Here is a 43,972-nt window from a genome sequence, read left to right as displayed (position 1 = left end):
CGCCCGGTTACATTTCGAACCCGGAAGCTAAGCCTTTCAGCGCCGATGGTACTGCAGAGGGGACTCTGTGGGAGAGTAGGACGCCGCCGAACAATCTTTCAAGGACCCCTGGTCCCAGCGTTCACGCTGGGACCAGGGGTCCTTTTTGTTTTGCCGAAGCGCGCCGAACTGGTCGGTGCGTGAGAATGAATGCAGTACCGAAGACAGGAGTCACGTCGATGTCCACCAACTCTTCCGACGATCGTTCGGAGCGCCGGCCTCAGCGGCGCGACGATGGCGACCGCGGTGGCTTCCGGCGTGACGACCGGGGCCCGCGACGTGACAACGACCGTGGCGGGCGCCCGGCCGGCGGTGGCTACGGGCGGCGTGATGACCGCTCTTCCGGCGGTGAGCGCGGCGGTGACCGTGGCGGATTCCGTGGGGGCGAGCGGCGGGATGACCGGCCGCGCGGACCGCGTCGGGATGACCGTCCGGCCGGTGGCGATCGCGGTGGGTTCCGTCGCGATGACCGGCGGGATGACCGTCCGTCTGGTGGTGACCGGGGCGGGTTCCGTCGCGATGACCGGCGGGATGAGCGTCGTGATGAGCGGTCGTCCGGTGGGGACCGTGGCGGATTCCGGCGGGATGATCGTGGTGGGGACCGTGGTGGGTTCCGGCGTGACGATCGTCCGTCCGGTGGGGACCGGGGTGGGTTCCGGAGGGATGACCGGCGTGATGAGCGGCCGTCGTTCCGTCGCGATGACCGGCCGTCCGGTGGTGACCGTGGGGGATTCCGCGGGGGCGATCGGCGGGATGACCGGCCGCGTGGACCGCGTCGCGATGAGGGCGACCGTGGGGGATTCCGGCGCGATGACCGGCGGGATGATCGTGGTGGGGACCGTGGTGGGTTCCGGCGTGACGATCGGCCGTCCGGTGGTGACCGGGGCGGATTCCGGCGGGATGACCGTCCGTCTGGTGGTGACCGGGGTGGGTTCCGTCGCGATGAGCGTCGTGATGAGCGGTCGTCCGGTGGGGACCGTGGCGGATTCCGGCGGGATGATCGTGGTGGGGACCGTGGTGGGTTCCGTCGCGATGATCGGCCGTCCGGCGGTGACCGGGGTGGGTTCCGGAGGGATGACCGGCGTGATGAGCGGCCGTCGTTCCGGCGCGATGACCGGCCGTCCGGCGGTGACCGTGGGGGATTCCGGCGCGATGACCGGCGGGACGAGCGCGGTGGTGACCGTGGGGGCTTCCGGCGGGATGACCGGTCGTCTGGTGGTGACCGGGGCGGGTTCCGTCGCGATGACCGGCGTGATGACCGGCGTGGTGGGTTTCGGCGGGATGATGAGCGTGGTGGGCGGCGGCCGTATGGTGCGGGGCGTGGCCGGGATGAGCGGCGGGACGATCGGCGCGAGGAGCGGCGGGACCGGGAGCCGATTCGGCGGCTGCCGATTCCGGAGGACGTCACCGGTGACGAGATCGACAAGGACGTGCGGCAGGAGCTGCTGAGCCTGCCCAAGACGCTCGCCGAGGACGTCGCCAAGAACCTGGTGATGGTCGCGAAGATGCTGGACGAGGACCCGGAGAAGGCGTACGGGTACTCGCGGGTGGCGCTGCGGCTGGCTTCCAGGGTTGCGGCGGTGCGTGAGGCGGCGGGGTTCGCTGCGTACGCGGTCGGCAAGTACAGCGAGGCGCTGGGCGAGTTCCGGGCGGCGCGGCGGATGACCGGCGGCGTGGAGCTGTGGCCCGTCATGGCGGACTGCGAGCGCGGTCTCGGCCGGCCGGAGAAGGCGATGGCCATGGCCGGTGAGCCCGAGGTGGCGAAGCTGGACAAGGCGGGACAGGTCGAGATGCGGCTGGTCGCGGCCGGTGCGCGGCGGGACATGGGGCAGGCGGACGCGGCTGTCGTGACGCTGCAGAGCCCCGAGCTGGCGTCGAACGCGATTCACCCGTGGACCGCGCGGCTGCGGTACGCGTACGCGGACGCGCTGCTGGAGGTCGGGCGCGAGGGCGAGGCGCGGGACTGGTTCGCCAAGGCGCTGGAGGCGGACCAGGGCGGTACGACCGACGCGTCGGACCGGCTGGCCGAGCTGGACGGTGTGGAGTTCACCGACGCGCTGGACGAAGAGGCCGACGCGGAGGACGGCGATGGGGCCGGTCGTGCCGGTGCGGTCGATGAGTCCGGTGCGAAGGATGCTGCGGACGAGGTCGATGTGGCCGATGAGGCTCCGGTGCACGACGACGAGCGGGATGAGCGGGGCGACCGGTTCGAGAAGGGCTCCGAGTAGGGCTGGAAACGTGCGAGCGCCGGTCACGGCAGCAGGTGTGTGGCCGGTGACCGCACGGTGAGCTGAGCACGGTATGACGAAGGGCGGGATCCCAGCCGGGATCCCGCCCTTTCGTGTGTGTGGGGTCAGGGCGCGTAGGGCGCGATGGGGTTGTGGAGGGTGCCGACGAGTTGGAGGGCGCCGGCCGGGTCCTGGAGGTCGACCATCTGCTGGTTGTTGCGCAGCTGGAGACGGTTGAGGCAGGAGAGGGCGAACTCGTCGGCGAACATGTCGTACTGGCGGAACTTGTCGGCGAGGTGGGGGACCGACTTCTGGTAGTCGGTGACGCACTCGGCGACCGTGCGCCAGAACGTGTCCTCGTCGAGGACGCCCAGGTCGGCGAGGGTGCCGTTGAGGAAGCGGAAGAAGCAGTCGAAGACGTCGGTGAAGAGGGAGAGGAGTTTCTTGTCCTCGGGGACGTCTGCGCGGATGCGTTCGACGGCGGGGGGCAGTACCGCGTGCGGGTCCATGACGGCGATCTCTTCGGCGATGTCCTTGAAGATCACGCGGGCCACCGCGCCGTCCTCGATGACGAGGATCGCGTTCTCGCCGTGCGGCATGAAGACCAGGTCGTAGGCGTAGAAGCTGTGCAGGACCGGGGTCAGGTACGCGTCGAGGTAGCGGCGCAGCCAGGTGGCCGGGTCCAGGCCGGATTCCTCGATGAGGGCCGCGGCGAAGGAGTTGCCTTCGTGGTCGACGTGGAGGAGTGAGGCCATGGTGGCCAGGCGCTGGCCGGGCTCCAGGGTGGGGACCGGGCTCTCGCGCCAGAGGGCGGCGAGCATCTTGAGGTACGGGGAGCCCTTGGCGGTGGCGGCCTCGTACTGGCGGTGGTGGTAGCCGATGGCGGCGCGTTCGCGGATGATCGAGAAGCGGGCGGCGCGGAAGACGTCGTCGCCGGAGATCAGGCGGGCCAGCCAGTCGTTGATGGCCGGGGTGGCCTCCATGTAGTTCGCGGACAGGCCGCGCATGAAGCCCATGTTGAGGACCGAGAGGGCCGTTTTGACGTAGTGCTTCTCGGGGGCGCTGGTGTTGAAGAAGGTGCGGATGGACTGCTGGGCGAGATAGTCGTCGTCGCCGGTGCCGAGGCAGACCAGGTGCTGCTGGGCGACCTCGGCGGCGAAGGTGACCGAGAGCTTGTTCCACCACTGCCACGGGTGGGCGGGAATCAGGTGGTAGTCGGCGGGGTCCAGGCCGAGGCCGGTGAGGGTGGCGGCGAAGCGGTCGAGGGTGGCCTGGCCGAGTTCGTCGCGGACGAAGGAGTCGTAGTCGAGGCCGGCGCCCGCGGTGAAGGTGGAGCGGTCGCGGCGGGCGGCGAGCCAGATCAGCTGGACGGGGGTGGCGGCTTCCGGGGCGTACGCGTGGTACTCGTGGATGCCGAAGCCGAGGCGGCCGTTGTTGGCGACGAAGCAGGGGTGGCCCTCGGTCATGCCGGTCTCGACGGCCTGGAAGCCGGACGTGGCGAGGTCGGCTGCGGTGACCTGCTCTGCGGCGAGTTTGTAGGCGGTGCCGGAGAGCGTGGAGCTGATCTCTTCCAGGTAGACGGGAAGGATCGTCTCTCCGAGGCCCAGTGCGTCGCGGAGTTCGATGAAGAACTCCAGGGCGTCCAGGGGGAGTTGGGCATCGCCGCAGTGGCGGGTGATGCTGTCGGCGTCGACCAGCCAGTGGTCGAGGGCGCGCCTGCGGGCGGTGAAGCGGTACTCGGTGGTGCCGTCGTCGCTGCGGACGGTGTAGTGGCCGTCCTGCGACAGGGGCTCGGGGGTGAGCAGCCGCTCGTGGGCGAACTCGGCGAGGCCCTTGCGGACGAGGAGCCGGTTCGCGCGAGACCACAGGGCGGGGGTGAGGTGGGCGACCGCGCCCTGGGCGGTGCCGGTGGAGGGGTTCGGCATCAGTTCTCTCCTCGGGCGGCCAGGTACTGGTCGCGGGTGCAGGTGCTGAGGTAGGCGTCCTTCGACGGCAGCGAGACGGTGCGGAGGATCTCGAAGCCGACGGCCTTGTTGAGGGCGTGCACGGCGGTGTTGCGGGCGTCCGGTTCGACGACGACGCGGCGGGTGGCCGGGTCGTCGAAGAGCATGTCCATCACGGTGGTGAGGACGGCGCGGGTGAAGCCGTGCACGGGGGTGGCGGTGGGGGCCGTCAGGAAGTGCATGCCGACGTCGCCGGGTTCGGCCGTGTGGATGCCGACCAGTTCGCGGTGGGCGGGGTCGTAGCGCTCCATGAGGAAGGCGGGGGCGCCGTTGTGCAGGCCGAGGAAGGCGTCGTGGTGCGGGTCGGCGGCTATCCGCGCGAACTCCTTCTCGACGTCCGGCAGATCGCAGTCCTGCATCAGCCAGAAGACGGCTTTGGGGTGGGTGACCCAGCCGTGCAGCAGCTCGACGTCGGCGATGGGGCCTCCCCTGCTCGAACGAAGTTGAGAGCTTGGGGAAGGGTCGACCGGGCGGAGCGAGAAGGTGCCGAGCGCGGCGTCGGTGCGGGTGAAGAGCGGGGCGTCGGTCATGCCGGGATCTCCTGGGGGTGGTGCGGGCCGGCCGGGGCGGCGAACTCCTGGAAGGCGATGGCCTTTTCGACCGGGTAGTACTCGCGGCCGAGCAGCTCGCGGATGATGCACGAGTTGCGGTAGGCGGCCATGCCGAGGTCGGGGGTGACGAAGCCGTGGGTGTGCAGTTCGGCGTTCTGCACGTAGATGCCGTGGCCGCTGGTGTCGATGCTGTAGTTGCGGCCGACGTCGTAGCGGCCCTGGTCGTCCCAGGCGATGCGGTCGCGTACCGGGGTGAGGAAGGCCGGGACGTGGTAGCGGTAGCCGGTGGCGAGGATCAGGCCCTGGGTGTCCAGGGTGAAGTCCTTGCCCTGTTCCTCCTGGCGGAGGCCGAGGGTGTAGGTGCTGGAGGCCGCGTCGTAACTCGCGTGTTCCAGCGAGGTGTTGGTGAGCAGCCGGGTGCGGACGGGTCCGCTGAGGTTCTTCTGGTAGAGCAGATCGAAGATGTCGTTGATCAGCTCGGAGTCGATGCCCTTGTAGAGGTTCTTGTGCGAGGCGTTGAGCCGGTCGCGGGTGGCCGGCGGGAGGGCGTGGAAGTAGTCCACGTACTCCGGCGAGGTCATCTCCAGCGTGAGCTTGGTGTATTCGAGGGGGAAGAAGCGGGGTGAGCGGGTGGCCCAGGTCAGCTGGTAGCCGTAGGTGTCGACGTCCTGGAGGAGGTCGTAGTAGACCTCGGCCGCGCTCTGGCCGCTGCCGACGATGGTGATGCTGTCCTTGGTCTGCAGGCGGGCCTTGGAGCCGAGGTAGTCCGCGTTGTGCAGCAGGTCGCCGCCGAGGCCGCGGCAGGCGTCGGGGAGGTGCGGCGGGGTGCCGGTGCCCAGGACGAGCTTGCGGGCGCGGTAGGTGTGGCGGTCGCCGGTGGGGGTGTGCTCGGCGTGCACGACGTACAGCTCTTCGCTCTCGTCGTACTCGACGGCGGTGACCTGGTGCGCGAAGCGGATGCCGACGAGCTTGCCGGCCGCCCAGCGGCAGTAGTCGTTGAACTCGGCCCGCAGCGGATAGAAGTTCTCGCGGATGTAGAAGGAGTACATCCGGCCCGATTCCTTCAGGTAGTTCAGGAAGGAGAAGGGCGAGGTGGGGTCGGCGAGGGTGACGAGGTCGGCCATGAACGGCACCTGGAGGTGGCTGCTGTCCAGCATCATGCCGGGGTGCCAGTCGAAGGACGCCTTGTTGTCGAGGAACAGGCCGTCGAGTCCGTCGATGGGGTCGGTCAGGCAGGCCAGGCCGAGGTTGAACGGGCCGAGGCCGATGGCGATGAAGTCGTAAGGGGCGGACACGAGGTCTCCGTGATGTGGTCGGCTGTGGGGAGGGTCAGCGTGCGCTGAGAGCCGGCTCGGGCTGCTCGGCCAGGTAGGTACCGGCGTGCCCGGCGATCAGGTCGAGGACGGTGGTGATGTCCTCCAGCGTGGTCTCCGGGTTGAGCAGGGTGAACTTGAGGTAGTGGCGGCCGTCGACGACGGTGCCCGCGACGATGGCGTCGCCGGAGGCGAACAGGGCCTCGCGGGCGTGCAGGTTGACGCGGTCGCTCAGCTGCGGGTCGAGGTCGCCGCCGGGGACGTAGCGGAAGACCAGGGTGCTCAGCTGGGGTTCGGTGACGACGTCGAAGCGGGGGTCGTCGTGGAGGAGCTTCCAGGCGTCCGCCGCGCGGTCGATGACCTCGTCGAAGAGGCCGCCGAGCGCGTCGGCGCCCATGGTGCGCAGCGTCAGCCAGAGCTTGAGCGCGTCGAAGCGGCGGGTCGTCTGGATCGATTTGTCGACCTGGTTGGGGATCCGCTTCTCGGCCATCCGGCGCGGGTTGAGGTAGTCCGCGTGGTAGGTGACGTGCCGCAGCGTGGTGTGGTCGCGGACCAGGACGGCGCTGGAACTGACCGGCTGGAAGAAGGACTTGTGGTAGTCGACGGTCACCGAGTCGGCGTGTTCGATGCCGGACAGCAGTGCGCGCCTGCGGGAGATCAGCAGGCCGCAGCCGTAGGCGGCGTCGACGTGCATCCAGGCGCCGTGCCGTGCGCACAGGGCGGCGATCTCGGGGAGCGGGTCGATGCTGCCGAAGTCGGTGGTGCCTGCGGTCGCGACGACCGCCATCGGTATGAGCCCGTCGCGGCGGCAGCGCTCCAGTTCGGCGGCCAGTTCGTCGGTGCGCATCCGCTTGGTTTCGTCGACGGGTACCGGGAGCACGGCGTCGGCGCCGAGGCCCAGGAGCGTGGCGGCCTTCTGGATGCTGAAGTGGCTGACTTCGGAGGCGAGGATGCGCAGCCGGGGGAGTACGTCGGAGTGGCGGGTGGAGTGGGGCATCCCCTGCTCGGCCGTAGGCGAGAGCTTGGGGAACGGGGTGTCGTCGCGGGTCAGTTCGCGGCGGCACGCCTCGTCGCGGGCGAGCAGCATGGCCTGGAGGTTGGACTGGGTGCCGCCGCTGGTGAAGATGCCGTCGGCCTGTTCGCCGAGGCCGATCCGGCGGGCGGTCCAGTCGATCAGGCGCCGCTCGATCAGGGTGCCGCCCGCGCTCTGGTCCCAGGTGTCCAGGGAGGAGTTGACGGCGGTGAGGACGGCCTCGCCGACGAGCGCCGGGATCACCACGGGGCAGTTGAGGTGCGCGAGGTAGCGCGGGTGGTGGAAGTAGACGGCGTCGCGGAGGTAGACGTCTTCGAGTTCGTCGAGCGCCGCGGTGGGGTCGTGCAGCGGTGCGTCGAGGTCGATGCCGGCCAGCGTGGGGGTGAGGCCGTCGACGGAGATGCCGGTGAACGGCCGCCGGGTGGTGGCGATTTTGGCGCCGACCCGGTCGACTCCTTCGGTGACCGCGTGGCGGTACTGCCGGGCGGTGCCGTTGCCCAGCAGGTAGCTGCGGCCGTCGGGGGGTTCGCAGGCCGAGGGGGTTTCGGTCTCCGGTGCGTTCGTGGCGTGCGGTGTCGCCCCGGGGGTGCGGTGGGGCGACGGGTCCTCGGCGGAGTGCGCGAGGAGGCTCATGAAGGGGTCCTCCCTGATACGGACATGACCACGCCCTGTGCGGTGGGGGCGGCGTGGTGACGTCGCGGCAGGAAGGACCCGCCGCGACGTAGTGAGGTAAGCCTAACCTAACCGTTTCGGCCATCGGGGAGGGGGTGCCGGGGCGCCGCCCGGAGCGGTGGGCCCGGGGCGCCCAAGGTACGGACGCGCAGGTCGGACCCGTTCGTGACGTGGCGTCCTGGCGGGCGGCGGAGCGGTGCGAAGGCGCCCTACGCGTCCAGGGTGCGCAGGATCAGGCCACTGGCCGGCTTGGGCCCGAAGGACGTCGACTTGCGGGGCATCATCACGCCTTCCAGGGCGAGTTGGCGGACCGTGTCCTCCGACGTCGCGCGCATCAGGACGGCCGTACCGCCGTGCCGGGCGGCCTGCGCGACGGCGGCCCGCGCGTCATGGAGATAGCTGATGTCCGACGGGCGGTCGGGGACGCGCCACACCGCGTCCAGGAGGACGGAGTGCAGCACCGTGGCGTCCAGCCCGCGCCAGCTCTCGGGGCGGTCCCTGCGCACCGTGCGGGCGAGCAGCTCCGGGTCGGGGCGGTCCAGCAGATGGAACGTGTCCGGGCCGCCGGCCAGGACGAAGGCGTTGCCTGTGGCGTCGTCCAACGCCGCGAGCGCCGCGGTGAGATCGGCCGGGAGCGGCCGGGCGCGGAAGGCCCCGCCGAGACCGGCGAGGGCCGCCTCGGGCGTCAGGTGCGGCAGCACGCGGTGGATGGCACGCACCTGGAGCGGGTAGCGGGCGGTGTCGACCAGCAGCACGAGCCCGCAGGCCCAGGGCGAGGCGGGGGTGGCGCCCGGCGTCTGCTCGTACAGCCGCTGGTACGTCGCCCAGCGGTGGTGGCCGTCGGCGATCAGGGCCTGCCGTCCTGCGAGGTCGGCGTCGACCGCGGCGAGGTCGGCGGGGGCGGTCACGGCCCACAGGCGGTGCGCGAAGCCGTCCTCGGTGGTGGTGGCGAGCAACGGCGGGCGCCGCACGGCGCGTTCGATGACGGCGGTGGCGCCCGTCGCGGTGCCCCGGCCGCGGTAGGAGAGCAGCAGTGGCTCGAAGTTGGCGCCTGCCGCGCGCATCAGCTGCGCCCGGTCATCGACGACCTCGGGGATGACGTCCTCGTGCGGCAGCACCGGGCCGTCCAGCCGCAGCGCGCCGATCAGACCGCGTTGCAGCACGTCGCCCGCGCGCTGCTCGTACACGTACAGCGCGGGCTGCGGATCCGGCGTCAGGATGCCATCGGCGCGCCAGCGTGCCAGGGTGTCGGCCGCCTGGCGGTGGCGCGCCGATGGGTCGGCGGCGTGCGGCAGGATCAGCCGGACGATGTTGTACGGATCGGCGGTCTCCAGGTACCGCACGCCGTCCGGCCTGACCACGACGTCGTACGGGGGAGAGGTGACCGCGGTGAGGCTGCTGACCCGGTCCGGGGCGTAGCGCAGTCCGCGGAACGGAAGGAGGCGAAGGCCGTCGGTGCTGGTCATTGGGAAATGCTATTCCGCTGGTGGGGTGAGGGATGATCGGGGGAGAGCCATGATGTGGCTGGATATATCGGTAGGCGCGGCGGGGCGGACGCGGTGCGGCGCGGCGGAGCCCCAGGGGTCCGTGTGCGGGGCGCCGCGGCATCCGTACGGCGTGTCGCGGCGGTCCGCGCGGTGCGTGGGCGGGTGAGGAGCAGGACGGCATGACGGAGCAGGTTCGCAGGCGGCCCGGCGGGTGCGAGCGCCCGCTGAACGAGGCGTACGACACGGCGCTGCTCGATCTGGACGGCGTCGTCTACGCGGGCGGCGCGGCCCTCGCGCACGCCGTGGACTCGCTGGTCACGGCGCGGGACGCCGGGATGCATCTGGCGTATGTGACCAACAACGCCGCCAGGACCCCGCAGACGGTCGCCGACCAGCTGACCGGGTTCGGCCTGCCGACCGGCGCGGCCGACGTGATCACGTCGGCGCAGGCGGTGGCGCGGCTGATCTCCGAGCAGGTGCCGCCGGGCGCCAGGGTGCTGGCCATCGGCGGCGAGGGGCTGCGGGTCGCGCTGCGCGAACGTGGCCTGGTGCCCGTCGAGTCCGCCGACGACGATCCGGCGGCCGTGGCGCAGGGCTACGACCCGGCGATGGACTGGGGGCGCCTCGCGGAAGCCGCGTACGCGGTGCAGCGCGGCGTGCCGTGGTTCGCCTCCAACACCGACCTCACGATTCCCAAGGAGCGCGGGATCGCGCCGGGCAACGGCGCGTTGGTCGAGGTGGTGCGGACCGCGGCGGGCGGGACGCCGCAGGTGGCGGGGAAGCCGCAGCCGCCGATGCACCGGGAGACGGTGCTGCGGACCGGAGCCGAGCGGCCCCTGGTGATCGGGGACCGGCTCGACACCGACATCGAGGGCGCCTGCAACGGCGGGGTGGACTCGCTGCTGGTCCTCACCGGCGTGACCACCGCCGCCGAACTGCTGACCGCCACGCCGCCGCACCGCCCGACGTACGTCGACGCCGACCTGCGCGGGCTGCTGACGGCGCAGCCCGCGGTGGAGCCGGCGGGTGAGGGCTTCGGGTGCGGCGGCTGGCACGCCGCGGCGGACGGCGGGACGCTCACGCTGGACGGCGCGGGCGAGCCCCTGGACGGGCTGCGGGCGCTGTGCGCGGCGGCCTGGACGGCGGCGGGGGGCGGCAGCTGCACGGCGGACGCGAGTGGCGCCCTGAAGCGGTTGGGGCTGTCGGGGCTGTCGGGGCGGTGAGGCGCGGGGCGGCCGGTCCTCGGGCCGGCCGCCCGTCAGTCCTGGTCCGATGCCGCTGCCGCAGCCGCCGTCAGCTCCGCGATCAGGTCCTCCTCGGTGGCGCCGCGCCGCCAGTAACCGGTGAACTTCACGGCCCTGCGGTCGAATCCGCGCTCCTGGACGAGGTGCCTGCGCTGCGCCTTGACGGATCCGGCCTCACCGGCGATCCAGGCGTACGGCGTGCCCGTGGGCAGGGTGGCCGTGCGCAGGGCGTCCACCACCGCATCGCCGCCGGGGGTGCCGGCGTGGTCGCGGACGATCCAGGTGATGTCGGCGTCGGCGAAGCTGGGCAGGTACCGCCGGTCGTCCTCGTGGTCGATTTCGAGGAAGACCTGGGCGTGGGTGCCGGGGGTCAGCCAGGCGAGGATGCCGGCCACGGCGGGCAGCGCCGTACCGTCGCCGGTCAGCAGGATCCAGTCGGTGCCTGACGGCGGCCGGAAGTCGACGCCGCCGTTGTCCTCGACGGTCGGTGCGAGCACGGACAGCCGGTCGCCGGGCCGAGCCGACGCCGCCCAGCTGCAGGCCGGGCCGCTCGCCGGGGCGTGGCCCGCCGCGTCGACGCCGTGCAGGACGAAGTCGACGTCGAACTCCTCGGGATCGTGGCGCTGTTCACGGATCGTGTAGGTGCGCATCACGGCGCGCTCGGCGGGGTCCTGGACCCGCCAGGCGGCATACCAGCCCTCGCCGGTGTCGTCGAAGGCCGGCCTGCTCTGGTGCGGCTGCGGGAGGAAGAGTTTGAACCGCTGGTCACGACCGCCGGATGCCATCTCGGCCAGCCGTTCGCCGCCGAAGGTGATCCGGACCACGGAGGGGCTGCGCCGTTCGGTACGGACGACGTGCACGTCGAAGAAGCGGAACGGTGCGGTGGCGGGGGCGGCGGTGGTGGTCATGCGGTGAACCTCCTGTGGCCGTGCGGTGGTTGTCCGGTTGTCCGGTCGGTGGGGGCGGCGCGGGGCCCCGGGTGGCGGTGCCCCGCGCCGGTGTGTCAGCTGACCTTCTTCGCGCCTTCGATGGCCTTGGTCAGTGCCTCGATGAGTGGTGCGGAGCCTGCGTAGGAGAAGCGCGGTTCGCTCGACCAGGGGGTGATCTGGCCTGCCTTGACCGCGGGCAGCTGGGCCCAGGAGGGCTTGGCGGCCAGGTCCTTGGGCTGGAGGGTGGCGGTGCGGCTGTCCAGCAGGAGCAGGTCGGCCCGGTACTTGTCGGCGTTCTCCCAGCTCAGGCTCTCGAAGTAGCCGCCCTTGTCGAGGTGGTCGGGGACGATCAGGTCGACGCCGAGCGACTTGTAGTACATGAGGTCGGCGTTGATGCCGGGGTTGGACGCGTAGAAGAGGTTGGCGCTGCCGGAGCAGGCCAGCACCTTCACGGGGTGGGACTTGGCGGCCTTGCGCAGCGCGGCGCTCGCCTTCTCGAAGCGGGCCTTGTCCGCGGCGACCTGCTTCGCCTTCAGGTCGGCGCCGAGCGAGGCGGCCAGCTCCGCGTACCGCTCGATGATCTTCACCAGGCTCACCCGCGAGGAGGTGATGGCGACGCTCTTGGCGAGCTGGTTGATCTTGTCCTTGCGGTCGTCGGGCACGAACCACAGGGCGCCGGGCTCGTACATGTTGGTGATGAGCAGGTCGGGGCGCAGGCTCGCGTACTTCTCGACGTTGAACTGGTTGTACTCGTTGCCGATGACGGCGACCTTGTCGACGTCGATGCCGCCCGCCTGCGGATCGGCCTTGCCGTTCTTCAGCTTGGTCGGGCCGAAGACGCCGACGACCTGGTCGTCGATGCCGAAGTCGTGCAGCGCGGCGGCGGTGCCGGTGAAGGCGACGATGCGCTGCGGGGTGTGGTCGAGGGAGACCTTCTTCTTGCGGTCGTCGGTGAAGGACCAGGGGCCGCCCCCGCCACCGCCGTTGGCGCTCCCCGAACCCTTGCCGCCCCCGCACGCGGCGAGCAGGGCGCCGACGCCGAGTGCACCGCCTGCGGCTAGGACGCCTCGGCGGGACGGGGTTAGGCTGCGGAAGTTGCTCATGGTGGTGCGCTTCTCTCTGGGGAGGCCATGTCGGGCTGTTCTGAGGGTAGGCTAACCTAACCGACGTGTTGGTCGACAGTCCCCCCGAAGCATCGAAGGCCCCGGCGACCGGGGCGCCGCAACGGCGGCACCTGACGCGCTCCGTGGGGCTGCTCGCCTCCGTGGCCGTCCTGGTGGTCGTCACCGTCCTCGGCATCGCCGTCGGCGCGAAACAGATACCGCTCGACCAGGTGTGGCACGGGGTGTTCCACTACTCCGGCACCGATACCGACGTCATCGTCCGCGACGTGCGCCTGCCCCGCACCCTCCTCGGGCTGCTGGTGGGCGCCGCGCTCGGGCTGGCCGGCACGGTGATGCAGGCACTGACCCGAAATCCCCTTGCGGAACCGGGAGTTCTCGGCATCAACGCGGGCGCATCGGCGGCCGTCGTCTCCGCGATCAGCTTCTTCGGCATCACCTCGCTGTCCGGATATGTGTGGTTCGCCTTCCTCGGCGCCGCGGTGGTCTCCGTCGCGGTCTACGTGCTCGGCGGCACCCGCGCCGCCACCCCCGTACGGCTCGCCCTCGCCGGCACCGCGCTCAGCGCCGTCCTCACCGGCTACCTCAACGCCGTCAACCTCATGGACACCGCGGCCCTGGACAAGATGCGCTTCTGGACGGTCGGTTCGCTGGCCGCGGCCACCATGCCGACCGTCACGCAGATCGCACCGTTCCTGATCGTGGGCGGCGTCCTCGCGCTGCTGCTCGCCCGGCCGCTGAACGCCGTCGCGCTCGGCGACGACCAGGCACGGGCCCTGGGCGCCGGGCTGACCCGCACCCGGGTGCTGGCGATGATCGCGGTGACCCTGCTGTGCGGCGGCGCGACCGCGGCCTGCGGCCCGATCGTCTACGTCGGCCTGATGGTCCCGCACGCCGTCCGCGCCCTCACCGGGCCCGACCTGCGCTGGATCCTGCCGTACTCGGCGGTGCTCTCCCCGGTCCTGCTGCTCGGCGCCGACATCATCGGCCGGATCGTGGCCAGGCCGGGTGAACTCCAGGTCGGCATCGTCACCGCGATCATCGGCGGCCCTGTCTTCATCTATCTCGTACGGCGTCGGAGGATGGCCCAGCTGTGAGTTCCCCAGTGCAGAGCGACAAGGGCCCCAAGGCGGGCCGGCGGGTGACCCCGGTGCGCACCGGCGGCGGGCTCTCGCTGCGGCTGGACGTACGGGCGGTGACCGCCGGCCTGGTGCTGCTGGTCCTGGCGCTGGCCGCGAGCGTGGCGCTGATCGGTTCCGGCGACTACCCGATGACGCCGTCCGAGGTGCTGCGCACGCTGACCGGCGGCGGCGACGCGGGCCAGCAGTTCATCGTGCAGGAGCTGCGGCTGCCGCGGGTGCTGGTCGGCCTGCTGGTCGGCGCCGCCTTCGGCATCGCGGGCGCCGTCTTCCAGACGGTCTCGCGCAACCCGCTGGGCAGCCCCGACGTGCTCGGATTCGGCCAGGGCGCATCCGTCGGCGCGCTGGTCGTCATCGTCTACTTCCACGGCGGCACCTTCGCGGTGGCCGCCGGGTCCGTGGTCGGCGGCGTGATCACCGGCCTCGCCATCTTCCTGCTCGCCTGGAAGCGCGGCATCCACGGCTACCGCTTCGTCCTCGTCGGCATCGGCGCAGCCGCCATGCTCTACGCGATGGTCCTCTACCTCCTGACCAAGGCGAACATCGTCGAGGCGACGCAGGCCACCACCTGGATGACCGGCTCCCTCAGCGGCCGTGACTGGAGCCAGGTCTGGCCGCTGGCCGCCGTCTGCGCCGTCCTCATCCCGCTGGCCCTGTGCTACGGACGCCCGCTGCGGATGCTGGAGATGGGCGACGACGCGGCGTACGCGCTGGGCGTGCGGGTCGACCGGGTGCGCGTCGTGGTGCTGCTGGCCGCCGTCGTCCTCGTCGCCTCCGCGACCGCGGCGGCCGGACCCATCGCCTTCGTGGCGCTCACCGCCCCGCAGCTCGCCAGGCGGCTGACCCGCTCGCCGGGACCGAACCTGCTGCCGTCCGCCGTCATGGGCGCCCTGCTGCTGGTCGCGGCCGACTGGTCGGCGCAGCGGCTGTTCGGCGCCGACCAGCTGCCGGTCGGCGTGCTGACCGGCGTACTCGGCGGCGGCTACTTGGTCTGGCTGCTGGTCACCGAGCGCAGGGCGGGCCGGATATGAGCCGGCCCGGCGGTCCCCGCCCGCCGCGCGGACAACAGCAGTGACAGGGCAGTGCTATGACGACAACCCCCAGGAGCCCCAAGTGAGCCGTCTCACGGCCGAGAACCTCACCCTCGCCTACGACCAGCGGGTCATCGCCGAGAACCTCTCGGTCGCCGTCCCCGACCAGTCGTTCACCGTCATCGTCGGACCGAACGCCTGCGGCAAGTCCACGCTGCTGCGCGCCCTGTCACGGATGCTCAAGCCGACGGAGGGACGGGTGCTGCTGGACGGCTCGGTCATCTCCTCCCTCCCGGCCAAGAAGGTCGCAAGGACGCTCGGCCTGCTGCCGCAGTCCTCGATAGCCCCCGACGGCATCACCGTCGCCGACCTGGTGGCCCGCGGTCGCTACCCGCACCAGGGCGTCCTGCGCCAGTGGTCGGGCGAGGACGAGCGGATCGTCAGGGAGGCGATGGAGTCCACCGGCGTCGGACAGCTCGCCGAGCGCTACGTCGACGAACTGTCGGGCGGCCAGCGCCAGCGCGTCTGGATCGCCATGGCACTGGCCCAGCAGACGCCGCTGCTGCTGCTCGACGAGCCGACGACCTACCTCGACATCCAGCACCAGATCGACGTCCTCGACCTCTGCGCCGAACTGCACGAGGAGCAGGGCCGCACCCTCGTCGCCGTGCTGCACGACCTCAACCACGCCGCCCGGTACGCGACCCACCTCATCGCGATGAAGGACGGCCTGATCGTCGCCGATGGCGCCCCGTCGGACATCGTCACCGCCGAACTGGTCGAGGACGTCTTCGGGCTCAGCTGTCAGATCATCGACGACCCGGAGACCGGCACCCCGCTGGTCATCCCGGCCGCGCGCAAGCCGCGCGCGACCGCGGGCGCGGGAGCGGAGCGGGCTACAGCAAGGCCCTGAGACGGAGCAGGTCGCGCACCCCGGCTTCGAGCCTGACCCGGCCGCCGCCCCAGGCCCGCGCGAAGGACAGCCTGCCGTCCACCAGCGCGATCAGATCGTCCCCCGCCATCGCCAGCCGGATGTCGGCCTTGTCGGGCGGCGGGCCGGGGCGGCTGCGCACGTCCGCGATGGTGCCGTGCGCGAGGCGTCCGGTGAACGTGACGTCCAGGTCGGTGATGCGGCAGCTGAGCGAACGGTCGAGCGCGGCGGCACTGCGTACGTCGCCGTCGGCCGCGGACAGGTTCTGCGCCAGCCGGTCGAGTGCGGCGCGGCACTGGTCGAGAGTTGCCATCGCGATCGACGATACGCCCTGCCGTGGACGGGGCCCGCGCCCTTCGCCGGGCGCCGCACGCGGACGCCGACCCGGGGCCCTGCGGGTGTTCGCGGTAGCGTCGGGGACATGGAAGAGCCGACGTCAGGCCCGCAGCCGCAGCCACCGGACCCGGCCCCGCCCGCGGGGGCCGCTCCCGAGCACGGCGAACCGGAAGGCAGCGGTCCGCAGGGCAGCGAGCCCGAGGGACCGCCGGAGCCGGCAAGGCCGCAGCCGCTGGGTGTGGGCATCACCCCGACCGGTCACGCCCCGGCCGACGCCGCCCTGGCGCGTCTCGCCGACGCCGACCACCTCGCTGCCGACGGTCACCTCCCGGTGTACGAAGATGTGCACCGTGGGCTGCGCGACGCGCTGGCCGCTCTCGACCAGCGCCCCGGGCCGCCCGCGCCCAGCGCGACGACGTACGACCTCAGGAGCTGAACCACAGGTGGCAGGAGTGGCACGACGCCGACTCGACGCGGAGCTGGTGCGCCGCAAGCTGGCCCGCTCGCGCGAGCACGCAAGCCAGCTGATCGCCGCGGGACGGGTGACCGTCGGCGGGACGACGGCGAGCAAAGCCGCCACCCAGGTCGAGACCAGCGCCGCCGTGGTCGTCCGCGAGGACGCCGGCGACCCTGACTACGTCTCGCGCGGCGGCCACAAGCTCGCCGGCGCCCTCGCCGCCTTCGTCCCGCTCGGCCTGGAGGTCGAAGGCCGCCGCGCCCTGGACGCGGGCGCATCGACCGGCGGCTTCACCGACGTCCTGCTGCGCGCCGGAGCCGGACACGTCGTCGCCGTCGACGTCGGCTACGGCCAGCTCGCCTGGTCCCTCCAGAGCGACGAGCGGGTCACCGTGAAGGACCGGACGAACGTCCGCGAGCTGACCTTGGACGACCTCGACGGGCAGCCCGTCGACCTCGTCGTCGGCGACCTGTCGTTCATCCCGCTGGGTCTGGTGCTGCCCGCGCTCGCGGCCTGCGCGGCACCCGACGCGGATCTGGTGATGATGGTCAAGCCGCAGTTCGAGGTCGGCAGGGAAAGGCTCGGCAGCGGCGGCGTGGTGCGCAGCGCGGAGCTGCGCGCCGAAACCGTCCGCACCGTCGCGGCGCGCGCGGCCGAACTGGGCCTCGGCGTGCGTGGCGTGACTGCGAGCCCGCTGCCTGGACCATCGGGAAATGTCGAGTACTTTCTGTGGCTGCGCGCCGGGGCGCCTGCACTCGACCCGGCGGATGTCGACCGTGCAGTGGCGGAGGGGCCCCGTTGACCACAACACAGGCAGTTGAAGACCGCGCACCACAGCCGGCGGGCGGTGCGGCGCGGACCGTCTTCCTGCTCGCACACACCGGCCGCCCGGCGGCCGTCCGCAGCGCCGAACGCGTCGTCCAGGGACTGTTGCGCCACCGGATCGGGGTGCGGGTGCTGGCAGAGGAGGCCGCCGACCTGCCGCTGCCCCCCGAGGTGGAACGCGTCGAGTCCGAGCAGCGCGCGGCCGAGGGCTGCGAACTGCTGGTGGTGCTCGGCGGGGACGGCACCCTGCTGCGCGGCGCCGACTTCGCCAGGACGTCGGGGGTGCCGATGCTCGGCGTCAACCTCGGCCGGGTGGGCTTCCTCGCGGAGGCCGAGCGGGACGATCTCGACAAGGTCGTCGACCGGGTCGTGACCCGCGCGTACGAGGTCGAGGAGCGGATGACCCTCGACGTGCTGGTCCGCAACAACGGCAGCATCGTGCACACCGACTGGGCGCTGAACGAGGCGTCCGTGGAGAAGGCCGCGCGGGAGCGGATGCTGGAGGTCGTCACGGAGGTCGACGGGCGGCCCGTCTCGCGCTTCGGCGGCGACGGCGTGGTCTGCGCCACCCCGACCGGCTCGACCGCCTACGCCTTCTCGGCCGGCGGACCGGTCGTCTGGCCCGAGGTCGAGGCGCTGCTGATGGTCCCGATCAGCGCCCACGCGCTGTTCGCCAAGCCGCTGGTCACCTCGCCGAAGTCGGTGCTCGCGGTGGAGGTCCAGCCCAAGACGCCGCACGGCGTGCTGTGGTGCGACGGCCGGCGCAGCGTCGAACTGCCCGCAGGGGCGCGGGTGGAGGTGCGGCGGGGCGCCGTACCGGTGCGCCTGGCCCGGCTGCACCACGCCTCCTTCACGGACCGCCTGGTCGCCAAGTTCGCGCTCCCGGTGGCCGGTTGGCGCGGCGCGCCGCACTGACCCGACGGGCGGGGAGCCGCGGTACGGCCTCCCCGCCCGCCGTACCTCACCCGGTGGCCGTCGCCCGGCCCGACAGCAGGGCGCGGGCGCGGGTGAGCGCGGGGTCGCGGCGTGCGTCGATGTCCTCGTCGGCGAAGACCGGGGTGCGGATCGCGGGGGGTATACCGGGCCCGTCGAAGGTGTGTCCGCCGGCGGTCAGGAACTCCTCGTTCGGCAGCCCGAACTGCCAGCCGTTGGGCAGCGCGCGCTCCAGGATGTCCGAGTAGACGCCCTGGGTGTTCTCACCGATGCGGACGGGCGCGGGGGAGCGGCCCATCAGGGACTGGGTGAACGTCTCGCCCGCGCTGATGGTGAGCCGCCCGGTCAGCACCGCCACAGGGCCGGTGAACACCGGACCGTGGTGCGGCCGGACGCGTACCGGCTCCGGCGTCGTGAACTTCCCCGGGTCATGGGCGTCGTTGCGAGCCCGCTTGGCGTACGCGAGATACGGGTGGCGGGTCAGCCGGGAAGCGATGCGCAGCCCGAGCGGGTCGTGTCCGCCGCCGTTGATCCGCAGGTCGACGACCAGCCCGCGCAGGGCCTTCGGCCCCCGCGTCCTGGACCGGGTGAACACCGCGTCCAGCGCCCGGTCCAGCTCGGCTGCGTCAGCCGCGTAGGAACCGTCGTCCGTGTACTGGGCGAACTGCGTGACGCGCAGGTATCCGACGCGGTCCGGCAGGTCGGCGTAGGCGATCCGGCCCCGGGCCCAGGTGTGCTGGGTGACCCCCGGGCCGAGGTTGGCGGCGATGGCCGCGTCCGTACGGGCCGTGAACGCGGGGGTGGGAAGGACGGTTCCCGGCCGTTTCCCGGCGAACCACTGGTCGGGCCCCGCGACCACCCGGGTGTGCGCGTCGTACAGCGGCTCGATCATCTCCCGCAGGACGGCGAAGAGTTCGTCGTCGCCTGTGGTGGCGGTGATGCGGGGACGGTAGCGGGCGCGGACCGCAGGCCAGTCGATCTTCTTCGCGCGGAAGAACGGGTAGTTCTCGGCGAAGGTCTGCCAGTAGACGTCGAACACCGCCCTGGGGTCGCGGGCGGCGGGGCGGCGGCAGCGGTCGGGCAGCGCGGCGACGCGGCGCAGGGTGCGATGGCCCACGGCGTCGGGCGACGACATCCGCGCGCGTCCTGCGCTCGCCGGTGCCACGGTCAGCGGGGCGCCGTCCGGCACGGTGAACACGCTGCGGCCGTGCGGACCCGGCGCCCCGGTACGGGTGCCGACGAGCGAGCCGGGCAGGCAGCTGACGGCGGTGGTCTCGTACGTCCGCAGCCGGCGGCCCTCGACGGCGACGAGGGTGCCGTAGCCGTCGGTCCGCCAGACGCCCTCCAGGGAGGCGGCGCGGTCCGTGGGCGCCGGTGCGGCGGGGGCGGGGGACGCCGTGGCGGTCAGCGTCGTCAGCGTGGCCAGGAGCAGGGCCGCCCGCGCGGTGCGGCGGGCACGTCCCGGTCGGTGGCCGGGCGCCCCGGAGCCGTGCGGGGGCGCCGCCCGGGGCGCACCGGGGTTCTTCGCCGGGCGGGAGAGAGGCATGGGGTCTCCTTGTCGGATGCGGGGGCGAGGCCGGCGGGGTGTGCGGGGAGGCGGCGGGTGGCCGCGGTCCGTGCCGCCGGAGGCCGTGGCCGGTGTCGCACGGGCCGGTCCATCGCAGGCATGTGCGCCTTTCCTCCCGTTTCGTCGTCCGGTCTCCCGTCCGGTCCGCTGCGATCTGCGAGCGGCTCGATGAGCAGCCTGCCGGTCGGGAGCACCCCGCACCATGAGGGGTTCCGCCCTCTTCGGGTGGGGTTTTCCGCAGTGCCGGGGGCGGCGGAGGCAGGGAGGCCGTCGCGGGGCGGCCGTGGAACCTCGTAAGGTCGTATCCGTGTTGGAGGAGATGCGGATCCGGTCCCTGGGCGTCATTGACGACGCCGTTGTCGAGCTGTCCCCGGGCTTCACGGCGGTGACGGGTGAGACAGGTGCGGGCAAGACCATGGTCGTCACCAGCCTCGGCCTGCTGCTCGGCGGGCGCGCCGACCCCGCCCTGGTGCGGATCGGCGCCAGATCGGCGGTCGTGGAGGGCCGCATCACCATGGCCGCCACCGCCCCCGCCGCGGTACGCGCCGAGGAGGCCGGCGCCGAACTGGACGAGGGGGCGCTGCTGATCAGCCGCACCGTCTCGGCCGAGGGCCGCTCGCGCGCCCACGTCGGCGGCCGGTCCGTCCCGGTCGGCCTGCTGGGGGAGTTGGCGGACGACCTGGTGGCCGTGCACGGCCAGACCGACCAGCAGGGGCTGCTGCGCCCTGCCCGCCAGCGCGCGGCCCTGGACCGCTACGCCGGTGACACCGTCGCCGTACCGCTGGTCAAGTACGCAGCCGCCCACCGCAGGCTGCGCGCCGTCGTCACGGAACTGGACGAGCTGACGACCCTGGCCAGGGAGCGGTCCCAGGAGGCCGACCTGCTGCGGTTCGGCCTGGAGGAGATCGCCGCGGTCGAACCGCAGCCGGACGAGGACACCGAACTCGCCGCTGAGGCCGAGCGGCTCGGCCACGCGGAGTCCCTGGCGTCGGCGGCGAGCGCGGCGCACACGGCGCTGGCGGGCAACCCCGAGGACCCGGAGAGTGTGGAGGCCGCGACCCTGGTCGCCGGCGCGCACCGTGCGCTGGAGGCCGTACGCAGCCACGACCGGGAGCTGTCCGCACTGGCCGACCGGCTCGGCGAGATCGGCATCCTGATGGCGGACGTCGCGGGCGAACTCGCCGGGTACGCGGACGGCTTGGACGCCGACCCGCTGCGGCTGGCCGCGGTCGAGGAGCGCCGCGCCGCCCTGACCCACCTGACGCGCAAGTACGGCCAGGACATCGCCGCCGTACTGGCCTGGTCGCAGGAGAGCGCCGCGCGCCTCGCCGAGCTGGAAGGCGACGACGACCGGATCGGCGGGCTGACCGTCGAACGTGACGCACTCCGCGCCGAACTGGGCGAACTGGCACAGGCGTTGACCGATGCCCGCACCGCATCGGCCGGCCGGTTCGCGGACGCGGTGACCGCGGAACTCGCCGAACTCGCCATGCCGCACGCCCGGGTGAGCGTCGCGATCCGCCAGACCGAGGTGGCGGATGAGACCGAAGGCATCGAGGTCGGCGGCCGTGCCGTCGCCTACGGGCCGTCCGGCGCCGACGAGGTGGAACTCCTGCTCGCCCCGCACCCGGGCGCACCGCCCCGGCCGATCGCCAAGGGGGCGTCCGGCGGTGAACTCTCCCGGGTGATGCTCGCGGTGGAGGTCGTCTTCGCCGGATCCGACCCGGTGCCGACGTACCTCTTCGACGAGGTCGACGCGGGTGTCGGCGGCAAGGCGGCCGTCGAGGTCGGCAGGCGGCTGGCCAGGCTCGCCAGGTCGGCGCAGGTCGTGGTGGTCACCCACCTCCCGCAGGTCGCGGCGTTCGCCGACCGGCAGCTGCTGGTGGAGAAGACCCACGACGGCTCGGTCACCAGGAGCGGCGTCACCGTCCTGGAGGGCGAGGAGCGGGTCCGCGAACTCTCCCGGATGCTGGCCGGCCAGGAAGACTCCGAAACGGCCCGCGCGCACGCCGAGGAACTGCTGGAAACGGCCCGTACGGGGCGCTGAACCGGCCGGGAGCGCACCGGGAGCCCCACGGGCCGGTGCCGCGAGAGAGGAGCGCCATGGTGGCGGGGGCGGGGAACGGCACGGCCAGGACGCGGACGCTGCTCGCTGCGGCCGGGGTGACCCGCGCCGCCTACGAGGTGCTGCGGCGACGGCCACCGGGCGGCCGTGCCCGGTGGGAGCGGACGAACCACGCGGGCCGGACCGTGGACCTGCACGCCGGTCTCGCGGTGGCCGCGGGCACCGCCGTCGCCGCGGCCACCGCGCCGGGGCTGCCCGCCCGTACCAGGACCGCCGCGGCCCTCGCCGTGCTCGCCGCGGGCGCCTGCGGGGCGTACGACGACGCGGCCGGTGCCACCGACCCACGGCGCGGCTTCCGGGCGCACCTCGCGGCGCTGCGCACCGGCGAGGTCACCAGCGGCTCCGTCAAGCTCTTCGGGATCGGCACCGCCGGGCTCGCCGCCGGCGCTCTGCTCACGAACCGGCCGGTCGACGCGCTGCTCGCCGGGGTGGTCATCGCGGGCTCCGCCCACCTGGTGAACCTCGTCGACGTCCGGCCCGGACGGGCCGCGGGCACCGTGCTGGCCATCGGCGTGCCGGGGCTGCTGCGCGGCGGCGCGGCGGGTCCGCTGTCCGCCGTGCCGGTCGGGGCCGCGACTGCCGTCATCGCCGACGACATCGGTGAACGCACCATGACCGGCGACACGGGTGCGCACGCGCTCGGCGCCGCCGTCGGCCTGGCGATCGTGGCGGGCAACGGCCGCACGGGCCTGGCCGCGCACGCCGCCGCCCTGATCGCCGCCGCGGCGGCGGGCGACCGCATCAGCCGGGCGGTCGGCGCGGTCTGAACCCGCTTCGGGAGCCGTGGCGGGCCGCCGCGCACCCCGGCTACGGGAACGGGTGTTTTGTCACCCATGTGAGTGGTCCGCCGGGGACGCGGGTGAGACATCCCACCTGAACGGCGGGCGAACGGTGCCGAATTGACGCCGACGGGCTGGCATCCTGGGGCGCGGTGCGCGCGCCCGGTGTGCCCCGCCTCCCGCGTACGGCCTGTGTGACGCGCTCGCGCCGGGGCAGCCGTACGGAGGCGCCGCGGCACCCGGAGGAACGGCGCCCCGGCCCGCACACCCCCCGCCCGGCACCACGGCACCACCACGAACCCACCGCACACCGCACCGCACAACTCGCCCTACACGCCGCACCACGGACCTCACCGCGCAACCCGCCACAACTCACCGCAGTACACAGCACCTTGTCGATAACGGACCGTCCAGCCGGTACGGTTCCACCGTCCGCCGACCCAGGAGCCCCCGCACGTGACCAGCACACCGCCCCCGTCGCACGGCCGCGCGCCGCTGCGCACGGTCCAGGTGCTGGGAAACGGCGCCGCCGGGAGCGCCACCCACGTCCGTTCCCTGACCGCGGGACTGGTGGCGCGCGGCGTCCTGGTGACGGTCTGCGCTCCCCACGAGGCCGAAGCGGCCTACGGATTCGCCGCGGCCGGCGCACGGTTCGCGCAGGTGGCGGCGCGTACGGACCCGGTGAGCCTGGGTGCGCTGCGCAGCGCCTGCTGGGACGCCGACCTGGTGCACGCGCACGGGCTGCGGGCCGGACTGCGCGCCGTACTGGCGGTGCGCGGACTGCGGGCGCCCCGGGGCGGGCGGGTGCCGCTCGTCGTCACCTGGCACACCAGGGCGCACCCCGAGGGCGCGCGGACCCGGCTCGTGCACCTGATGGAGCGCAGGGTGGCGCGGGCCGCGGCCGTCGTCCTGGGAGTCTGCTCCGACCTCGTCGACCGGGCGCGCGAACGGGGCGCGCGCGACGCCCGGCTGGCGCCCGTCACCGTCCCGCACCCCGGCGGAGCCGCGGGACCGCCCCCGGACACCGACCGGACGCGGCACAAGGAGCGGGCCGAACTGGGTGCCGTGGACCGTCCGTTGATCGTCTCCGTCGGCCGTCTCGAACCGCACCAGGGCCACGACCTGCTGCTGGACGCCGCGCACGCCTGGTGCGCGCTGGATCCGCAGCCGCTGCTGGTCATCGCGGGCGAGGGCGCGCGGCGTCCCGCGCTCCAGCGGCGGATCGACGCCGAGCGGCTGCCCGTCCTGCTGGCAGGGCGCCGCGACAACATCCCCGAACTCGTCGCCGCGGCCGACGTGGTGGTGCTCGCCAGTCGCTGGGAGGCCAGGTCACCGCTCGCCCAGGAAGCGCTGCGGGCCGGTGTCCCCCTGGTGGCCACCGACACCGGCGGTACCCGTGAACTCGTGGGCGGGGCCGCCGAACTGGTCGGCCACGGCGACACGGCGGCTCTCGCCCGTACGGTCACCGGCCTGCTCGCCGACCCGGAGCGGCGGGCCGCACTGGCCGCGGCAGGCCCCGTACAGGCGGCGGAGTGGCCGACGGAGGACGACACGGTCGCGCAGGTCCTCAGCGTCTACGACGAGCTGACCCAGCCCGGAGGCAGCCACTCCGATTGACGGCTGGGGCACCGGACACGCCCTAACCCCGCTCCGCGTGCCGCCGGGCGCGCAGGGCCAGCCGGAGGCCGAGCACCGTCTGCGCGTCCTCCAGGTCGGTGTCCAGGAGCTGGGCGATACGGGCCAGCCGGTCGTACAGGGTCTGCCGGTTGACGTTCAGATCGCGGGCCGTCTCGGCCTTGCGGCCCGCGCTGGCCAGATACGCCTCAAGGGTCGGCAGCAGCGGCTGGCGGGCGCTCCTGTCGTGGCGCAGGAGCGGTCCGATGGCGCGGTCAACGAAGTCCGCGAGCACCCCCTCCTCGCCGTGTTCGCGCATCCGCCACAGCAGCAGTTCGATGTCAAGACTGCGGGCGTCGAACCAGGGCTGCGGCGGCAGTCCCTGGGCCGCGGCGGCGGCCTCCGCCGCGTGCCGCAGCCCGGATCCGGCCGCCGCCCAGTCGCCCGCCGTGCCGATGACGACCACCGGGTGCTGCGCCGACGGACGGTCGAGACCGGCCCGCACCACCCCGGCGTGCAGCGCGGCGGCCACCCGGCCGGCGAGCGCCTCACGGTCCTGGCCCGCGCGCAGCGCGACCAGCAGCGGCACCCGGCCTTCCACGGGCCGTACGCCGAGCAGCACCGGCACCCCGGGCGCCGCGAGTTCCTCGCGCAGCGCCTGGGCGAGCACCGCCCAGCTGCCGGGGGAGGGGAGCTGGGCGGGCATCCGCATCACCACCGGGACGACCGGATCGGAGCCGGGGCGGAAGCCCAGCAGCCTGGCCTGCCCCGGTGCCTCGGCCGCCGAGACCCGGCCCTCGGCCAGGTCGGCGAGGAAGTCACCGCGACCGCGCGCCGCGAGCACCTCCTCCTGGCGGGACTGGAGCATGACGACGGCAAGGAGGTCGGCGGCGCGTTCGGCGGCGATCCGGTGCACCGGGGCCGGCGGGGTGTTGACGGGCAGCAGAACCAGGCGGGCGCGCACCGCGTCCGGGCCGTGTCCGCCCCCGGGTACGTCGATGCGGACGCCGGTGTCCCGCAGCCCTTCCCAGGCCACCAGCGGGTCGGCGTCCGCGGGCCCGCAGCCGTCACCGTCATCGGGGCCAGCCGCGTACAGCGGGCTGCCGTCGGGGGCCTCCAGGCAGAGCGGATTGCCGGTGAAGACGGCCAGCAGCCGCAGTATCTCGGGGGCGCCGCCACCGCCCAGCAGCACGTCCGTACAGCGCCGCAGCAGCTCGTCGGCGCGGCGCAGCAGCGTGTAGTGGCTGTTGACGATCTCGGTGTGGATCGCTTCGGTGACCGTGACGTACGGGACCTCGCGGTGCAATTGGATCAGCGGCAGTCCGCACTCCTGCGCGGCGTCGACCATCGCCGACGGCAGCGAGGCGAACCGGGAACCCAGCTCCACGACGAGGGCGGCGATCTCGCGGTCGGCGAGCTTGCGGATGAACGCGCGCTGATCGGTGGGCCGCGAGCCGAGACCGAGGCCGGTGGTCAGCAGCAGCTCGCCGCCCTTGAGCAGCGAGGCGATGTGCGGCACCTCCCCGGCGTGCACCCAGCGCACCGGCCGGTCCAGCCGGTCCTCGCCGGCCAGCACCTCCGGCAGCCCGCGTCGCAGGGCGGGCAGCTCAAGCGCCCTGCGTACGGTGATCTCCGCTTCGATCTTCGATTCCTGCCCCATGGCGTCGAACGGTACCCGCAGTCCGTCGTCGCACGTCACGGGCGGCGGCGGCCCGGCGTCCCACGCCTTCCGGGGCGCCGCCCGCCGCCTACCCCGACGATTCGCGGATCACCAGCTCCGCCCCGGTGATCACCGGCCGCGGCGCGGGCCCGCCGGACCCCTGCGCGCCCAGCCGCCGCAGCAGCAGCCCGGCCATCAGCCGGCCCATCTCCTCGACGTCCTGGCGGACGGTGGTCAGCGGCGGATCCGCCCAGGCCGCGGGCTCCAGATCGTCGTAGCCGACCACCGCCACGTCATCGGGCACCCGCCGCCCCCGGGCCCGCAGGGTCCGCAGCGCGCCGTGCGCCATCAGGTCCGACGAGGCGAAGACCGCGTCCAGATCCGGTACGGCGTCGAGGAGACGGGCCATCGCCCCCTCGCCGCCCTGCGCGGTGAAGGCCCCGTCGGCGATCAGCCGCGGGTCGAGGCCGGCCGGCGCCAGGACGTCGCGGTAGCCGTGCAGGCGGTCGATGGCCGAGGTCTGGTCGAGCGGCCCGGTGATCACCGCGATCCGGCGGCGACCGCGTTCGACGAGATGGCGGACGGCCTGCCGGGCGCCGTCGCGGTTGTCGGTGTCGACGTACAGCGGATGCGGTTCGCGCGCGGCGCCCGGCCATCCCGGGCGTCCGCCGTAGACCGTCGGAAGCCCGGCGTCCGCGGCCATCGCGGGCAGCGGGTCGTCACGGTGCAGGGAGAACATCAGCGCCCCGTCGACGTGCCCGGCCGCCAGATAGCGGCCGATGCGGTCGTAGTCGGCGCGGTGCGTCACGAAGAGGAGCAGCAGCTGAGTGTCGGCCGCAGACAACTCCCGGCTGATGCCGCGCAGTTGACGGCCGAAGAACGGGTCGGAGAAGACCCGGGTCTCCGGTTCGGCGATGACCACGGCGACCGCGCCGGTCCGCCGGGTGACCAGGGCGCGGGCCGCGTTGTTGGGGACGTAGCCCAGGTCGGCCACCGCCCGCCTGACCTTTTCCCGGACCGTGTCGCGCACTCCGGCACCGCCGTTGACCACGCGCGAGACCGTGGCGCGCGAGACGCCGGCGCGCGCCGCGACCGCCTCCAGCGTAGGGCGCTGTCCGTTCGCATCGGACGCCATACAACTCCTTTTTCCCCGCGGTGGGTTGACGCTGGTGCCGTCGAGTCGGCAGGGTGCCGGTACACGATATGAGAGCGCTCTCAGAACGTGTACCCCTATCGTGAACTCCTCCTTCCCCCCCACCGTGTCGAGGAGAGAATGTCATGAGCATGAGTTCGCGGACGAGGGCGGCGCTGCTCGCCGCCTGTGCCGCATTGGCCGTCACCGGCGCGTTCACCGTCGCCACCGCGTTCGCGGGTGAACCGGCCCCCACCGCCACCCGGGAGGCGTCCCCCACCGCCTTCCAGGAGGTCTGGCACACCGACTTCGACGGCGCCGCAGGATCGCGCCCGTCCGCCGACGACTGGATCACCGATACCGGAACCGGCTACCCCGGAGGAGCGCCCAACTGGGGCACGGGCGAACGCCAGACGTACACCGACGACCCGGCCAACCTCCAGGTCGACGGGGAAGGCCACCTCAAGATCACGGCGTGGAAGGACGGCGGCACCTGGACCTCGGGCCGCATCGAGACCCGCCGCACCGACTTCGCCGCCCCCGCGGGCGGCAAGCTCCGCATCGAGGCGAGCATCCGGATGCCGGATATCTCCGGCGACCGGGCGCTCGGCTACTGGCCGGCGTTCTGGACGCTGGGCGCCGACTTCCGCGGCAACTACCAGAACTGGCCTGGCATCGGCGAGTTCGACATCATGGAGAACGTCAACGGCGCCAACCAGGTGTGGGGCACCCTGCACTGCGGGGTCAGCCCCGGCGGGCCCTGCAACGAGACCCAGGGCAAGGGCAGTTCACGGGAGTGCCCTGACACCGCCTGCCAGGCCGGCTTCCACACCTACGCGCTCGAACTCGACCGCACCGACAGCGCGGCGGAATCGCTGAACTGGTACGTCGACGGACAGCGCTTCCACACCGTCACCTCCGCCGACATGGACGCGGACACCTGGGCCAAGGCCACCCACCACGGCCACTTCCTGCTCCTCAACCTCGCCATGGGCGGCGGGTTCCCGGACGGCGTCGCAGGCCACGCCACCCCCACCGACGCCACCGAGCCAGGCGGCTCCCTCCTCGTCGACCGCGTCGCCGTCTCCGTCGCGCAACCCGCCGCGTCCCGCACCGCCGCCCGAGCCCCGCGCACCGCACCGCAAGGAGCCATGTCGTGATCACTCGCCGCACCCTGCTCGGTTCACTCGCCGCAGGCGCCGCCACCGTCTCCGGGATCGCCGTCGCGGGACGCGCCATAGGTGCCCCCGCCCCCCTCGGCGAAGCGGCGGCCGGGATGCCGCTGCACATCGTCAACAACTCCGGCAACTACGCCAATTCCTCCGTCTGGCTCTACATCGTCGGCAACGACGGCACCCAGCAGGTACGGGTCACACCGGAGGGCGAACTCAAGCCCGTCGCGGTCTCCGACAACGGCGCGGACGGCTTCACCGACTACGCGATCCCGCTCGCCGCGAGCGGCACCACCACCCTTCAGCTGCCGCAGATGTCCGGCCGCATCTACACCGCGCTCGGCAGCAAGCTCAAGTTCAAGGCGGTCGAGGACGGCAACGGCAAGGCGGCGCTGGCCTATCCGGCCGGCTGGGTCTCGTCCGACCCCAACTACGACGTCCTGCACGACTGCGCCGAGTTCACCTACAACGCGGGCGGCATGTACTGCAACACGACCATGGTCGACATGTTCAGCGTGCCCCTCGCGATCAAGCTGACCGGCGCCAAGGACCAGACCACCGGCACCCTCAAGGACGGCGCCCGCGCCAAGGTCTTCGCCGACGTCAAGGCCGCCGAGGGATTCGACCGGCTGGTCATCGACGACAAACGCGTCATCGCCCCCGGACACGGCCTGGACAGCGGCCTGTTCGGCAAGGACTACTTCGCCCCCGCCATCGACGACGCCTGGTCCGCCTACGAGGGCAAGGACCTGAAGGTGACCACCAACGCCGGCACGTTCACCGGCCGGGTCAGCGGCGGCAAACTCTCCTTCACGGGCCCCGCATCGGTCGCCTTCGACAAGCCATCCACCCGCGACGTCCTCTTCTGCGACGGCACGCTGGCCGCCCCCAACGACGGCACCACAGGACCGGTGGCCGCCATCCTGGGCGCCGCCCTGAACCGCTCCACCCTCCTCTCCGCCGCGGCCCAGCCCGCCACCGACCCGGCCGCCTTCTACCAGGAACAGCTCACCAACCACTACGCCAAGGCCATGCACGCGGCCACCGCGGACGGCAAGGCGTACGGCTTCGCCTTCGACGACGTGGCCGGCTTCGCCTCGTACATCGAGGACGGCGCCCCGAAGGAGATCACCCTCACCCTCACCCCGTTCTGAGCCACCACCGGTCCGATCCCGGCAGCACGCCGCGCCCCGGACTCCTACGCTGTGCCGCATGTCAGGTACCGCGCAAGCATCCAACGGCCCTGCGGAAGAACGGGGTGCGGCTCCGGCGGCCACCGCCGTGGACCGTGCGACCGCCGCCCTCGTGCAGCGGCGCACGGTCAGGGTGCTGATGTCCGCCCAGATCGTGGCCGGCATCGGCATCGGCTCGACGCTGTCATCGGGGGCCCTGCTGGTCGGCAGGCTCAGCGGCTCGGAGGTGGCCGCCGGGTTCGCCACCACGTCGGCCACGCTCGGCGCCGCCCTGCTCGGCATCCCGCTCGCCGCGCTCTCCCGCTCCCGCGGTCGCCGGGTCGGCCTCGGCTGCGGCTGGCTGATCGCCACCGCGGGCACCCTGCTGGTACTGCTCGGCGCCGCCCTGGGCCGCGCGGAACCGGTCCTGGCAGGCACCCTCCTGCTCGGCGCGGGCACCGCGGCCAACCTCCAGTCCCGGTACGCCGCCGCCGACCTCGCCGACGACGGCAACCGGGCCCGCGCGCTGTCCCTCGTCGTCTGGTCCACCACCGTCGGCAGCGTGATAGGTCCCAACCTCAGCGGCCCGGGGGAATCCGTGGCCCACGCCCTGGGGCTGCCCGGCGAATCGGGGACGTTCCTCTTCTCCGCCGTGGCGTTCCTGGGCGGCTGGGCCCTGATCTGGTTCCGGCTCCGCCCCGACCCGCTGCATCTCGCCGCCGCCCTGGCACGGGCCGAATCCGGCCATACCGGGGACGGCGCCACGGCCGGAATGTCCACCCCGCCCGCCCCGGCCCGTTTCACCACCCGCACCGCCGACGCGCTGCGCCACGTCAGGGCCTCGCCCGCCGCCCTGCTCGGCCTGCTCTCGCTCGTACTCGGCCACGCCGTGATGGTGTCCGTGATGACCATGACACCCGTCCATCTCGCCCACCACGGCGCGGCGTTGAGCGTCGTCGGCTTCACCGTCAGCCTGCACATCGCCGGCATGTACGCGCTCTCGCCGCTCATCGGCAGGCTCGCCGACCGGATCGGCAGGGTACGGGTGATCCTCGCGGGCCAGGCCGTCTACCTCGGGGCCGCGGTGCTCGCCGGCACCGCGGGCGCCGCCCACTGGGCGACCGTCACCGGCCTGTTCCTGCTCGGCCTCGGCTGGTCCTGCGTGACCATCGCAGGATCCACCCTGCTGACCGAATCCCTCGCCACCGAACAGCGCTCCGAAGTGCAGGGCCTCGCCGACACCCTGATGAACCTGGCCGGCGCGCTCGGCGGCGCGCTCGCCGGCACCACCGTCGCCCTGATCGGCTACGGCGGCCTCAACGCGGCGGCAGCGGTACTCGTCCTGCCGGTCATCGTGCTGGCACTCGCACCGCGGGCCCGCACCGAAAGGTGAACGGGCCCGCAGTCAGGGAGAGTTGACGTCAGGTCAGCCCCCGCCGTACGCCCCGCTGGCGGTCAGCCGCAGCGCGGTGTCGATCAGCGGGACGTGGCTGAACGCCTGCGGGAAGTTGCCCACCTGGCGCTTGTTGTGCGGATCCCACTCCTCGGCCAGCAGCCCGAGGTCGTTGCGGAGCGAGAGCAGCCGCTCGAAGAGCTTGCGGGCCTCCTCGACCCTGCCGATCATCGCCAGATCGTCCGCCATCCAGAACGAGCAGGCCAGGAAGGCCCCTTCCTCACCTTCGAGCCCGTCCACCCCCGCCTCGTCGGCGGACGTCGGATAGCGCAGGATGAAGCCGTCCTCGGTGGCGAGCTCCCGCTGGATCGCCTCGATGGTGCCGATGACCCGCTTGTCGTCCGGCGGCAGGAAGCCCATCTGCGGGATGAGCAGCAGCGACGCGTCCAGCTCCCGCGAGCCGTAGGACTGCGTGAAGGTGTTGCGCTCCGCGTCGTACCCCTTCTCGCAGACGTCGCGGTGGATCGTGTCGCGCAGTTCCTTCCAGCGCTCCAGCGGGCCCTCCACGTCGCCGGACTCGATCAGCTTGATCGTGCGGTCGACGGCGACCCAGGTCATGACCTTGGAGTGGACGAAGTGCCGCCGCGGGCCGCGGACCTCCCAGATGCCCTCGTCCGGCTCGTCCCAGTGCTGCTCCACCCAGCGGATCAGCTTCACCTGGAGCAGCGAGGCGTAGTCGTTGCGGGCGAGCCCGGTCATGTGCGCGAGGTGCAGCGCCTCGGTGACCTCGCCGTACACGTCCAGCTGGAGCTGCCCCGCGGCGCCGTTGCCGACCCGGACCGGCTGCGAATTCTCGTACCCGGGAAGCCAGTTGAGCTCGTTCTCGCCCAACTCCCGTTCACCGGCGATGCCGTACATGATCTGGAGGTTCTCCGGATCGCCCGCCACCGCGCGCAGCAGCCACTCGCGCCAGGCCCGCGCCTCTTCCCGGTAGCCGGTGCGCAGCAGCGAGGAGAGGGTGATCGCGGCGTCCCGCAGCCAGGTGAAGCGGTAGTCCCAGTTGCGGCTGCCGCCGATGTCCTCGGGCAGCGAGGTCGTCGGCGCCGCCACGATCCCGCCGGTCGGCGCGTACGTCAGCGCCTTCAGCGTGATCAGCGAACGGACCACCGCGTCACGGTAGGGACCGTGGTACGTGCAGTGCTCGACCCAGTCGCGCCAGAAGTCCTCGGTGGCCTCCAGCGACGCCTCCGGCTCCGCCATGGCCGGCGGCTGGTGGTGCGAGGGCTGCCAGCTGATGGTGAAGGCGATCCGCTCGCCCGGCGACACCGTGAAGTCGGAGTACGTCGTCAGATCCTCGCCGTAGGTCTCCGCCGAGGTGTCGAGCCACACCGAGTCGGGACCTGCGACCGCGACCGTCCGCCCGTCCACCTTGTGGACCCAGGGCACGACCCAGCCGTACGAGAACCGCATCCGCAGCTCCGAACGGACCGGAACGCTGCCGCTGACGCCCTCCACGATGCGCACCAGCTGCGGCGCGCCGTCCCGCGGCGGCATGAAGTCGATGACCCGGACCGTGCCGGCCGGGGTGTCCCACTCGGATTCGAGTACGAGTGAGTCCCCGCGGTAGCGGCGGCGGTCGGCGGGCTGCGGTGCGGCGCCATCGGCGTGGGCGGGGCCCATCCGCCAGAACCCGTGTTCCTCTGTGCCCAGCAGTCCGGCGAAGACCGCCGGCGAGTCGAAGCGGGGTAGGCACAGCCAATCGACTCTGCCGTCCCTGCACACGAGAGCGGCGGTTTGCATATCGCCGATGAGTGCGTAGTCCTCGATGCGCCCGGCCACGTGCATCTCCCGTCGAACTGGAGTCACGCCCCCCATGGGACGTTGTGAGCTGTCCGTCCTGCCCATGAAACGTTGTCGAGCAACGGGACCGGAAATCGGGCGGGGGTGGTGCCTTACCGGACGGCTCGTAACGAGTGCCCGAGCAGGATACGACGCGCGCAAGTGATCTGCGCGACGCTCAGGAGAGTGCAGTCACCCGAATGGGTGACGAATGCCGCGCTCCCGGTCACGGACGTGGCCGGGAGCGACCACGCCCGGTCGCTGATAGCCTGGTACCCCGTGGACCGGTGGGCCCCACAAATGTCACGGCAGATGTCACGGCACCCCCGAGCCGCAGCGAAGGCACCCCTCGAATCTCCGGGGCCGGCGCCGCATCGCACCTCTCCACCTCGCGACCACGGGAGTTCCCTCTTGGCCATGCCGCCCAAATCCACGACGACCAAGCATCTCTTCGTCACCGGGGGCGTCGCCTCCTCGCTCGGCAAGGGGCTGACCGCCTCCAGCCTGGGCGCGCTCCTCAAGGCGCGTGGCCTGCGGGTCACGATGCAGAAGCTCGACCCGTACCTGAACGTCGACCCGGGAACGATGAACCCGTTCCAGCACGGCGAGGTCTTCGTCACCAACGACGGCGCCGAAACCGACCTGGACATCGGCCACTACGAGCGGTTCCTCGACGTCGACCTCGACGGCTCCGCGAACGTGACCACCGGCCAGGTCTACAACACCGTGATCGCCAAGGAGCGCCGCGGCGAGTACCTCGGTGACACCGTGCAGGTCATCCCGCACATCACCAACGAGATCAAGCACCGCATCCGGCGGATGGCGACCGACGACGTCGACGTCGTCATCACCGAGGTCGGCGGCACCGTCGGCGACATCGAGTCGCTGCCGTTCCTGGAGACCGTCCGCCAGGTGCGCCACGAGGTCGGCCGCGACAACGTCTTCGTCGTGCACATCTCGCTGCTCCCGTACATCGGCCCGTCCGGTGAGCTGAAGACCAAGCCGACCCAGCACTCGGTCGCCGCGCTGCGCAACATCGGCATCCAGCCCGACGCGATCGTGCTGCGCGCCGACCGCGAGGTGCCCACCGCCATCAAGCGGAAGATCTCGCTGATGTGCGACGTCGACGAGGCCGCGGTCATCGCGTGCCCGGACGCGCCGTCCATCTACGACATCCCCAAGGTCGTGCACGCCGAGGGTCTGGACGCCTACGTCGTCCGCAAGCTGGACCTGCCCTTCCGTGACGTCGACTGGACCCAGTGGGCCGACCTGCTGGAGCGCGTCCACAACCCCGACCACGAGGTCAAGGTCGCGCTGGTCGGCAAGTACATCGACCTGCCCGACGCCTACCTCTCGGTCACCGAGGCGCTGCGCGCCGGCGGTTTCGCGAACAAGACCCGCGTGAAGCTGAAGTGGGTCACGTCCGACGACTGCAAGACCCCGGCCGGGGCCGCCGAGCAGCTCGCGGACTGCGACGCCGTGTGCATCCCCGGTGGCTTCGGCGACCGCGGTGTGGACGGCAAGGTCGGCGCGATCACCTACGCGCGCGAGCACAAGCTGCCGCTGCTCGGCCTGTGCCTGGGCCTCCAGTGCGTGGTCATCGAGGCCGCCCGCAACCTCGCCGGCATCGAGGGCGCCAACTCCACCGAGTTCGACCCGGCGGCCACCGACCCGGTCATCTCCACGATGGCCGAGCAGAAGGACATCGTCGCGGGCGAGGGCGACATGGGCGGCACCATGCGCCTTGGCATGTACCCCGCCAAGCTCGCCGAGGGCTCGATCGTCCGCGAGACGTACGACAACCAGCCGTACGTCGAGGAGCGCCACCGCCACCGCTACGAGGTCAACAACGCCTACCGCAGCGAGCTGGAGAAGAAGGCCGGTCTGGTCTTCTCGGGCACCTCACCGGACAACACCCTCGTCGAGTACGTCGAGTACGCCCGCGAGGTGCACCCGTACCTGGTCGCCACCCAGGCGCACCCCGAACTCCGCTCCCGCCCCACCCGCCCCCACCCGCTCTTCGCCGGGCTGGTGAAGGCGGCTGTGCAGCGGCAGCAGAAGGCGCCCAAGAAGGGCGCCGTGAAGTAGCGCGCGGCACGACGGATACGGTTGCCGGGGCAGGGATCTTTCGGGATCCGTGCCCCGGTTTCTGCGTTGCTACAAGGCTCACACAGGAGGACGCATGGCGATCAAGGACACCCCCGAGGAGTGGACGGTCACCGCGACCACGACGCCCTTCACCGGGAACAAGACCAGCGTGCGCACCGACGAGGTCGTGATGCCGGACGGCTCCACCGCCAAGCGGGACTACCAGGTCCACCCCGGCTCCGTCGCGGTCCTCGCCCTCGACGACGAGGGCCGGGTGCTGGTGCTGCGCCAGTACCGCCACCCCGTACGCCAGAAGCTGTGGGAGATCCCCGCCGGCCTGCTGGACGTCCCCGGTGAGAACCCGCTGCACGCCGCGCAGCGCGAGCTGTACGAAGAGGCGCACGTCAAGGCGGGCGACTGGCGGGTGCTCGCCGACGTCTACACCACGCCGGGCGGCTGCGACGAGGCGGTGCGGATCTTCCTCGCGCGCGATCTGGCGGAGGCCGAGGGCGAGCGGTTCGAGGTGTCGGAGGAAGAGGCCGACATGGAGCTGGCGCGGGTGCCGCAGGACGAGCTGGTGCGCGGCGTGCTGGCCGGCGAGCTGCACAACAACTGCCTGGTGGTCGGAGTCCTGGCGCTCACCGCGGCGCGGGACGGCACGGGCCTTGCGGACCTGCGCCCGGCCGACGCGCCCTGGCCGGCCCGCCCCTTCACCGCCTGAGCCGCCCGAGGATCCGCCGCTCCGCCACCGCCACACCGGCCGCCGTTCCGTACCGGTCGGATGATCCGCCGATCCGATCGAGTGACCCAACCGCCCTGCTCCGCACGGGGCATGACGGGTCGTGAACTACGCTCGGCAGCGTTCCCGTCCGCGACCGCGGCGGGCTCGTATGCGCAGGTGGACGGGAGAGTGGCCCGTGACGGATCAGGCGGTGGGCGGAGGGCACCTCCCGCCGGGGGCGGCGGGGCGGCCCGCCACGGCGGCGGACACCCGGCAGGTGCCGGAGGGCCGCCGCAGAGACGGCACGGCGGCCGGCCGCCCCGGCCGTTCTGCCGCCGCTCAGCCCGCCACCGCCGTCCCCGCGGGGACCGTCCCGCCGCCGTTCACCGGCCGCACTCGCGAGCTGAAGGCGCTGCGCGCCGACATCGCCCGCGCCGGGCTCGACACCCTCTCGGGACGCAAGGGCGCCCGCAGCCGCGTCCTGCTGATCGCCGGCCGCCCCGGCTCCGGCCGCACCCGGCTCGCCGTCGAGCTGCTGCGCCACCTCGCCGACGAGTACCCCGACGGCGTGCTGCGGGCCGGGCTGACCGGTCCCGGCGGCGCCCCGGTGCCCACCGGCCGGGTCGCCCGCGGCCTGCTCGCCGCGCTCGGCGCCACCGCCCCGCCGGGAGCGGGTGACGACGAGCTGACCGAGGCGCTGCGCGGGGCGCTCGCCACCCGGCGTGCCGTGCTGTTCCTGGACGACGCCCCCGGCGCCGAGCAGGTCGAGCCGCTGCTCCCTGACGCGCCCCACTGCCTGGTCCTGGTGGTCTCCCAGGGGCCGCTCACCGGGATCTCCGACGTACGGCCGTGCACGCTCGGCGGTCTGGAGAGCGCGGCGTCCGTCGCGATCATCGGCGGGTTCACCGGGCCGACCCGGATCACCGTCGACCCGCGGACGGCCGAAGCGGTCGCCGAGGAGTGCGGTGGCCAGCCCGCGGCCCTGGTCCTGGCGGGCGGCTGGCTCGGCGCCCGCCCCAAGTCGTCCATCTCCGACCTGCGCAACGCGCTGCGGGCCGTGCCGGTCCCCGCCGACCTGCCATCCGGCGACCACCCGCTGCACCGCGCCTTCCACCTCGCCCACGGGGCGCTGGCGCCGACCGCGGCCCGGATGCTGCGGCTGCTCACCCTGGCCCCCGCCGGGCTGGTGGACGCGCACACCGCATCCGCGCTGGCCGGCTGCTCGGTCGCGGTCGCCGCCAGGACCTTGCAGGACGTCGCCGCGCTGGGCCTGCTGCACCCGGTGCCGGGCGAGCCCACGGGCGCGGCGGAGCGGGACGCGGCCGAGGGCGTGGCCGAGGCGGCGCTGCACCCGCAGTACCGGCTGCCCGGCTGCCTGGCACCCGCGGCCTTCGCGCTGCTCCAGGAACACGAGCGGCCTGCCGACATCCAGCTGGCCCGCGCGCGGATGCTGGAGCGGACCGTCCGGCTGCTCCAGTCCTGCCGGGCGATGGGGGAGCCCGCGGGTTCCCCGGCCAGGCAGCGGACGGCTGGGCTGCCGCGGTCGCTGCGTTTCCCCTCGCGGCAGGCCGCGGCCGACTGGCTGCACAGCCGTCGCGCGGCCCTGCTGGACGCGGCGCGGATCGCGGTGGCCGACGGTGAACTGGACACGCTCGACCGGCGGTTGATGGCCGCGCTGGTCCGCACACTGATGACGCACGAGGGCGCGCAGGCGGCGGCGCCGGCCCTCTACTCCCTGCACGGACTGGTCCTGGAGGTCGCCGAACGGCGGGGCCTGACACGGGAGAAGGCCGCGGCGCTGCTCAACCTCGCTGATCTGGACGGCCAGTCGGGCCGTACGCAGGACGCGCTCGCCCGGTACCGCGGCGCGCTGGAGGCCGCCCGTTCGGTGCAGGACCCGGTGGCCACCGGCCGCGCGCTGGAATCGCTGGGCGGTACGTACGCCGAGCTGGGCGACTGGCAGCGGGCGGCCGACTGGTACGGGCGTGCCCTGGAACTGCGGCTGAGCCGCGGGGAGAGCGCCGACGCGGCGCGGCTGCACGGCCGGATCGGCGGTGCGCACACCTATGCGGGGCGCTGGGGCGAGGCGCTCAAGGAGTGGCGGGCGGCGGCCGGCACCTATCGCAGGCTCGGGGACGTGGCCGGCCAGGCGCGGGCGGCGGGGGAGGTGGCGCGGGTGCAGGAGTACGCGGGACGGCCTGAGGAGGCGCTGCGCACCTGCCTCGACGCCCTGCACACCGCCCGCGGCGCGGGGGACGGACGCCTGGAGGCGGCGCTCCAGCTGCGGATTGCGGACACCCTCGACCGGCTCGGTGATCCAGCGGGGGCGCGGCTGCACCGGGCCGTCGGAGAACAGCTCACTCAGGATCACCCCGAGTGACCTACGAAATCGGTGGTGCTTCCAGAAACAAATAATGCTTTGCAAGGCTAGACAACGAGAGATCCTTCAATAAACTGGATGAGCCGCGTCCGCCGCGGTCAGCTCCGTCATGTGTCACATGAGGGATGAATCCCCTGCAAGCACTCATTCAAGGACCGTGATCGACGTGAAGGTCGGCATCCCCCGCGAGGTCAAGAACAACGAGTTCCGGGTGGCGATCACGCCCGCCGGTGTGCACGAACTGGTCCGCCACGGCCACCAGGTCTTCGTCGAGAAGGACGCCGGTCTCGGCTCCTCCATCACCAACGAGGAGTACGTCTCCGCCGGTGCGGGCATCCTCGGCACCGCCGACGAGGTCTGGGACACCGCCGACCTGCTCCTGAAGGTCAAGGAGCCGATCGCGGAGGAGTACCACCGCCTGCGCAAGGACCAGACCCTCTTCACGTACCTGCACCTGGCGGCCTCCCGCGAGTGCACGGACGCGCTGCTGGAGTCCGGCACCACCGCCATCGCCTACGAGACCGTCGAGACGGCCGGCCGCCAGCTGCCGCTGCTCGCCCCGATGTCCGAGGTCGCGGGCCGCATCGCGCCCCAGGTCGGCGCGTACCACCTGATGCGCCAGGCCGGTGGCCGTGGCGTGCTGCCCGGCGGCGTCCCCGGTGTCGCGGCGGGCCGGGCCGTGATCATCGGCGGTGGCGTCTCCGGCTGGAACGCCGTGCAGATCGCCGTGGGCCTCGGCTTCCACGTCACGCTGCTCGACAAGGACATCAACAAGCTCCGCGAGGCCGACAAGATCTTCGGCACCAAGGTGCAGACGATCGTCTCCAACGCCTTCGAGCTGGAGAAGGCCGTCATCGAGGCCGACCTCGTCGTCGGCGCGGTCCTGATCCCCGGCGCCAAGGCCCCCAAGCTCGTCACCAACGAGCTGGTCGCCAAGATGAAGCCCGGAAGTGTCCTTGTCGACATCGCGATCGACCAGGGCGGCTGCTTCGAGGACTCGCACGCCACCACGCACGCCGAGCCGACCTTCCCGGTCCACAACTCGGTCTTCTACTGCGTCGCCAACATGCCCGGCGCGGTGCCCAACACCTCCACCCACGCGCTGACCAACGCGACGCTGCCCTACATCGTCTCGCTGGCCAACAACGGCTGGGTCGAGGCGCTGCGCCGTGACCCGGCGCTGGCCAAGGGCCTCAACACGCACGACGGCAAGGTCGTCTACCGCGAGGTCGCCGAGGCGCACGGCCTGGAGGCCGTGGAGCTGCGCACGCTCCTGGGCTGAGCGTCAACGACGCGTGTCAACGCAGCACATCCGGCCGGGCCTTGTCGACAGGGCCCGGCCGGTCGCTTGTGCGACACGCCGGAAGCGCGGCGCCGGCGCACCGGCGCTCAACTCGCGTTGAACGTAACCCTTTAACCGATTCGCGCACCCCCGAAACCTTGTGTGCACACCGCTTGCACCCTTGACATCGGGGGGTTCGATAGCCGACACATCGTGCCGGGTCCGGTGGATTGTGTTGCTGCGGACGCCCGACACGCCATAGAGTCGCCAACCGTCGGCATGGTGTCACGCTGACCTATCGATAAGTTTCCTGGTCACATCCAAGGAGGTAAGACGACTTGTGAATGAGTCGACATTTACTCCCGGAGGTGCTCAGCCAGGAGCGGTTGCACGGGGCCAGGCCCCCTCGGGGCACGAGGCTGTCGGCTCCGTAGCGGTCCACGCTTCCGCAGCCCGCCAGAGCACGACCACGACAGCCCACCAGAGCATGGACGGCCATCACGTGAACGCCATGGCCGGCGACCGGGGCAGTGGAGAACCCGCCCGTATCGCCGACTACGACGACCTGCCCAAGGGGCATTTCTACGATCCGGACGCGGAGTACGAGCCGGACCCCGAGTACGCGGCGACGCTCGCTCCTGACGCTGCCCGCCAGCGCCGCGAGCGGGTCGGCCCGACCGGGCGTCCGCTGCCGTACTTCCCGATTCCGGGACCGTTGTCGGAGCACGGGCCCGCCAAGATCATCGCGATGTGCAACCAGAAGGGCGGGGTCGGCAAGACGACCTCGACCATCAACCTGGGCGCCGCACTCGCCGAGTACGGCCGCCGGGTGCTGCTCGTCGACTTCGACCCGCAGGGCGCCCTGTCGGTCGGCCTCGGTGTCAACCCGATGGAGCTGGACCTGACGGTCTACAACCTGCTCATGGAGCGGGGCATGTCGGCCGACGAGGTGCTGCTCAAGACCGCGGTCCCCAACATGGACCTGCTGCCCAGCAATATCGATTTGTCTGCGGCAGAGGTGCAGTTGGTCAGCGAGGTCGCGCGTGAGTCCACGCTCCAGCGGGCGCTCAAGCCGCTGCTCGCCGACTACGACTACATCGTCATCGACTGCCAGCCCTCGCTGGGCCTGCTCACGGTCAACGCCCTGACGGCGGCTCACAAGGTCATCGTGCCGCTGGAGTGCGAGTTCTTCGCGCTGCGCGGTGTCGCGCTGCTCACCGAGACGATCGAGAAGGTCCAGGAGCGGCTCAACCCCGAGCTGGAACTGGACGGCATCCTGGCGACGATGTACGACTCCCGCACCGTGCACAGTCGCGAGGTCCTGGCGCGCGTCGTGGAAGCCTTCGACGAGCACGTCTACCACACCGTCATCGGCCGTACGGTCCGCTTCCCCGAGACCACCGTCGCGGGCGAGCCGATCACCACGTACGCGTCCAACTCCGTGGGTGCCGCCGCCTATCGCCAGCTCGCCAGGGAGGTGCTCGCCCGGTGTCACGCCGAGTGAGTCTGCCCGGAGCCGACGAACTGTTCCGTACCACCGGGGGCACGGGTCTGCAGTCCTCCTCGCCCCGCCGCCCGGCGAACGGCTCCACCGCGGGCGGCGAGGCCCCCCGCGTGCCGTCCCCGGCAGGCGAGGCCGACCCGGTGGCGGAAGCGCCCCGTGCGGCCCCACGGGGTGGCACGGACGCGGGTGACGGCACAGCGGGCACGGCACGCACGGCGGCCCCGGCCGAGCACAACGGACGCGAGACGGGCCAGGAAGGCGCCCAGGGCCACCGCAGGCAGGAAGGCCAGGCGGCGGCCGGGCAGGACGCGGCCGGCGGGCAGGGCCGCAGGCGCGGCGGCGGTCGCGGCGCCAACCGGCGCCCCAGCGGCCGGGAACGGCACGACGAGAAGATCACCGTCTATGTCTCCGCCGAGGAGCTCATGGACCTCGAACACGCCCGCCTGGTGCTGCGCGGTGAGCACGGCCTGGCCGTCGACCGCGGCCGGATCGTCCGCGAGGCGGTCGCCGTCGTCCTCGCCGACCTGGAGTCGCGCGGCGACGCCAGCATCCTGGTGCGGCGGCTGCGCGGACGCTAGAAAGCGCCGGTGACATCCGTCATCGAAAGGCCGCCGCGCAGGCGGCCAGGAACGCAGGAGCGGCGCGGCCGATGCCCGTCGGGGCCCGGCCGCGCGGCGCGTTCCGGAGGGCCGGGGCCGACGGGATAGCCTCGTTTTCCCGGGCCCTACGCCCGTCACCAGCCCCGCCGTCTCCGGTGCGGGAACACGCAGCACATGGACCACGATGCCGACGCCCCACCACGACACCCTCTCCCCGCGTGCCCCGCGCCGTCCCCTCGGCCGGAGGCCGGACGCCGGGCAGGCAGGGGAGCCGCCGGCGGACCCAGGGAAAGCGGTGCGCGACACCGAGGACGCGGTGGAGGACGCCGGCGCCGCCGATGCCCCGGCACCGGCAGGTGACGGCAGGTTCACCGTCCGGCTTGACAACTTCGAGGGCCCCTTCGACCTGCTCCTCCAGCTGATCTCCAAGCACAAGCTGGACGTCACGGAAGTCGCCCTCTCCCAGGTGACGGACGAATTCATGGCGCACATCAGGGCCATGGGAGCGGACTGGGACCTCGACCAGACCACCGAGTTCCTGGTCGTCGCCGCGACGCTGCTGGACCTGAAGGCCGCCCGGCTGCTGCCCGTCGCGAAGGTGGAGGACGAGGCCGATCTGGCGCTTCTCGAAGCCCGCGACCTGCTGTTCGCGCGGCTGCTCCAGTACCGCGCCTACAAGCGGATCGCGGACATCTTCAGCGGCCGGCTGGCCGACGAGGCCCGCCGGTACCCGCGGACCGTCGGCCTGGAACCCGAGCACGCCGAGCTGCTGCCCGAGGTCGCCCTGAGCATCGGCGCCGAGGGATTCGCGAAGCTGGCGGTCAAGGCGATGCAGCCGAAGGCCAGGCCGCAGGTGTACGTCGATCACATCCACGCGCCGCTGGTGAGCGTGCGCGAGCAGGCCGACGTGGTGATGGCGCTGCTGCGGGAGGCGGGCGAGCGCAGCTTCCAGGAACTGGTCGCCGGGGCGCCCGACACCCTCACCGTCGTGGCGCGCTTCCTGGCCCTGCTGGAGCTCTACCGGGAGCGGGTGGTGGCGCTGGACCAGGAGGAGGCCCTGGGGGCCCTCACCGTCCGGTGGACGGGCGCGGCGGACGCCGTCCCGGTGGTGACGGACGAGTTCGACAGGGAACCGGGGCAGCAGGAGCCGCCGGGCGATGCGGAGTCCGACGATGCGGAAGAGGGGGAACGGGCGTGAGCGGGGCCGACGAGGCGTATGACATCGCGGAGCACGCGGACGGTGCCGGTGCGCGGTCCGCTGCGCCGGCGGGGGCGCCGGGCGTCGCCGCGCTGGAGCTGAAGCCGGCGCTGGAGGCCGTCCTGATGGTCGTCGACGAGCCGGCGACCGAGGAACACCTGGCCAGGGTGTTGCAGCGGTCGCGGCGCGCGGTCGCGCTCGCGCTGCGTGAGCTGGCCGACGACTACGCGCGCCAGGGCCGCGGATTCGACCTGCGGCCGGTGGCGGGCGGCTGGCGCTTCTACTCCCGTGCCGCGTACGCGGAAGCGGTCGAGAGCTTCGTCCTGGACGGCCAGACCGCCCGGCTCACCCAGGCCGCATTGGAGACTCTGGCCGTGGTCGCGTACCGTCAGCCGGTCAGCCGTTCCCGGGTTTCGGCCGTTCGCGGGGTGAACTGTGACGGCGTGATGCGCACACTCCTCCAGCGCGGACTCGTGGAGGAGGCGGGGACGGAACCTGAAACAGGTGCGATCCTGTACAGGACGACGAATTACTTTCTGGAGCGGATGGGCCTGCGCGGCCTGGAAGAGCTCCCGCAGCTCGCACCGTTCCTCCCGGAGGCGGATGCGGTCGAGGGCGACTCCCCGGAAGGTATCCCGTCGTTCGACGTAGACGACAGCGGCGACTCTCAGACGGATCATTGATGCGAAGCAGCGGCAGGAACAGCGGAAACCGGAACAACGGGAGCGCGGGCGCCGGCGGCGACCGCCGGCGTTCGGGTACGGGGGGCCGCGACGACCAGAAGCGCGCGGGACGTCCCCGTCCCGAGGAGCGCCGCTACGACGTGGGCGGATCCGGTGGGCAGGGCGGCTCATCGGGCCGCGGCGACGACCGCAAGGGCGCCCCGAAGGGCGGCGACGACCGCGGGGGCGGTGCCCCGAAGAGCGGCGGCAGCCGGGGTGCTGCGGCCCGCGGCGGCGCCAAGGGCGGCCCGCGTACCGGCGCCGCCTCCAAGGGAGCACGTCCCGGCGCCAAGGGCGGACCGCAGCGCGGTCGCGGCCAGGGGCCGTCGCGGCCCCGTGAGCTGGACGCCAAGATCGAGGAGCGCAACCGCGCCCGCCACAACAAGCCGCAGGTCAAGACCCCCAAGACCTTCGGTGAGGAGGAGGGCGAGCGGCTCCAGAAGGTGCTCGCCAGGGCCGGTATGGGCTCGCGGCGTGCCTGCGAGGAGCTGATCGACCAGGCGCGCGTCGAGGTCAACGGCGAGATCGTCATGGAGCAGGGCGTCCGCGTCGACCCGCAGAAGGACGAGATCAAGGTCGACGGCCTGACGGTCGCCACCCAGTCGTACCTCTTCTTCGCGCTGAACAAGCCGGCCGGCGTCGTCTCCACCATGGAGGACCCGGACGGCCGCCAGTGCCTGGGCGACTACGTCACCAACCGCGAGACGCGGCTCTTCCACGTCGGCCGTCTCGACACCGAGACCGAGGGCATCA

The 43,972-nt window shown here is 72.5% G+C and carries 35 protein-coding genes, 1 rRNA gene and 1 pseudogene (1 of these 37 only partly in view); 25 read left to right on the top strand and 12 right to left on the bottom strand.

All coding sequences use genetic code 11. From position 1 onward, the window contains the following. The 3 genes and pseudogenes from rrf to ACGFNI_RS22995 form a co-directional block, all read left to right on the top strand. Positions 1 to 92, top strand: a 5S ribosomal RNA gene (rrf, locus tag ACGFNI_RS23005); the annotation flags it as partial. Positions 93 to 362: 270 nt separating this feature from the next. Further along, a pseudogene (locus ACGFNI_RS23000) lies at positions 363 to 1,310 on the top strand (hypothetical protein); the annotation flags it as partial. A 114-nt stretch (positions 1,311 to 1,424) separates the two neighbouring features. Further along, positions 1,425 to 2,267, top strand: a complete 843-nt coding sequence (locus tag ACGFNI_RS22995; protein ID WP_393686498.1) for a hypothetical protein — start codon at positions 1,425 to 1,427, stop codon at positions 2,265 to 2,267. A gap of 125 nt (positions 2,268 to 2,392) precedes the next feature. Here ACGFNI_RS22995 and ACGFNI_RS22990 read toward each other — a convergent pair whose 3' ends face one another. The 5 genes from ACGFNI_RS22990 to ACGFNI_RS22970 all read right to left on the bottom strand — a co-directional run bounded on the left by ACGFNI_RS22990 (position 2,393) and on the right by ACGFNI_RS22970 (position 9,305). Continuing rightward, a complete protein-coding gene (locus ACGFNI_RS22990; RefSeq protein ID WP_393686473.1) occupies positions 2,393 to 4,192 on the bottom strand; it encodes an IucA/IucC family protein in 1,800 nt (599 codons plus the stop codon). Beyond that, positions 4,192 to 4,800 (bottom strand): GNAT family N-acetyltransferase, encoded by a 609-nt coding sequence (locus tag ACGFNI_RS22985; RefSeq protein ID WP_393686472.1) that lies wholly within the window; start codon positions 4,798 to 4,800, stop codon positions 4,192 to 4,194. Before ACGFNI_RS22985 ends, ACGFNI_RS22990 begins: the two co-directional genes overlap by 1 nt. Continuing rightward, complete coding sequence (locus ACGFNI_RS22980; RefSeq protein ID WP_393686470.1) at positions 4,797 to 6,116, bottom strand: lysine N(6)-hydroxylase/L-ornithine N(5)-oxygenase family protein; 1,320 nt, start codon at positions 6,114 to 6,116, stop codon at positions 4,797 to 4,799. The genes ACGFNI_RS22985 and ACGFNI_RS22980 overlap by 4 nt, the downstream gene beginning before the upstream one ends. A gap of 34 nt (positions 6,117 to 6,150) precedes the next feature. Further along, entirely contained in the window at positions 6,151 to 7,800 is a 1,650-nt protein-coding gene (locus ACGFNI_RS22975) for a pyridoxal phosphate-dependent decarboxylase family protein (protein ID WP_393686468.1), read from the bottom strand. A 248-nt stretch (positions 7,801 to 8,048) separates the two neighbouring features. Further along, a complete protein-coding gene (locus tag ACGFNI_RS22970; RefSeq protein WP_393686466.1) occupies positions 8,049 to 9,305 on the bottom strand; it encodes a DUF1015 family protein in 1,257 nt (418 codons plus the stop codon). 200 nt (positions 9,306 to 9,505) lie between these two features. Here ACGFNI_RS22970 and ACGFNI_RS22965 point away from each other — a divergent pair, with 200 nt between their 5' ends. Then, positions 9,506 to 10,549 carry an HAD-IIA family hydrolase gene (locus tag ACGFNI_RS22965; RefSeq protein ID WP_393686464.1) on the top strand — a complete coding sequence of 348 codons (1,044 nt, stop codon included), beginning with the start codon at positions 9,506 to 9,508 and terminating at the stop codon, positions 10,547 to 10,549. A 35-nt stretch (positions 10,550 to 10,584) separates the two neighbouring features. Here the strand turns inward: ACGFNI_RS22965 and ACGFNI_RS22960 are convergent, their stop codons facing one another. Both ACGFNI_RS22960 and ACGFNI_RS22955 read right to left on the bottom strand, forming a co-directional pair. Then, the gene (locus ACGFNI_RS22960; RefSeq protein WP_393686462.1) at positions 10,585 to 11,478 is read right to left on the bottom strand and encodes a siderophore-interacting protein; all 894 of its coding nucleotides are present in this window, start codon (positions 11,476 to 11,478) and stop codon (positions 10,585 to 10,587) included. Between the two features lie 95 nt (positions 11,479 to 11,573). Beyond that, on the bottom strand, positions 11,574 to 12,602 hold the full coding sequence (locus ACGFNI_RS22955; RefSeq protein WP_393686460.1) for an ABC transporter substrate-binding protein: 1,029 nt from the start codon (positions 12,600 to 12,602) through the stop codon (positions 11,574 to 11,576). 65 nt (positions 12,603 to 12,667) lie between these two features. Here ACGFNI_RS22955 and ACGFNI_RS22950 point away from each other — a divergent pair, with 65 nt between their 5' ends. From ACGFNI_RS22950 to ACGFNI_RS22940, 3 genes are all read left to right on the top strand, one after another. Then, the gene (locus ACGFNI_RS22950) at positions 12,668 to 13,717 is read left to right on the top strand and encodes a FecCD family ABC transporter permease (RefSeq protein WP_393686458.1); all 1,050 of its coding nucleotides are present in this window, start codon (positions 12,668 to 12,670) and stop codon (positions 13,715 to 13,717) included. Next, positions 13,714 to 14,790 carry a FecCD family ABC transporter permease gene (locus ACGFNI_RS22945; protein ID WP_393686456.1) on the top strand — a complete coding sequence of 359 codons (1,077 nt, stop codon included), beginning with the start codon at positions 13,714 to 13,716 and terminating at the stop codon, positions 14,788 to 14,790. The genes ACGFNI_RS22950 and ACGFNI_RS22945 overlap by 4 nt, the downstream gene beginning before the upstream one ends. Before the next feature lie 82 nt (positions 14,791 to 14,872). After that, positions 14,873 to 15,703 carry an ABC transporter ATP-binding protein gene (locus tag ACGFNI_RS22940; RefSeq protein ID WP_393686454.1) on the top strand — a complete coding sequence of 277 codons (831 nt, stop codon included), beginning with the start codon at positions 14,873 to 14,875 and terminating at the stop codon, positions 15,701 to 15,703. Here ACGFNI_RS22940 and ACGFNI_RS22935 read toward each other — a convergent pair. After that, positions 15,687 to 16,034 carry a sterol-binding protein gene (locus tag ACGFNI_RS22935; RefSeq protein WP_393686453.1) on the bottom strand — a complete coding sequence of 116 codons (348 nt, stop codon included), beginning with the start codon at positions 16,032 to 16,034 and terminating at the stop codon, positions 15,687 to 15,689. The genes ACGFNI_RS22940 and ACGFNI_RS22935 overlap by 17 nt on opposite strands. Positions 16,035 to 16,142: 108 nt before the next feature. Here ACGFNI_RS22935 and ACGFNI_RS22930 point away from each other — a divergent pair, with 108 nt between their 5' ends. Genes ACGFNI_RS22930 through ACGFNI_RS22920 form a run of 3 tightly spaced genes read left to right on the top strand, consistent with a single transcriptional unit; the run spans position 16,143 to position 18,254 of the window. Next, on the top strand, positions 16,143 to 16,493 hold the full coding sequence (locus ACGFNI_RS22930) for a hypothetical protein (protein ID WP_393686451.1): 351 nt from the start codon (positions 16,143 to 16,145) through the stop codon (positions 16,491 to 16,493). Positions 16,494 to 16,500: 7 nt separating this feature from the next. After that, a complete protein-coding gene (locus tag ACGFNI_RS22925) occupies positions 16,501 to 17,316 on the top strand; it encodes a TlyA family RNA methyltransferase (protein WP_393686449.1) in 816 nt (271 codons plus the stop codon). Further along, a complete protein-coding gene (locus ACGFNI_RS22920) occupies positions 17,313 to 18,254 on the top strand; it encodes an NAD kinase (RefSeq protein WP_393686448.1) in 942 nt (313 codons plus the stop codon). The genes ACGFNI_RS22925 and ACGFNI_RS22920 overlap by 4 nt, the downstream gene beginning before the upstream one ends. A gap of 46 nt (positions 18,255 to 18,300) precedes the next feature. Here the strand turns inward: ACGFNI_RS22920 and ACGFNI_RS22915 are convergent, their stop codons facing one another. Then, positions 18,301 to 19,818, bottom strand: a complete 1,518-nt coding sequence (locus ACGFNI_RS22915; RefSeq protein ID WP_393686447.1) for a S41 family peptidase — start codon at positions 19,816 to 19,818, stop codon at positions 18,301 to 18,303. A gap of 340 nt (positions 19,819 to 20,158) precedes the next feature. Between ACGFNI_RS22915 and recN the strand changes: the two genes are divergently transcribed. The 3 genes from recN (at position 20,159) to ACGFNI_RS22900 (ending at position 24,360) form a co-directional block, all read left to right on the top strand. Further along, a complete protein-coding gene (gene recN, locus ACGFNI_RS22910) occupies positions 20,159 to 21,886 on the top strand; it encodes a DNA repair protein RecN (RefSeq protein WP_393686497.1) in 1,728 nt (575 codons plus the stop codon). Between the two features lie 56 nt (positions 21,887 to 21,942). Then, positions 21,943 to 22,731 (top strand): hypothetical protein, encoded by a 789-nt coding sequence (locus ACGFNI_RS22905; RefSeq protein WP_393686445.1) that lies wholly within the window; start codon positions 21,943 to 21,945, stop codon positions 22,729 to 22,731. Between the two features lie 468 nt (positions 22,732 to 23,199). Then, entirely contained in the window at positions 23,200 to 24,360 is a 1,161-nt protein-coding gene (locus ACGFNI_RS22900; RefSeq protein WP_393686443.1) for a glycosyltransferase family 4 protein, read from the top strand. Between the two features lie 22 nt (positions 24,361 to 24,382). Here the strand turns inward: ACGFNI_RS22900 and ACGFNI_RS22895 are convergent, their stop codons facing one another. Together ACGFNI_RS22895 and ACGFNI_RS22890 are read right to left on the bottom strand one after the other, a co-directional pair. Beyond that, the gene (locus tag ACGFNI_RS22895) at positions 24,383 to 26,017 is read right to left on the bottom strand and encodes a PucR family transcriptional regulator (protein ID WP_393686442.1); all 1,635 of its coding nucleotides are present in this window, start codon (positions 26,015 to 26,017) and stop codon (positions 24,383 to 24,385) included. Between the two features lie 88 nt (positions 26,018 to 26,105). Continuing rightward, on the bottom strand, positions 26,106 to 27,152 hold the full coding sequence (locus tag ACGFNI_RS22890; RefSeq protein ID WP_393686441.1) for a LacI family DNA-binding transcriptional regulator: 1,047 nt from the start codon (positions 27,150 to 27,152) through the stop codon (positions 26,106 to 26,108). A 143-nt stretch (positions 27,153 to 27,295) separates the two neighbouring features. Here ACGFNI_RS22890 and ACGFNI_RS22885 point away from each other — a divergent pair, with 143 nt between their 5' ends. Genes ACGFNI_RS22885 through ACGFNI_RS22875 form a run of 3 tightly spaced genes read left to right on the top strand, consistent with a single transcriptional unit; the run spans position 27,296 to position 30,886 of the window. Continuing rightward, positions 27,296 to 28,309, top strand: coding sequence for a glycoside hydrolase family 16 protein (locus tag ACGFNI_RS22885; protein WP_393686439.1), 1,014 nt, complete (start codon positions 27,296 to 27,298; stop codon positions 28,307 to 28,309). Next, the gene (locus ACGFNI_RS22880; RefSeq protein WP_393686437.1) at positions 28,306 to 29,475 is read left to right on the top strand and encodes a beta-1,3-glucanase family protein; all 1,170 of its coding nucleotides are present in this window, start codon (positions 28,306 to 28,308) and stop codon (positions 29,473 to 29,475) included. The genes ACGFNI_RS22885 and ACGFNI_RS22880 overlap by 4 nt, the downstream gene beginning before the upstream one ends. Before the next feature lie 58 nt (positions 29,476 to 29,533). Continuing rightward, on the top strand, positions 29,534 to 30,886 hold the full coding sequence (locus ACGFNI_RS22875; protein WP_393686435.1) for an MFS transporter: 1,353 nt from the start codon (positions 29,534 to 29,536) through the stop codon (positions 30,884 to 30,886). A gap of 33 nt (positions 30,887 to 30,919) precedes the next feature. Here ACGFNI_RS22875 and ACGFNI_RS22870 read toward each other — a convergent pair whose 3' ends face one another. Then, entirely contained in the window at positions 30,920 to 32,731 is a 1,812-nt protein-coding gene (locus ACGFNI_RS22870) for a glycoside hydrolase family 15 protein (RefSeq protein ID WP_393686496.1), read from the bottom strand. Positions 32,732 to 33,142: 411 nt separating this feature from the next. On the opposite strand from ACGFNI_RS22870, the gene ACGFNI_RS22865 reads away from it, so the two are divergent. The 9 genes from ACGFNI_RS22865 to ACGFNI_RS22825 form a co-directional block, all read left to right on the top strand. Beyond that, positions 33,143 to 34,813 carry a CTP synthase gene (locus ACGFNI_RS22865; protein ID WP_393686434.1) on the top strand — a complete coding sequence of 557 codons (1,671 nt, stop codon included), beginning with the start codon at positions 33,143 to 33,145 and terminating at the stop codon, positions 34,811 to 34,813. A 94-nt stretch (positions 34,814 to 34,907) separates the two neighbouring features. Beyond that, positions 34,908 to 35,534 (top strand): NUDIX domain-containing protein, encoded by a 627-nt coding sequence (locus ACGFNI_RS22860; protein WP_393686432.1) that lies wholly within the window; start codon positions 34,908 to 34,910, stop codon positions 35,532 to 35,534. Positions 35,535 to 35,730: 196 nt separating this feature from the next. After that, positions 35,731 to 37,914, top strand: coding sequence for a tetratricopeptide repeat protein (locus tag ACGFNI_RS22855; protein ID WP_393686430.1), 2,184 nt, complete (start codon positions 35,731 to 35,733; stop codon positions 37,912 to 37,914). A gap of 166 nt (positions 37,915 to 38,080) precedes the next feature. Then, a complete protein-coding gene (gene ald, locus ACGFNI_RS22850; protein ID WP_393686495.1) occupies positions 38,081 to 39,196 on the top strand; it encodes an alanine dehydrogenase in 1,116 nt (371 codons plus the stop codon). A gap of 487 nt (positions 39,197 to 39,683) precedes the next feature. Then, positions 39,684 to 40,700 carry a ParA family protein gene (locus ACGFNI_RS22845; RefSeq protein WP_393686428.1) on the top strand — a complete coding sequence of 339 codons (1,017 nt, stop codon included), beginning with the start codon at positions 39,684 to 39,686 and terminating at the stop codon, positions 40,698 to 40,700. Continuing rightward, entirely contained in the window at positions 40,685 to 41,278 is a 594-nt protein-coding gene (locus ACGFNI_RS22840; protein WP_393686426.1) for a hypothetical protein, read from the top strand. The genes ACGFNI_RS22845 and ACGFNI_RS22840 overlap by 16 nt, the downstream gene beginning before the upstream one ends. Before the next feature lie 205 nt (positions 41,279 to 41,483). After that, complete coding sequence (locus ACGFNI_RS22835; protein WP_393686425.1) at positions 41,484 to 42,497, top strand: segregation and condensation protein A; 1,014 nt, start codon at positions 41,484 to 41,486, stop codon at positions 42,495 to 42,497. Between the two features lie 23 nt (positions 42,498 to 42,520). Continuing rightward, positions 42,521 to 43,180, top strand: a complete 660-nt coding sequence (scpB, locus tag ACGFNI_RS22830; RefSeq protein ID WP_393686494.1) for an SMC-Scp complex subunit ScpB — start codon at positions 42,521 to 42,523, stop codon at positions 43,178 to 43,180. Further along, positions 43,180 to 43,972: the 5' portion of a pseudouridine synthase gene (locus tag ACGFNI_RS22825; protein ID WP_393686423.1), read on the top strand. It continues 389 nt past the right edge of the window; the window shows 793 of its 1,182 coding nt (coding positions 1–793); the start codon lies at positions 43,180 to 43,182; the stop codon falls past the right edge of the window. Before scpB ends, ACGFNI_RS22825 begins: the two co-directional genes overlap by 1 nt.

Source organism: Streptomyces sp. NPDC048644 (assembly GCF_043199105.1).
Lineage (GTDB): Bacteria > Actinomycetota > Actinomycetes > Streptomycetales > Streptomycetaceae > Streptomyces.
Note: the sequence above shows the minus strand (reverse complement) of the source record. Positions and strands in the feature narration are given on the sequence as shown.

Excerpts from the sequence above, each read along its gene's own strand:
- ACGFNI_RS22895 (WP_393686442.1), bottom strand. The coding sequence starts at position 26,017 with ATGGGGCAGGAATCGAAGATCGAAGCGGAGATCACCGTACGCAGGGCG.
- ACGFNI_RS22890 (WP_393686441.1), bottom strand. The coding sequence starts at position 27,152 with ATGGCGTCCGATGCGAACGGACAGCGCCCTACGCTGGAGGCGGTCGCG.
- ACGFNI_RS22860 (WP_393686432.1), top strand. The coding sequence starts at position 34,908 with ATGGCGATCAAGGACACCCCCGAGGAGTGGACGGTCACCGCGACCACG.
- ACGFNI_RS22870 (WP_393686496.1), bottom strand. The coding sequence starts at position 32,731 with ATGCACGTGGCCGGGCGCATCGAGGACTACGCACTCATCGGCGATATG.
- ACGFNI_RS22955 (WP_393686460.1), bottom strand. The coding sequence starts at position 12,602 with ATGAGCAACTTCCGCAGCCTAACCCCGTCCCGCCGAGGCGTCCTAGCC.
- recN (WP_393686497.1), top strand. The coding sequence starts at position 20,159 with ATGCGGATCCGGTCCCTGGGCGTCATTGACGACGCCGTTGTCGAGCTG.
- ACGFNI_RS22970 (WP_393686466.1), bottom strand. The coding sequence starts at position 9,305 with ATGACCAGCACCGACGGCCTTCGCCTCCTTCCGTTCCGCGGACTGCGC.
- ACGFNI_RS22960 (WP_393686462.1), bottom strand. The coding sequence starts at position 11,478 with ATGACCACCACCGCCGCCCCCGCCACCGCACCGTTCCGCTTCTTCGAC.
- ACGFNI_RS22915 (WP_393686447.1), bottom strand. The coding sequence starts at position 19,818 with ATGCCTCTCTCCCGCCCGGCGAAGAACCCCGGTGCGCCCCGGGCGGCG.
- ACGFNI_RS22835 (WP_393686425.1), top strand. The coding sequence starts at position 41,484 with ATGCCGACGCCCCACCACGACACCCTCTCCCCGCGTGCCCCGCGCCGT.
- ACGFNI_RS22965 (WP_393686464.1), top strand. The coding sequence starts at position 9,506 with ATGACGGAGCAGGTTCGCAGGCGGCCCGGCGGGTGCGAGCGCCCGCTG.
- ACGFNI_RS22865 (WP_393686434.1), top strand. The coding sequence starts at position 33,143 with ATGCCGCCCAAATCCACGACGACCAAGCATCTCTTCGTCACCGGGGGC.
- ACGFNI_RS22930 (WP_393686451.1), top strand. The coding sequence starts at position 16,143 with ATGGAAGAGCCGACGTCAGGCCCGCAGCCGCAGCCACCGGACCCGGCC.
- ACGFNI_RS22885 (WP_393686439.1), top strand. The coding sequence starts at position 27,296 with ATGAGCATGAGTTCGCGGACGAGGGCGGCGCTGCTCGCCGCCTGTGCC.
- ACGFNI_RS22935 (WP_393686453.1), bottom strand. The coding sequence starts at position 16,034 with ATGGCAACTCTCGACCAGTGCCGCGCCGCACTCGACCGGCTGGCGCAG.
- ACGFNI_RS22985 (WP_393686472.1), bottom strand. The coding sequence starts at position 4,800 with ATGACCGACGCCCCGCTCTTCACCCGCACCGACGCCGCGCTCGGCACC.
- ACGFNI_RS22845 (WP_393686428.1), top strand. The coding sequence starts at position 39,684 with ATGGACGGCCATCACGTGAACGCCATGGCCGGCGACCGGGGCAGTGGA.
- ACGFNI_RS22875 (WP_393686435.1), top strand. The coding sequence starts at position 29,534 with ATGTCAGGTACCGCGCAAGCATCCAACGGCCCTGCGGAAGAACGGGGT.
- ACGFNI_RS22975 (WP_393686468.1), bottom strand. The coding sequence starts at position 7,800 with ATGAGCCTCCTCGCGCACTCCGCCGAGGACCCGTCGCCCCACCGCACC.
- ACGFNI_RS22990 (WP_393686473.1), bottom strand. The coding sequence starts at position 4,192 with ATGCCGAACCCCTCCACCGGCACCGCCCAGGGCGCGGTCGCCCACCTC.
- ACGFNI_RS22905 (WP_393686445.1), top strand. The coding sequence starts at position 21,943 with ATGGTGGCGGGGGCGGGGAACGGCACGGCCAGGACGCGGACGCTGCTC.